42 protein-coding genes, 1 rRNA gene, 2 pseudogenes and 1 riboswitch are annotated in these 42979 nt (G+C 35.5%); of the genes and pseudogenes, 8 read left to right on the top strand and 37 right to left on the bottom strand.

Annotated features, from left to right (window positions below; translation table 11 throughout):
- Window positions 1–55 precede the first annotated feature (55 nt).
- The 8 genes from Q5Y73_RS23745 to Q5Y73_RS23710 form a co-directional block, all read right to left on the bottom strand.
- Window positions 56–451 carry an NUDIX hydrolase gene (locus Q5Y73_RS23745; RefSeq protein ID WP_305994414.1) on the bottom strand — a complete coding sequence of 132 codons (396 nt, stop codon included), beginning with the start codon at window positions 449–451 and terminating at the stop codon, window positions 56–58.
- Between the two features lie 202 nt (window positions 452–653).
- Window positions 654–989: a hypothetical protein gene (locus Q5Y73_RS23740; protein WP_305994413.1), complete on the bottom strand. Its 336-nt coding sequence runs from the start codon at window positions 987–989 to the stop codon at window positions 654–656.
- A 264-nt stretch (window positions 990–1253) separates the two neighbouring features.
- Window positions 1254–2273: an aminoglycoside phosphotransferase family protein gene (locus Q5Y73_RS23735; protein WP_305994412.1), complete on the bottom strand. Its 1020-nt coding sequence runs from the start codon at window positions 2271–2273 to the stop codon at window positions 1254–1256.
- Window positions 2274–3340: 1067 nt separating this feature from the next.
- On the bottom strand, window positions 3341–3721 hold the full coding sequence (locus tag Q5Y73_RS23730; protein WP_305994411.1) for an OsmC family protein: 381 nt from the start codon (window positions 3719–3721) through the stop codon (window positions 3341–3343).
- A 229-nt stretch (window positions 3722–3950) separates the two neighbouring features.
- The gene (locus Q5Y73_RS23725; protein WP_305994416.1) at window positions 3951–4856 is read right to left on the bottom strand and encodes a dihydroorotate dehydrogenase; all 906 of its coding nucleotides are present in this window, start codon (window positions 4854–4856) and stop codon (window positions 3951–3953) included.
- The gene (locus tag Q5Y73_RS23720) at window positions 4849–5634 is read right to left on the bottom strand and encodes a dihydroorotate dehydrogenase electron transfer subunit (RefSeq protein WP_305994410.1); all 786 of its coding nucleotides are present in this window, start codon (window positions 5632–5634) and stop codon (window positions 4849–4851) included. Before Q5Y73_RS23720 ends, Q5Y73_RS23725 begins: the two co-directional genes overlap by 8 nt.
- Before the next feature lie 459 nt (window positions 5635–6093).
- On the bottom strand, window positions 6094–7734 hold the full coding sequence (locus tag Q5Y73_RS23715) for a hypothetical protein (protein WP_305994409.1): 1641 nt from the start codon (window positions 7732–7734) through the stop codon (window positions 6094–6096).
- Window positions 7731–8516: an ABC transporter ATP-binding protein gene (locus Q5Y73_RS23710; protein ID WP_305994408.1), complete on the bottom strand. Its 786-nt coding sequence runs from the start codon at window positions 8514–8516 to the stop codon at window positions 7731–7733. Before Q5Y73_RS23710 ends, Q5Y73_RS23715 begins: the two co-directional genes overlap by 4 nt.
- A gap of 556 nt (window positions 8517–9072) precedes the next feature.
- On the opposite strand from Q5Y73_RS23710, the gene Q5Y73_RS23705 reads away from it, so the two are divergent.
- Window positions 9073–9558: a hypothetical protein gene (locus Q5Y73_RS23705; RefSeq protein ID WP_305994407.1), complete on the top strand. Its 486-nt coding sequence runs from the start codon at window positions 9073–9075 to the stop codon at window positions 9556–9558.
- Window positions 9559–9889: 331 nt separating this feature from the next.
- Here Q5Y73_RS23705 and Q5Y73_RS23700 read toward each other — a convergent pair whose 3' ends face one another.
- Window positions 9890–10267 (bottom strand): hypothetical protein, encoded by a 378-nt coding sequence (locus Q5Y73_RS23700; RefSeq protein WP_305994406.1) that lies wholly within the window; start codon window positions 10265–10267, stop codon window positions 9890–9892.
- 377 nt (window positions 10268–10644) lie between these two features.
- Between Q5Y73_RS23700 and Q5Y73_RS24965 the strand changes: the two genes are divergently transcribed.
- The gene (locus Q5Y73_RS24965) at window positions 10645–10704 is read left to right on the top strand and encodes a hypothetical protein (protein ID WP_371320271.1); all 60 of its coding nucleotides are present in this window, start codon (window positions 10645–10647) and stop codon (window positions 10702–10704) included.
- A gap of 395 nt (window positions 10705–11099) precedes the next feature.
- On the opposite strand, the gene rlmD is transcribed toward Q5Y73_RS24965, so the two are convergent.
- The 4 genes from rlmD to Q5Y73_RS23680 all read right to left on the bottom strand — a co-directional run bounded on the left by rlmD (window position 11100) and on the right by Q5Y73_RS23680 (window position 14739).
- Window positions 11100–12476 (bottom strand): 23S rRNA (uracil(1939)-C(5))-methyltransferase RlmD, encoded by a 1377-nt coding sequence (rlmD, locus tag Q5Y73_RS23695; protein ID WP_305994405.1) that lies wholly within the window; start codon window positions 12474–12476, stop codon window positions 11100–11102.
- Window positions 12477–12497: 21 nt separating this feature from the next.
- Entirely contained in the window at window positions 12498–13412 is a 915-nt protein-coding gene (locus Q5Y73_RS23690) for a diacylglycerol kinase (protein ID WP_305994404.1), read from the bottom strand.
- A gap of 245 nt (window positions 13413–13657) precedes the next feature.
- A complete protein-coding gene (locus tag Q5Y73_RS23685; RefSeq protein ID WP_305994403.1) occupies window positions 13658–14419 on the bottom strand; it encodes a sirohydrochlorin chelatase in 762 nt (253 codons plus the stop codon).
- A 29-nt stretch (window positions 14420–14448) separates the two neighbouring features.
- On the bottom strand, window positions 14449–14739 hold the full coding sequence (locus tag Q5Y73_RS23680) for a YerC/YecD family TrpR-related protein (RefSeq protein ID WP_305994402.1): 291 nt from the start codon (window positions 14737–14739) through the stop codon (window positions 14449–14451).
- A 596-nt stretch (window positions 14740–15335) separates the two neighbouring features.
- On the opposite strand from Q5Y73_RS23680, the gene Q5Y73_RS23675 reads away from it, so the two are divergent.
- Window positions 15336–15920 (top strand): hypothetical protein, encoded by a 585-nt coding sequence (locus Q5Y73_RS23675; protein WP_305994401.1) that lies wholly within the window; start codon window positions 15336–15338, stop codon window positions 15918–15920.
- Between the two features lie 21 nt (window positions 15921–15941).
- Here Q5Y73_RS23675 and Q5Y73_RS23670 read toward each other — a convergent pair whose 3' ends face one another.
- A complete protein-coding gene (locus Q5Y73_RS23670) occupies window positions 15942–16865 on the bottom strand; it encodes an SPL family radical SAM protein (RefSeq protein WP_305994400.1) in 924 nt (307 codons plus the stop codon).
- 776 nt (window positions 16866–17641) lie between these two features.
- Here Q5Y73_RS23670 and Q5Y73_RS23665 point away from each other — a divergent pair.
- Window positions 17642–18151: a hypothetical protein gene (locus tag Q5Y73_RS23665; protein ID WP_305994399.1), complete on the top strand. Its 510-nt coding sequence runs from the start codon at window positions 17642–17644 to the stop codon at window positions 18149–18151.
- A 265-nt stretch (window positions 18152–18416) separates the two neighbouring features.
- Here Q5Y73_RS23665 and Q5Y73_RS23660 read toward each other — a convergent pair whose 3' ends face one another.
- From Q5Y73_RS23660 to Q5Y73_RS23640, 5 genes are all read right to left on the bottom strand, one after another.
- On the bottom strand, window positions 18417–19547 hold the full coding sequence (locus tag Q5Y73_RS23660; protein ID WP_305994398.1) for a DUF4097 family beta strand repeat-containing protein: 1131 nt from the start codon (window positions 19545–19547) through the stop codon (window positions 18417–18419).
- 44 nt (window positions 19548–19591) lie between these two features.
- Complete coding sequence (locus Q5Y73_RS23655) at window positions 19592–20530, bottom strand: DUF4097 family beta strand repeat-containing protein (protein WP_305994397.1); 939 nt, start codon at window positions 20528–20530, stop codon at window positions 19592–19594.
- On the bottom strand, window positions 20527–21084 hold the full coding sequence (locus Q5Y73_RS23650; protein WP_305994396.1) for an HAAS signaling domain-containing protein: 558 nt from the start codon (window positions 21082–21084) through the stop codon (window positions 20527–20529). Before Q5Y73_RS23650 ends, Q5Y73_RS23655 begins: the two co-directional genes overlap by 4 nt.
- Window positions 21081–21398, bottom strand: a complete 318-nt coding sequence (locus tag Q5Y73_RS23645) for a PadR family transcriptional regulator (RefSeq protein ID WP_305994395.1) — start codon at window positions 21396–21398, stop codon at window positions 21081–21083. Before Q5Y73_RS23645 ends, Q5Y73_RS23650 begins: the two co-directional genes overlap by 4 nt.
- Before the next feature lie 390 nt (window positions 21399–21788).
- On the bottom strand, window positions 21789–22844 hold the full coding sequence (locus tag Q5Y73_RS23640; RefSeq protein ID WP_305994415.1) for a DUF3048 domain-containing protein: 1056 nt from the start codon (window positions 22842–22844) through the stop codon (window positions 21789–21791).
- Between the two features lie 518 nt (window positions 22845–23362).
- Here Q5Y73_RS23640 and Q5Y73_RS25035 point away from each other — a divergent pair.
- Window positions 23363–23500, top strand: coding sequence for a YuzK family famiily protein (locus Q5Y73_RS25035; RefSeq protein WP_503366726.1), 138 nt, complete (start codon window positions 23363–23365; stop codon window positions 23498–23500).
- Window positions 23501–23630: 130 nt separating this feature from the next.
- Window positions 23631–23766 (top strand): annotated as a pseudogene (locus Q5Y73_RS25010) (ISAzo13-like element transposase-related protein); the annotation flags it as partial.
- Between the two features lie 104 nt (window positions 23767–23870).
- Here Q5Y73_RS25010 and Q5Y73_RS23630 read toward each other — a convergent pair.
- The 15 genes and pseudogenes from Q5Y73_RS23630 to Q5Y73_RS23560 form a co-directional block, all read right to left on the bottom strand.
- On the bottom strand, window positions 23871–24539 hold the full coding sequence (locus tag Q5Y73_RS23630; RefSeq protein ID WP_305994394.1) for a Bax inhibitor-1/YccA family protein: 669 nt from the start codon (window positions 24537–24539) through the stop codon (window positions 23871–23873).
- Window positions 24540–25169: 630 nt separating this feature from the next.
- Window positions 25170–25331 (bottom strand): annotated as a pseudogene (locus Q5Y73_RS24960) (alpha/beta fold hydrolase); the annotation flags it as partial.
- An 88-nt stretch (window positions 25332–25419) separates the two neighbouring features.
- Window positions 25420–26691 (bottom strand): phosphoribosylamine--glycine ligase, encoded by a 1272-nt coding sequence (gene purD, locus Q5Y73_RS23620; RefSeq protein ID WP_305994392.1) that lies wholly within the window; start codon window positions 26689–26691, stop codon window positions 25420–25422.
- 89 nt (window positions 26692–26780) lie between these two features.
- Window positions 26781–28322 carry a bifunctional phosphoribosylaminoimidazolecarboxamide formyltransferase/IMP cyclohydrolase gene (gene purH, locus Q5Y73_RS23615; protein ID WP_305994391.1) on the bottom strand — a complete coding sequence of 514 codons (1542 nt, stop codon included), beginning with the start codon at window positions 28320–28322 and terminating at the stop codon, window positions 26781–26783.
- Window positions 28323–28610: 288 nt separating this feature from the next.
- The gene (gene purN, locus Q5Y73_RS23610; protein ID WP_305994390.1) at window positions 28611–29234 is read right to left on the bottom strand and encodes a phosphoribosylglycinamide formyltransferase; all 624 of its coding nucleotides are present in this window, start codon (window positions 29232–29234) and stop codon (window positions 28611–28613) included.
- A complete protein-coding gene (gene purM / locus Q5Y73_RS23605; protein WP_305994389.1) occupies window positions 29231–30274 on the bottom strand; it encodes a phosphoribosylformylglycinamidine cyclo-ligase in 1044 nt (347 codons plus the stop codon). The genes purN and purM overlap by 4 nt, the downstream gene beginning before the upstream one ends.
- Before the next feature lie 81 nt (window positions 30275–30355).
- Entirely contained in the window at window positions 30356–31795 is a 1440-nt protein-coding gene (purF, locus tag Q5Y73_RS23600; RefSeq protein WP_305994388.1) for an amidophosphoribosyltransferase, read from the bottom strand.
- Complete coding sequence (gene purL / locus Q5Y73_RS23595; protein WP_305994387.1) at window positions 31780–34020, bottom strand: phosphoribosylformylglycinamidine synthase subunit PurL; 2241 nt, start codon at window positions 34018–34020, stop codon at window positions 31780–31782. The genes purF and purL overlap by 16 nt, the downstream gene beginning before the upstream one ends.
- A complete protein-coding gene (purQ, locus tag Q5Y73_RS23590) occupies window positions 34001–34690 on the bottom strand; it encodes a phosphoribosylformylglycinamidine synthase subunit PurQ (RefSeq protein WP_305994386.1) in 690 nt (229 codons plus the stop codon). Before purQ ends, purL begins: the two co-directional genes overlap by 20 nt.
- A gap of 165 nt (window positions 34691–34855) precedes the next feature.
- Window positions 34856–35098: a phosphoribosylformylglycinamidine synthase subunit PurS gene (gene purS / locus Q5Y73_RS23585; protein WP_305994385.1), complete on the bottom strand. Its 243-nt coding sequence runs from the start codon at window positions 35096–35098 to the stop codon at window positions 34856–34858.
- Between the two features lie 24 nt (window positions 35099–35122).
- Window positions 35123–36007, bottom strand: a complete 885-nt coding sequence (locus Q5Y73_RS23580; protein WP_305994384.1) for a phosphoribosylaminoimidazolesuccinocarboxamide synthase — start codon at window positions 36005–36007, stop codon at window positions 35123–35125.
- A gap of 91 nt (window positions 36008–36098) precedes the next feature.
- Window positions 36099–37394 carry an adenylosuccinate lyase gene (purB, locus tag Q5Y73_RS23575; RefSeq protein WP_305994383.1) on the bottom strand — a complete coding sequence of 432 codons (1296 nt, stop codon included), beginning with the start codon at window positions 37392–37394 and terminating at the stop codon, window positions 36099–36101.
- Window positions 37391–38581, bottom strand: a complete 1191-nt coding sequence (gene purK, locus Q5Y73_RS23570) for a 5-(carboxyamino)imidazole ribonucleotide synthase (RefSeq protein ID WP_305994382.1) — start codon at window positions 38579–38581, stop codon at window positions 37391–37393. The genes purB and purK overlap by 4 nt, the downstream gene beginning before the upstream one ends.
- Window positions 38578–39069: a 5-(carboxyamino)imidazole ribonucleotide mutase gene (gene purE / locus Q5Y73_RS23565; protein ID WP_305994381.1), complete on the bottom strand. Its 492-nt coding sequence runs from the start codon at window positions 39067–39069 to the stop codon at window positions 38578–38580. Before purE ends, purK begins: the two co-directional genes overlap by 4 nt.
- 249 nt (window positions 39070–39318) lie before the next feature.
- Window positions 39319–39420, bottom strand: a riboswitch (purine riboswitch).
- A 224-nt stretch (window positions 39421–39644) separates the two neighbouring features.
- Entirely contained in the window at window positions 39645–39833 is a 189-nt protein-coding gene (locus Q5Y73_RS23560) for a hypothetical protein (protein ID WP_305994380.1), read from the bottom strand.
- Between the two features lie 207 nt (window positions 39834–40040).
- On the opposite strand from Q5Y73_RS23560, the gene Q5Y73_RS23555 reads away from it, so the two are divergent.
- Entirely contained in the window at window positions 40041–40706 is a 666-nt protein-coding gene (locus tag Q5Y73_RS23555; protein WP_305994379.1) for a Yip1 family protein, read from the top strand.
- A gap of 185 nt (window positions 40707–40891) precedes the next feature.
- Window positions 40892–41260, top strand: a complete 369-nt coding sequence (locus tag Q5Y73_RS23550) for a DUF423 domain-containing protein (RefSeq protein ID WP_305994378.1) — start codon at window positions 40892–40894, stop codon at window positions 41258–41260.
- 147 nt (window positions 41261–41407) lie between these two features.
- Here the strand turns inward: Q5Y73_RS23550 and Q5Y73_RS23545 are convergent, their stop codons facing one another.
- The 3 genes from Q5Y73_RS23545 to rrf form a co-directional block, all read right to left on the bottom strand.
- Complete coding sequence (locus Q5Y73_RS23545; RefSeq protein WP_305994377.1) at window positions 41408–41650, bottom strand: zinc ribbon domain-containing protein; 243 nt, start codon at window positions 41648–41650, stop codon at window positions 41408–41410.
- An 82-nt stretch (window positions 41651–41732) separates the two neighbouring features.
- Window positions 41733–42554 (bottom strand): metallophosphoesterase, encoded by an 822-nt coding sequence (locus Q5Y73_RS23540; protein WP_305994376.1) that lies wholly within the window; start codon window positions 42552–42554, stop codon window positions 41733–41735.
- A gap of 167 nt (window positions 42555–42721) precedes the next feature.
- Window positions 42722–42838: ribosomal RNA gene (gene rrf / locus Q5Y73_RS23535) — 5S ribosomal RNA — on the bottom strand.
- Window positions 42839–42979 lie beyond the last annotated feature (141 nt).

Below are 42979 nucleotides of genomic sequence, written 5' to 3'. Positions count from 1 at the left end.
TCGTGGAAGATCGTTCTTAAAAACCTACGATGTATGGATATTAAAGAAAGCCCCGTTAATTGAATAACGATTGAATTTTTATAGCCACTTCTTTTGGTTTAACGTCAATAGTTGATAACTTGTTAATTTCTATCCACATTGGCAGATATGTTCCTCGTTGTCTATTCTCATCTGTATACTCTTCACCTTTCCCTGTACCGAAATCTCCATCAATTATCTCAGCAAGGAAAAAGTATTGAGTTCCATTAAATTCGATTGTTGAAATACACTCACTAACATTAACTTTAACACCTAATTCCTCTAATGCTTCCCTTTTGGCTCCTTCTTCAGGTGTCTCTCCATCTTCTATTCCACCACCAGGGAATACATAATAAACTGAATCTTCTCGAACTCTTTTAATAAGTCCAACTTTATTATCTTCAATCAAAACTACTGAACCTCTATTTCTCATATGTATTTCCCCCAATGTTATATATACCTGATCAAACTAAAACGCTCTTTTACTTAAAAATAATTATTTCAAACTTCAACAAATAGGACAATCACTTATTCCACGTAGCCCTTAAATTGAAAAGACACCCTTCTAAAAGAAAGGCGCCATAGTGTTGAAGATTCTATTAGTTAACGTTAACTTAAGAAGTAAGCATTTGTATCTACTTTGGATTTTCAATTTTGTTTTTAATTAAATTTTCAGCTTCATTTTTGATCATCTCTATATAGTGACTTTTTTTGAAAGGTTTTGTGATTTTTGTAATCCCTCTTAGGTTTCCTTTTACTTTTGTTTTGCGATTATGCACATCAACAATAACTGTCAAATACACTTTATTATTGTACTTAACCAAGCCTGTTACTTGTCTGTTTTTTAAATCGATGTTTGTATATTGGGGAATTATCCTTAGTGGAGCAAATGTAGTCGTTCCATAATTTTTAGCATTGGAACCTAATTTATATGTAAAATAGTTTATAAACCCTTTTATCCTCGAACACATATCTTCCGTTCCTTTAAATGTAGATTTAATAATATATTACCATAAACTTCATTAAATCTTATTATACATTACTTCTCATTTTAATGTTAAGAAGATTATGTTACTGGACAATCTTACCCCATTCATAAAGAAAGACGATTCTCTTAGAGAAATGCGCCATTATCTTGAATAAGCATTCCCTTTTTCGGGGGATATGTAAAAATACCCAAATTGCCCCTTATGGTTAAACACAAAACAGGCTGACGCGTTAGCTAGTAGTTTTTATTAAACCATCAAGGGAATGGTTTTCATTTCATAGATTTTTTGGAGCGTATGGACAAGCTTCGTCTTCTCGTCATCATCCTCTGTGTGGAGATACCCTTCGACAATCCTGTACCCGAATACGAGAAGGATTATCTCGTAGACACAATGATCGGCGATTCGGGATACATCCGTATACTCCGAAAAGCCTTTGTAATACGCAGGGATGCATCGCTGGTAGTGTTCAACCATGTTATTGATATCCGATTCATCCGCGATCAGACTTGCGAGATCCTCACCCAGGTAGCCCCATCCGCTGGTATCCCAATCGATAAGCGCGAAATTCCCGTCAGCATAAATAAGATTGGTTACCCAGAAGTCCCGGTGACACAGCACAAGGGGCAACTTTCCAATACGGGCGAATATCTCGTCTGCTTGCTCATCGATGTCGATGAGCATTTGCCGTACGTGCAGAGGCAATTCGCAGTCTTCCGATCGTATATAATCGTAGACGACCGGCCATGATCGGTAATGCAAATACATATTCTTCATGAGATCCGGATGGCTCAGGTTGGTTAGGCTTTTCAGCACGGCGGGTTGCTCCGCATACAGCTTGCCTTGAAGGCGCCCTAACTCCAGCGCGGCCTTTTCATACATATCGCCGGTCAAATCTAAACCCGATATGCCATCGATATATTCCATCCATATCTGTGTTTCGTTTTCTTTTTCGTTCATTTCGATGTGATAACATTCTGGCCAACGGAATGATTCAGAAAACACAGCGCCGAAATTGGATTTATAAAAATCATATTCCCTGCGCCATGAATCGGGATCGCTGTAGCGTTCCCATTTCTTCTGCGTTTTTGAAACGATTTTATAGGGAAATTTCTCACCGTCAGTGGTTTTGGCATTGCACGTAACAAGCTGTACTTCACCCACTGTACCGCCTTGTAATTGTTTGGCTTGGAAATCGACGCAGATTATTTTTGTGCCGAATATTTTGCTTAAAACCTGTGTCAAAGTTTCAGTTTTTATTGTACTCATTTTTTGAAACCTCCATTTTTCTTCGTATTCTTGCTCCGCATGGCAAGCGATTTATGACGCGCTTCTTTACCCCTTAGATAACCCGCCTTATCATTCACAAACCTGTTTTCACGCTTTTGCGCGAGATAACTCTCCCAATGCACTTGACGCAACGAGCCATCGGCAAGTGCGGAGAGAACAGCACAGCCTGGCTCGTTCTTATGGCGGCAATCATTGAATCGATCCTCTCCTAAAATCTAAAGTTGTTTTTGGGCATAAAAATACCGCGAAACAGCAGCCTCCTAAGGCTGCTGTTTCGCGGCGAAAAGCCAAAAGTTGGCTTATAAATCAAGAAGGGATACGACCCTTCATCGTATCCCACTAACAGCAGTATTCACGAAAGGTTACTGATTGCGGCATAGCAAAAAACACCGGTTAAATCCCCGATTGTTCTCATTCCATGCTATAAACAAAGACTGGAATTTACTATGCCCGATATTTGGTTAAGTTAAAATCACCAATACCATATAAGAAGTCATTAAAGACATCTCCTTTCGCGAGGAAAAATCGAATTATAATTTCACTTCTAAAGTATGACATTCGCTTAGTGAGAAATCAACAAAAAATTGAATTATAGGAAAATTTCAATAGTTAAATTCTATAACTTTATTGAACTACTACCCAATCCGAACTATCCTTATGCCACAATATGGCCCTTTTGACTAATATGAAAGTAAAAAACTCATGAATCACATTCATGAGTTTTGATCAATCTTTTTTACATATGGTCAAACTTTATTCAATATGATCAGACTTTTTTATATGTGATCAAACTTTATTTCAAACCTACAATACAAACCTGATGTTGAAGCAAATTTCCTAACAATTTAAAAAGACCCCTATCCGCTACTTAAACCAGTGGGGAATATAGAGAATCTTGCTTTCAGTGGGAGTTTTTATATCTCCCGCAGAAAGTTAGATGAACTTATCAGGTGAAAATATGCTGTTATGTCTTACAGTATGAGAACGTGATAAATAAGCACCTACAAAGTAAGTGCCTATTATGTCTTTCACTGACGCCGTCTATTTTATTTGATCTCAAAAGTTTTTGTGATTTCAATACTCTCAATTACAGATTGAACCATAGAGCAATTTTTTGTAGTGAGTTCGATTGCTTTTTGCATTTTTTTATCATCTATATCTGAAGAAACGATAGTAAAGTGCAAATGGATTTTCTCAATACGATCTGCTTTCTCTTCATTTCTTTCTATATCTGCTTTTATATGGAGGTCGTCAAAATTAATTCTTTGTTTGTTTAAAATTCTACGAAGTATTCCACCACTACATACTGCAATTGAAGAAACGAGTAACTGATAAGGCCTAAATCCAAACTCTTCGTCCCCAGAAACATCCAGTTGTCCATAAGGTAGTTCTGTGAAAAAACCGACTTTTTTCATATTAAATTCCATATCGTCACCTCTAACTATCTATATTTATCCCACATTCATGAGATGTAAAAACTCGATCTCAAATGTTGATTAGATAACAGTCTTCAACTTTGCACAGAAGGCACTTGAAATCATACGTATAATTATAGGATAGCTTTGCAGGTTTGTATATGTCAAACTTTAATGATCAATAGTTACCTTTTCACTTCCCCGTAGTTTGTGCATTCCTCGGGGTTTTAAAGGTGTATTGTTATTTTACTAGTCCGCGTAATTCATTGATATCTTGAATGTTATATTGATCCATATACGATTCTATCCCTTGAAGAACCTCCGTCATTGCGGTCGGATTCGTTAAACCAGCTGTTCCAACAGCAATGGCGTCAGCTCCTGCAAGTATAAATTCAATAGCATCTTCTCCTGTTTGGATTCCACCCATACCAATAATCGGAACATCTACAGCGTTTGCTACCTGATAAACCATACGAACTGCAATCGGCTTCACTGCAGGACCTGAAAGGCCTCCCATTTTGGTTGCTAAAATAGGCTGTCTGTGATGCACATCAATTCGCATGCCTAACAGCGTATTAATAAGGGAAAGTGCATCCGCACCACCACTTACCGCTGCCTTAGCCATCTCTGTTATATGTGTCACATTCGGGCTAAGCTTCACAATTAGCGGTTTATCAGTGTGTCTTTTCACTTGCCCAGTTATCTTCTCTACCATTTTTGCATCCGTACCAAATGCAACGCCGCCTTCTTTGACATTTGGACAAGAAATGTTCAATTCTAACATTTCAACCGAAGTCCCTTGTAGTTTCTCCGCTACTTCACAATACTCTTCTATTGTTCTACCAGCTATATTTACAATGATTTTCGTATCAAATTGTTCCAAATACGGTAACTCTTCTTGTAAAAATACGTCTACACCTGGATTTTGCAATCCAACACTATTAAGCATTCCTCCATACGTTTCCGCAACCCTAGGTGTGGCATTACCAGTCCAAGGTTCACTGGATATTCCTTTTACAACTACAGCCCCAAGTTGATTTATGTCCACATAGTCAGCACATTCACGAGGTTGGAACGTACCTGATGCATTCATCACAGGATTTTTGAATGTTACATCTGCTATTTTCACTTGCAGTGATTTACACATCAAAAACGACCTCCTTATTAAAAAAGATCGGACCCTCTGTACATACTTTTTTATACTCCCATTGTTTTCCTTGTCTCTTTATTTTAGCTACGCAACCGACACAAGCGCCGAAACTACAACCCATTCTTTCTTCTAATGAGATTTGACCTTCTATTTGATGATGAATGGACCATTGATGTACTGCTTTTAACATTCTCTTTGAACCACAAGAGTAGAACATGTCTCCTGTAATGTCATTTCTATTTAATAGATCAATCACGTTTCCTTGTTCTCCAACAGATCCATCCGTCGTACTAATATAAAGTTCATCTGCATAACGTTTAAATTCATTTACTAAAAATAGTTTATCTCTAAAACCAAGGACGATTTTTTTCTTGCCTCTGAGCCTTTTGGTAAGCTCTAGTAATGGAGGTATTCCTAAACCACCACCAATAATGATATGCTCTTTGACAGGTTGATTTACATCGTACCCATTACCTAATGGACCTAAAATATCAATTGTTTCACCTGATTGTAATTCAATAAATTCTTTAGTTCCTGCACCAACAACAGCATATACAAGTTTCATAGTTCCTTCATTGTGGTCTGTTTCACATACACTAATAGGCCTTGGTAAAAGCTTAGATTCATTCCTGCAATACAAATTAATAAATTGCCCTGGCATTGTTGCTCGAGTTATTTCATCGTTATGGAGCACCATTTCATAGATATTTGTTGCAATTTGCCTATTATCAAGTATTTTAGCAGTCATTCTCTTTTTCTTATCATTCTGTGACATGGTTTCCTCCTCGTTAGTAATAGAATCTTGCACATTTTGCTTTCTATTATATCGAGTATGAGGAGAGAACGATGTGATAAAAACAACACTAGAGTGATATAAACTCACCATTTAAATACAAGGTGGCTAATCGTTTTAAATATACTTATAGAGTTTTATTACTTCCATTTAATAATTTAAAATTTAATTAAACTGTATTTCAACAATCCCCCTATAATCCTTAATTAATTTACTATTTATAAAAAGAGTGTGCGCTTGCTTTTCTTTTTCATACTGAGATTGTTTTTTCTTAAGTCCTCTTTTATTTATTGATACAAGTTTCCATCTATCCATTCACTAATTGTGTGGCCTATGTCTAGCAATCATTTACCTAACAAACTAAGAAATTTTTATAAATAACAAAAAAGCCCCCAAACTCACAGTCCAAGAGCACAGATCTTACAAACCCAAATCGAATTTTTATCTTTCAAGCTTGCCCCATGTAATATTGAAGGCTAGTTTCCAAGCCATCCATAGGCTTAAAATAGATATTACTGAATAAAGTAAGATACCATAAATGAACAGAGTGCTAATAAAATGCAGACCAGCAAATAAACCAATAAACAGCATTAAACCAATGATGAGAAAACCTTGACTACTTTGTTTGTAATGATCAAAAGATTCAGAAAAAGGAAGCGATTTTTTAAGCAGGATAAAACATATTACACTATATAAGCACAAATTGATAAATACGACTATAAGGTCAGGTAATATTCTCACACCAAAAAGTGCAATAAATAATGCACATAACAGCAAGTATACGGGTAAATACAAATTAAAAATAAAGGCCTTAATCGTACCACTAAACATCGGTTTCAAACTTGCGGTAGGGGTAACTTTATAAATCCATGCACCTTTATATTTTCCTGAGAATTTCAAGAGAATCATTATGGTAGGAACGGTGATTAAAGTAAAATAAATGGACAAGTACGATTTACTAGCGGTAAGTTGTTCAAAATTAGAATTAAATCCATTTATGATAAAAATAAAAGGCAATATAATGGAAAAGCCTAAAGAAGGATAGACTTTCAATTTAAATTCGCGTTCATTTTTCATCATTAAACTAGCAAATCGGAAAAAGCTTCTTTCCTCATGTGAACGACAAATAAATTTCAGAAGGGATTGACCAAGTTTACTTCTTTTCTTCTCTTTCGCTTTTTCATGATAGGTAAGCTTTTGCAGGTTTTGCTCGAATGCAGAATTATATTTAATATAAAGCCAGATTGATAAGAATGGAAGTAGGACTCCTAAAACTGAATACAACAAATACAACAGCTGAATGTCACCATTCATCACCATTTCCATCATGGCTCCATACCACATCGGGAAGATGAAGATTTGCCACCATCGGGGTTCAAGTGAAGAAACTAAGTCAATCACTACAAAAGAACGTGCAAGTAATTGATATCCCACCATAATTGCAAAAGACAGCAAGATTTGCACATAGTTAATAATATCTTTTAATCTTTCTCCATCAAAGAATTGTAAAATAGATAGATAGATGAGTGCTGTTAGCCCAACAACCAATAAATTGATCAGGATAATATTTATAACTGATACAAAGAAAAACAAGAAGCCATTCTTTACAAGTCCTACAATCAATGGGACACCAACAAGCGCTATAGTTAGCCAAGATATATAAATAATAATATGTACGATTTTTGCGGTGCTAATCGTTCTCCTGTCCACAGGTTTTGGAAACAAAATGTTTCGATCACGGATATCTAACAAAACGGAAGAAAAATCTGAGATCATAGATGTCATTACAAAAAAAGTGAAAATCCCATAAAATAAACTCATTTGAAAAAGGTGGTTTTCTCCAATTAGTAAAAACGGAATCATAAACAGTCCGAACAATACATATATCCATAATGATTTTATGTACTGATTGCTATCATCCTTATCTTTCTTTGAATTTTGTGAGAAAATGGTTGGAACACGTCGACTATCCATCGTTAATTTAACCTGTAATATTCTTCTCATACTCTTATAATCTACATCAAAAATTGTAAATAATCCCTGCAAATGATCTAGTAGTTTCAGGGTTCTATAGTTCTTCATTCTTCCATCTCACGTACAACAGAAACAAATCGTGAACCAAGTTCTTTATGTTCACTAAATCCAGTAAGTTGATTAAAAATTTGTTCAAGAGAGCCTTCCGTATTTTCCCGCGATAAATCTTCAAAAGTTCCATCTGCTGCTATTTTACCGTCATTCAGAAGAATGATACGGCTGCTGATTTTTTCGACCACATCCATAATATGAGAAGAATAAAAGATTGTTTTTCCTCGATCTGCAAGCTGGGACATGATTTCTTTGAAAATCATCACACTATTTGCATCCAAACCATTAATAGGTTCATCAAAAAACAATAATTCAGGATCATGCAATAAACTTGATATAATTAAAAGCTTTTGTCGCATACCTTTTGAGTAAGAAGCTATTCGAGAATGATATACTTCACCAACACCGAATAGTTCCATTAAAGTTTTAGCCTTATAATCAACAAAGTTAAAATCAAGACCGTACAATTCACCAATAAAGGTTAAATATTCATGGGCAGTTAAATTATCATATAGTTCGGCGATTTCCGGCACATATCCAATTTTTCTTTTATACTCAACATCCCCATTAGAGATATCGTGATCGAAAAGTTTCACCTCACCAGAATAGTCATGTTCAATACCTAGCATGATTTTAACCGTCGTGCTTTTCCCAGCTCCATTAGGACCGATATAACCAATGATTTCTCCTCTTCTTACTTGGAGAGATACACCATCTAGGACAGTTTTTGTACCATAATCTTTTTTCATATTTTTAATTGATAATACAACTTCTTCCATCTAATTCGTCTCCTATCCCCTTATCAATGATTTAATATAATTATATCCGTTTTTGATTATCATATATAACTCATTGTAAAAAAGCGAGCTAGTTTATGCAATGCTTAAACATAGAGAAATCAGACGGAGACTTTACTCCACCTGATTCGAAAGTATCACCAATAAAATTATTAATTCTCCTGGGTAATATTGTATAAATAATGTATTATTTTAAAAACGTATTACTTTACTACTATACATCCTTTTTCCCTATCAATTTACATACTGGTGAGCATAAGTTTCCATTTGTATACTTACACACGGAACACCAGAGTCTTGTGCCTGCCATATAAGGGCATTTTCAGTTCAAACATTTTTGGGCAATCCTTTTGGTGGTGTTGCATACTTCATATTCATTTGGTTTTCGTCAATGATTCATCTCTTATAGAACATTCGCTCTTGTTATATAAGGGATACATGGAAATGTGCAAGAGTACATTTTTTAGAAATGGTTACACGTCCAGTCAAAGCAATAATTTAATTCATACAATGTAAAAAACTATAAGGATGTGATATTATGGGTGTTTTTGATGAATCTAAGTGTGATTGTTGTGTTTGCCCGATGCAGTGTGTTTTGGAGGAATTGGTTGGGGAGACAGTAGAAATCCAAACAGCTGTTAGTAGTATTGATACTATCATTACTGGTATAGATAATTTTATTGTGTCAACTACTGGTGGAGATATTCCAGTTTGTCAAATTACTCAAATGAATATTCAAGGTCCTACAGGTACAATAATCTCAAGTGTGTTATCCGCTTTAAAACCTATAAGAAAAAGTAAAGGGAGATGTGCTTGCTGTGAAGACCCTATGACAAATTTGCTTAAATTTGAGATTGGGAATACTTTTGAAATAGAATTTATTGGGCCAGATGTGTCTTTTACAGATGAAATAATAGGAGTAGGCGAAGGAATTGTTCTAGGATTTGATCCCTCTGAAGGTGGGTTTTTAGATATTTATTCTACATGTTCAATAACTAGAGTTAACCCAAACACAATAATCTAGAGATCAAGACTTTAGGTTCTTAACTATATAAAAGCATGAAGAATAATCAAATATCATCACGTCACCTTTTTCATACTTTATATAAATTCTCCATTGTCGAATAGACGGGCAATTTCATCTTCAGTCTCTCACAGAGACAAATGTGAAAGTCTCCCTTCATTTGGCTCTTGTTATCCAATCATGTCAAAAGTCCTATTGCCAGTGATAAATGATTACGATTACACTTTATTATTGCGTTGGAACTTTTATTTTTACAGAGGTTGCAACCATCACAACCCCCCCCAAACCGCAGTCTGAGGGAATATAATCGAATCCAATCATCGCCAGTTGCTTACGGGGTATTTGGTGGTTTTATATCAATCGGTCCATCTATCGGTGTTACAGGTGGTTTGCCTCCGACCCATATTTGCGGAACCTCCGGAATCCAAGTCACTTCATCTTCTGGTACGCCCATTTGGTTGGAGAAAAATCTTAACGGAACATAGGTCGTTCCTTCATAGATCATCGTTAGTGGCACATAAGTTAAGCCGTTAAAGAATTCACCTGGGTTGTCATTGTTCTCAGCCTCATATTTTTCTTCATTGAAGTAAAGCTCTAAATCTGGATAAATCGTAACTTCAATCTGTTTTTTCATGTAAGCAGCCCCTGCAAACGCACTGGTGGAAGCAATTAATAACCCGATTACTATGAATAAGATCGTTTTTTTCATTTTTAATTCCCCCTAGATTAGAAAACATATGTTTTCTAATTTTATAGTTAAAATGTATGTAGAAGTTGTATAAGATAGACCTATCTACAATGATTTTGAATTCTAACATTTGGGGGAACATTACAATCCCTTCTCCTACATTAGTGATTATCCCTTGAAATGGGAAAGTGTTTATTAATATATTAAAATTACCTCCTATCATAGAATCTAATTGATTAGTGGTTGGATCTTCACAGCATTTACAAATTCCTGTGCTTTTCTTTTTTGGTTTAAGTTTTATTTCAGGGAGATTAATTGGAGGGTTTACAGAGAAAATTCTTATTCCGCCAATATTACAGAGGTTTTTAAAAAATAGAATTCTCCTTGTCTTTGGTCATATGAAATTGGATCAAATCAAAACTTTTCATATTCTTGATTTTATCAACTCACTTGAATAAGAAGGAAGTCGTCAAGACGGAAAAAGTGGATCACTTTCAAGCGGGACAATAGAATATATTTACCGGATATTAAAAAATGTCCTATCAAGAGCTGTGGAATGGCAAATCATTAAATCAAATCCAGTTTTAAATGTGAAAAACCGAAGGTTGAGCACCAAGAAAGAAATGTGTATTCTCCCGAAGAAATTCATGATCTATTTGAAGTTCTAGAAAAAGAACCTTTCCACTTGGACAAGTTCTCCAACAAGCAGACAAAGAAGCTGCTAATAAATTCGACTCTATTTTACCTAATCAGAAAAAAAATATCGGGGACGTTTAAAACCACAGAAAAGAAAGTTTTATTCAAATCCCGTCCCCAATTCGTCCCCATCTATAACATCCATTCACTTAAACCTTTAATAAATCAAGGAAGTAACACACTCCACATGCACCGTATGCGGAAACATATCCACAGGCTGAACCCGCTCCGTTCGAAACCCGCCATCCTCCAAAATCCGCAAATCGCGAGCCAAAGTAGCAGAATCACAAGAAACATAAACAACCCGCTTCGGTTTCATTGCAATAATCGTCTGCAACAAGGTCTCATCACACCCCTTGCGAGGTGGATCAACCACAATCACATCCGCTTCTACCCCTTGCTCTTTCCACTTCGGAATCACTTCCTCCGCTTTACCTACTGCAAACTCAACATTATCCATCTCATTTAATTGTGCATTCACTCTAGCATCTTCTATTGCTTCTTTTACAATTTCAACACCGTACACTTTTTTTGCTTTTTGAGCTAAAAACAACGAAATCGTCCCAATCCCACAATAAGCGTCGATCACAGTTTCTTCACCTGTGAGCCCAGCATATTCCAATGCTTTTTCATATAAAACTTTCGTTTGAACAGGATTTACTTGATAAAAAGAGCGTGCGGAGATGGCGAACTTCACTTCTCCGATATAATCATAGATGACGTCTTTTCCCCACAATGTTTTCGTTTGATCTCCAAAAATGACATTTGTTTTCTTCGTATTCACGTTCTGACAGATGCTCACCACTTGATTGAATTTATCACGGATTTGAGAGACAAAATGTTTTTGTTTTGGGAGCTGCTCACCATTTGTCACCAATACGACCATAATTTCATTGGTATGGATGGCTATTTTGACCACAACATGTCTAAGCAAACCTTTGTGAGTTGTTTCATTGTAAGCTGAGATGCCTAATTGCTGTGCAATATGTTTTACTTCACGAATCAAATCATTATTCAAATCGTGCTGTATGTTACACGTATCCATATCGATAATTCTATGGCTGCCTTGTGCGTAAAAACCTCCAACTAAACCACCTTCATGTTCACCAATAGGAACCTGTGCTTTATTACGATAGTTCCATGGGTCGTCCATACCAAGGGTAGGAAGGACAGTTACTCCCTCCAACTTCCCAATCCGCTCCATATTATCTGTGACACGCTGTCTTTTCCATTCAAGCTGTGCATTATAATCCATATGCTGAAGCTGACAGCCCCCACATTGATTGTATATATCACACTCTGGTTCTGTTCTACCTTCACTTTTTTCTACGATTTCCAACAGTTTTCCGTAACCGTAAGTTTTTTTTACCTTTATTACTTTTGCTTTTACTTTTTCCCCAGGAAGCGCGCCCTTAATAAAAAGGGTATAACCGTCTATTCGGCCTACCCCTTCTCCGCTATGTCCTATGCCTATAATATCTATTATTACATCCATGTTTTTTGCAACAGGAGGTTTATTTGTTGTTGTACTCATGTTTAATGGATCACTCCAGTTTTAATCGTTATAAGTCGTCATGCGTAGTTCGTCTATAAAAATGGGAATATGGGATGGCAATAATGAAAATGTTTTTGGTAGTGTGCCGCCATACTCTCCATCTAAATTAATTTGTGTATAGTCAGAGGATGAAATTTGAAGATGATTGGATTTAAAGTGAATGACATGCGGATCATTCAAATGCGCTCCCTTTAATGTTAGGGATACGATTCTAATGAATTCAGCCAAATTGCATTTTTTTAATATAAATACATCAAACAAACCATCACTCAAGCTTGCAGTAGGTGCGATTTTTTCCATTCCACCTACAGAGTTGCTGTTAGCAATGAGAAAGATCATAACCTCTTCGTCTTCTAAGGTGATTTCCTTTGATTTTATCGATAAATGAATAGGACGGAATTGGGGGAGTTTTTCTAATCCCTTCATATAATATGCTAACTGCCCTAACATGGTTTTCAGCTTGCTTGGGACTTCGTAAGTCAACTCTGTTAATGAACCTCCGCCTGCAATGTTGATAAAGTATTCATCATTTACTTTACCTATATCAATTAATTCGGTATATTCTTTTAAAATAATATCACACGCTCTTGACCAGTTCTTAGGAATACCTAATGCTCTTGCAAAATCGTTTGTAGTGCCTAATGGAAGGATACCTAATTTTGGACGGTAAGGCTGATTCGCCAATCCGTTCACAACCTCATTCAAAGTTCCATCTCCACCTGCAGCAATAACAACGTCAAACTCTCTTTTGACTGCTTCTTCCGCTGCTCTAATGGCATCTCCTTGTCCGCTTGTTTCATGCGTGGACGTTTCAAAACCGCCTTTTTCAAGCTTTTTTAAAACCTCGGGCAGCCTTCTTTTCATTTCTTCTCTCCCCGATGAAGGGTTATATATTAATCTTGCTCTCTTAACCATAAATTCCACCTACTTTTAAAATACAGTGCTACCATACCTATGTCTTATTTTTCTAATTATAACTTAAAAAATTGAAAAAGCCTAACTAGCAAAACTTCACTTCAATCATATATATTCAACATGTTATTGTTTTAAACTACCTAAAAATTGGATTGAAAAAGGATAGACTTCACTTATAGAGTGATAAAAAGGCTACAGGATATATAAAGTACACAGGTGAAGAACCCTTCTACTAAAAGAAAGGTTCATTTTATCATATCATTTACTTGCTGCTCGATCCATATGGAAATCTTTATGTCAGGTAAGATTGGTTTTCCGTTGTACAGGTAGATGAATTCCTTTAATCGACTCGGGATCACATCATTCGTAAAATATCCCTCACTTAGAAATAAAGGAACAATAATCACCTTATGGTTTGGATATTTTTTATGTAGGACCTTCATTTTGCAGTAGACTTGATTAGGTAATAACATAGCTGAATCTGAACCAGCAAAACCCCCGAGCTTCTGCACCCTTTGTGCCAATGACTCTAGTCCACTTCTCCACTTGGCATGAAACCCTTTCTCTTTTGATCCATGTCCCACTATACATACAACTTCCTGCTGTGGGTGTTTAGATAAATCCTTAATTCTTTCATATAATATATTTGCAATGATAGGATCATCATCTACAGGAACACCTAAATGAATATTCGAGTTTATATCCATTGGTGTCATATCCGTTTCTAGTATTGGAGTTGAGATCACTCCAAGTGCATAGCTGATTTCATCCAAATGGGTGCTTCCAGACGATACAAATAAAGGGATAACGATGATATCCGTTACCCCTTGATCTTCTAATCTGTATATTCCATCTTGAATGAGGCGATTTTCAACTAACTCCAAAAAAGAAGATTCCTTTGGAATGGAATCATCGAGCCCAACTTCATCAACAGCTTGGTCAACTAAACGGACCCATTTTTCATTTCTTGAACCATGGCTTATCACTAGTAAACCGTATTTTTTCATCTGTCTCCTCCTGATGGACAATCGTGTTTTTACTTTTTGATTCTCTCTAACGCCATTTGGTAACCATCATTACCGTAATTCAGGCATCTTTTCACTCTAGAAATCGTCGCTGTGCTTGCACCTGTTTCCGCTTCGATTTGATTGTAGGTGCTCCCTTTTCTTAGCATTCGCGCTACTTCTAGGCGTTGAGACAAGGATTGGATTTCATTCACAGTACACAAATCATCAAAAAATGTATAACACTCCTCAATATCCTCTAAAGAAAGAATCGCTTCAAATAATTGCTCTATAGATTTATCATTGAATTTTTTTAATTGCATTTATTATTCATCCCCTATGTACACTTTTTATTCTATATTATCATATCATACTTTAAGTGACTAATGCATTCAAACGTTCAATTGTATAAACTTTACAGAATAAAATTAATTATTCATCCCTATCTCTCATCTATTAGCTTCGAATGGAACATTGATATGTACTAAAAACCTTAATAATAGAACGCTTTCAAATTCCTGAAACAGCGTCCTCTTCCAAAGGCTATATTATATTATCTTCCGATACATTAGCTCTTACTGTAAATGTTTTTTAGTAGCATTTACACATGTTAGATGTGAGATAAGTGTAGAGTTCAGTATTTTATATATCCAACTTTAACATCATTGTGTTATTCATGATCATCATCTTTTAAGAAATTAATTGTCAATCTCACTTCATTTTACATATTATAAATTCTTATTCATACTCATGTAGATCAAATTAGGGATAAGAGAAGTGAAATTTTTTTTGTGAATCGTGACAATCGTCCATACAACACGAATGCCTATTACATATTGTATAACAAAATCAATAGTAGGTAACCTAAAATTTTTATTGCACTTTTTGGGGCACCTATATAAAAAGGATTGTGGGCCAATTGAAAAGACAAAATCAGTATCCTAAAGCAGTGACGCACGCGGCTCCACCTAATCAAAATAACTTTCATGGAGCTCGTATAAGAAATGATTTTCCGGGAGCGAATCAGAATCAATTTCCAATGATGAGCAATGACTTTCCACCTGCTGTTCCTTTTGAAGAAACAAGAAATATGAATCTGCCAGTGGAAGCACCAACTGCTACACCTACAACAGGCGGTACTGGCGGTACTGGTAGTGCCGGTAGTGGCGGAGCCAGCGATTTACTTTCCAATTTACCCATTGGTGACATTAAATCCATGGTTGATAAGTTAGGCGGAGTAGAGGGCATCTTTAATACGATTAATAAAATGAATGGCTTTATGAAGCAAATGCAACAATTCTCTCCTATGTTAAAATTGCTATTGGGTTCTTTTGGGAAAGGAGCCGCAGCAGCTACAGCTGCTGATGCTGCGCTTTTAGAGGATCGGAGTAGAAGAAAAAAAAGAAGAAAGAGAAGGAGATCAGGTTCTTCTAAAAACAGAAAGTATAGTTCTAAAAGCTCAAGAACAAGATCCAAAAATAGCAAAAGAAGGGCAAAAAGATAAAATAAACTTTGGAACTTCAAGTCACCTGTTGGCATCTTGGAAGGACGCATGGAGAAAAAGTTTCTCTTCGCGTTCTTTTTTCTTATTATTTTCTGGGAAAATCCCATTTTCATGATTGTGTGAAGTTATCGGTAAAAATCCATCTTGACTCACAAAAATCTGGTCTTCAGTATAATGCTTTTCTAACCCCTTTTTCACTCTTAAATAGGCAGAAGGATCATACCATTCATGCAAATTCTCTTTTTCATAAATTTCTTGAATGCCTAATCTCTTTGTCCTTTTCCCTTCACTTCCATCCCCCATAAAATAATCATCTATACAAATGCGATCCACAACAGAGGATAATTTTTCTGCAAAGGAATCTGAGCTGGGCAGTACTGGTGAAATTGCAACTTGCGTTGGTAAACCTACTTCTTTTAACTCTTGTAATGCTTTGAATCTACCTGCTATGGGTGGGGCTTTTGGAGTAAATATTTTTCTCATTTTTTCACGGTCTGTTTCTATTGTCATACTAATAAGGAGACGGGGTTTTAATTGATTAAATAAGTCAATATCTCTAGTCACTAAAGGACTTCTAGTTTGTACAAATAAAAAGTCTGGTTGTATATCAACCATAACTTCTAGAAGTGACCGTGTTATAAAATGTTTAGCTTCAACAGGCTGATACGGATCAGTACTAGATGACATAAAAATGTAAACAGGACCTTTTTGTTTAGCTTTTACAAGCTCTTTTTTTAATAAATTAGATGCTCCTTTTTTCACATCCACCCAAGTTCCCCATCCAGCTTTAGATTGTCTAAATTTAGAAATTGGCATCTCACGGACGTAACAATATTTACAAGAAAAAGAACATCCAGCATATGAATTTAACGTATGTGTATATCCTTTTAAATAACCACTGGCTTTTGTTAAAATTTGCTTTGGCTCTTTTATATGTATTTCCATTAAAACCGCCTCCTACTAAAATGAATTGCATGGATAATATACAGTCTTCTGTGATAATTTGTCTTTTTTTTGTGAATCAACTATTTCAACTCTGTATTATACATTTTAATCAATATCATTTTTTAATCTCAACAAATCAAACTAATGTTATATGCATATCCATTTAACAACGGTTACATTTTACCATTAACCAAGCGTTTTGTTGTTTTCAACATATCAAAAATATCAAATAACGTCCACGATTCATTTTTCAGCATTCTCAATGCTATTGACGCAGAATTAAGAAGGAGACAACATAGTATCAAAAGACAAGATTGAAAAATATGCCTGAGAAGGTTCTGAAGAAAAAGCAGTGGCATCTATTACATTTCAAGATGGAGAATGAAGAGGGAAATGTTAAAGTTGATTTAAAATAATAAATATTAGTTTAGTTGTTTAAAAAAACGCCAAATGGATTGGCGTTTTTTATTTATTTAAGTTTCCCAAATAAATGCAAGTAAACCTACTATAATTTCCAATATAACCCTCCTCCAAATTTTGCATGCTCAAGTTTGTAAATCATTAAATTTTCTCCTCCAATTTAATAAATATGTTAATCATTATTATGCAATTCTTTGACAAAAAAGTTTTTTCGCCAAAAGACGATTAATCTTCCATTAAATCTGAATTATTTACGTTAAATTAATTGTAAATAACCATCCTCCAATTATTCGAAACAAAAACAGGTATTATACGTAAATATAAAAAAAGCTTAAATTAAGTATGGAGGGGTTACATTGATTAAAATAAGAGCTCTTGTTATACCGATGTTTTGTTTGACACTTGCAATCCTTGTAGTCGGTTGTTCATCAGAGACTGAAGATGAAAACATCAAAGTGATTAAATCGGTACTACAACAACAATTTACATCTGACCAAGAATTAATTGAAATATTAGATAGGTTCACAAATACCTCAACTGAACTAGAGGATTATCTGGACGAACAATACAAGTCTTATTTTACTGAAAATTATTATTATGGATTTATTGGTTCTCATGCGATGACTTATCAATTAACTGCACATTATGAAAACTACATCATTAGTGTTAAAAGTATTGACATCAAACAAAATGAAGCAACAGAAGGTGCCTATAATTTTACCGTAAATGTGATATACAAGAAGGAAGGTGCAGGAGAAAAGCAAGCAAAAGTAATGGGAAGAGCACATATATACGAACAAGGGAAAATATCCCACATGTATTATTTGAACGACAACGGATTATATAAATCGTTAAAAGGCATGTGATCCTCGCCTGGCTTAGAGAGGAAAATGAAATCAATTATCCTTGATCCATTTTCATTACAAAACTATGAAAATGCCTCCCAGATTTATTTTTGGGAGGCACTTTTTTGTTTAATCATTTTTTCTATAGAAACACTATTTTTTCATATTTTTCAGCTATACACTCTATCGAATAGTTATCAGCAGATGATAACTATTTTATTCCTTATTTCTGAAATCAAAATTTTTATTCTAAAAATCGATCCATATTCCGTGATTATGAAAGCATTTATTTTAAAGAAACATCTCCAGATAAAGCCCTTGCTTTTATAGTATATTCCCCAGAACCAATTTTCCCGAAAACTTGAGAACTAGATTTTTCTTCATATAAATAACCTTCTCTTTTAACTACGATATCGCCCGAAGTGGTTTTAAAATCTAATGATAAACTTTCATTATCCTGCTCGATGTCAATTGTGATATTACCACTCATTGTTTTGGCATTTATATCCCCTTGAATCTCATCATTCATTATTTTTATATTGCCACTCACTGCTTTTAAAACCGATGATTTTGCTACATTGTTTGTAAGCTGAAGATTACCGCTAGTTGCTTCCATAGTTAGTGAATTGTTTATGATATTATCTGATATGATATCACCACTTGACGATTCTATGGTGAATTTAGAAGACACAGTACCATCCTTCGCTGAAACATTCCCAGAAGAAGTAAATAACTGCGCATTCTCTGCTTGGAATTGTTCAACCTCAACATCCCCAGAGTTTGTAGATAGGTTTAGCTCCTTTGTTTGTAATTCTTTAGCTTGAATATCTCCAGAGGATACATTCACTTTAAATGAATCATATAATTTTTGAGGAATTTCTACACGCAGATCAACCTTAATCATTGAAAATCCTACATTAAAAAGGAGTGGTTTTTGTTTTAGTTTGATTTGTAAAGTGTCTCTAGTTTCTTTTAAACTCAATGAAATTGCCTCTTCGTATCGTTTGCTTGCTTCCCCACTTAATGTGACCTTAATTTCGTCTATATCTGTTGGTATAACAATCACATCTGTGGAACTTGAATTGATATGAATGTTTGTATAGGTTTCACCAGATACTATTTTTTCCTCAAATATATCAACCGTATTGAAAAAATTCTCTCTGAAATTAGCCAGCATCCCTTTGTACTTAGTTCCAATTGGCTTATCTTCTTCTTTCGTTGCTCTATAGTCTGCTAATAGGTCCTTTGCAATCACTTGTGGATCGCCAAGTTCTCTAACAAGCTCTTCTTCTGATTTTCCATTTTCTAATCCGATATCAAAGTGCTCCGAAAAATCATATAAAATCTCTCGTCTGTCTATTTCATGTACATCCTTTAACAATAATTTTAATTGATTCATAAATTCATTTCTATTCATGTTCATTCCCCCTAAATTAATCCGTTTTTTAGTTATTTTCAAAATTATTTTAAAGTAATATTCCCTGAGGTCGTATTTGCTTCTATAATATACTCACCTGATCCAACTTTCCCAATTGCTTTTGAATCCGATTTTTCTTCAAACAAGTTCCCTTCTTTTTTCACATCAACATCTCCTGAAAAAGCTCTTAAATCAAATGAGAAAGATTCATTTTCCTGCTCCAAATCAATCTCAATATCTCCGCTTGTTGTTTTCGCTTTGATATCTCCTTTAAGTTCATTATTGTAAATTACAATATTGCCGCTTAACGTTTCATAACTTGATGATTTTACTATATTATTTATAGAATCTATGTCCCCACTCGAAACCTCCATTGTCAATGAGTTTGTTGTTATATTTTCAGCTTCTATATCTCCACTTAATGCATCAATTATCATATTAGAAGTTACAATTCCATCTTTTGCATTAATATCTCCAGAGGTTGTAGACAACTCTACTTCACTGGACTGCAACCCTTCAATCTCAATATTTCCCGAACCTACAGATAAATTTAAATACTCTGATTTTAATCGCTCAGCTTCTATATCTCCTGAAAGAGCTTCCACTTCAAAGGATTCATATAACTTTTGTGGAACCCCTACTTGCAGATCCACACTATTAATCATAATACCAATATGAAAGGCATTTTTTTGTTTTAATTTAATTTCTAATGCATCCCCATTTTCTTGCACATCTAACTTTAATAAGTCTTCAAATTTTTTACTTGCTTCCCCGTTAATGATGATAGAGATTTCATCATTGACTGTAGGTATAATTTGAACATCTGTTGAGGTTGTTTCGATTTCTATCTTATTAAATTGTTCAGCAGAAATGGTTTTTTCCTCATATATAGTGAAAGTTTTGAAAACATCATCTAAAAATACAACAACACCTATAGCTCCTACAACAATTAAAATTAAGCCTAAGAGAACAAAGTTTTTCATTTTGCTTTTCCTCCCTTAATCACACGAATATTAAATCGGATATAACGAAGTGTTACATTATACAAAAACCTTCCAGTATGAATCATTCCTATACTCATTAAAATCCCTATGCCACACAATAATATGGTTGCAAAAATATTCAGCTCTATATTATCAAAACCGTAAATAATCACTTGAGGTATGAGAAGCAAAGGTGATATAGTCAACACAACTGCTGCTATACTTAAAGCTAGATATGCTCCAAATATTCCTATTACAGGTCCTACTATAAATACAATATTAAAAAAGCTTAAGCTGAAGGTAGCTAGTATTGCTTTATACATATTTCCGATCGATTTATCTTCCTCTGCTTTGGTCACTCGATAATCTGCTAATAAATCCTTTGCGATGACTTTTGGATCTCCAAGCTCTTTTACTAACTCTTCTTCTGATTTGCCATTGGCTAATCCGATATCAAAGTGCTCCAAGTAGTCATATATAATCTCATTTCTATCTGCTTGATTTACACTTTCTAGCAATGACTCTAATTGACTTATAAATTCATTCCTACTCATGTTAATACCTCCTCAATAAAATCATTCACCGCACTTGAAAACTGGTTCCACTCTTTAACTAATAAGTTCATATAGTCGGTTCCCTTTTCCGTTAAAGAGTAATATTTCCGCGCAGGTCCTTCTGTAGATTCAGCTAAATAAGTTGATAAATATTCTTCTTTAGTTAATCTCCTTAAAAGTGGGTATAACGTTCCATCAGCTACTTCAATTTTTCTAGAAATGTTTTGAGCTAATTCATAACCATACTGGTCTTTCTTTGAGATTAGAACTAGCACACATAGTTCAAGAACTCCCTTTTTAAACTGAACGTTCATGCCCCTACCTCCTTCTTTTATATTCACTATTGAATAATGTATAGTAGTTAATCAAAAAAATATCCTAATTTTTTCCTCACGTATATAATACTACACACTAGTGAACAATGCAAGGTACTGAATATATTTTTTTTAATTTTATTTTTGAATGCAAAAAAAACACCGATTATCTAATATATAACCGATGTTTTTTTGATATAACTTTCTGTTTTATCATATTCACTAAGAGGTCTAAATCCTCTGGATAAACGTGTTCAATGCTTTATATGTCAGTTAGAGATTTCCACTCAGCATCATCTATCGTATGATCAGGAATTTAAAGATGATCTCTTGATAATCAAGGACCAAATCCATAGTAGATTTGGTCCTCTGTTTTTTGTAACTATGTATTTATTGTATCGCAACCGCAGAACCTATAGGCACGATATGTATCCATGTTTTACCTGATAATAATGGAATTTCCTGTTGATTTTCATCAAAGGCACGGATGATTCCTCCAACATATTCCCATGTAATAGACTTCGCTTTTCCAGATTGAATGATGTAACCAGTTCCTGGCCCATATACATCCACATCTCTACGCCCGAGATTATCTAAAACATAGTGACTTGCTTCAGCAATCAGAATGTTGTCGGCTACAAGCTGCTCCTCAGTTTCACGATCTTTATGTGCTTCCCCCGCCATGTAACGATAGTATACATTTTCTTCTTCGTTAAATTCATAGTTCACTTTATATCCAAGAAGATAAGGAATTTCTACCTCACTAGCAGGATCTCCATCTAAAATTGTTTCTATATCTGCAAATGTCAAATCAACATCTGCCCAAGTGTCACGGTAACCTTTATTCGAAGCCCCTTCTCTTATTAACTCTGTATTTGTATAAAGATTATGTGGAGGTCTTCGATCATCACTTCGCCAATAGTACGCTCCGTCACCATATACCTCATCAAAATTAGGAAGACCACGTTGTGAAATCATATTCATCGCTTCCTGACTCCAACCTGCATGCACAATTAAAGCATCCAGCCCTTCTCCAACTTCAACAAAATACGGTCTAATACTGCGTACAGGTCCAATTATTTCTGGCGATTCACTTTGATACACCGCTACAAATCTAGTAATTTCACCTTCAGCTAAGATTTCATATACGATATCTGCTTGATGCAATCCGCTCTGTGGTCTTGCATTAGGTGAATTTTCAACCATGACCATTACAGGACGTTCTAATGCTTCTTCTTCAGTCCCTAATCCAGTAAAAGGAAAAGAAAATGGATATTCAATCACAGGTTCTTCGTCTGGCTCTTCAATATCAATTGGTTCTTCATCAATGACTACCTCTACGGGTTCAGTCTCTTCTTCTTCAATTTCTGCTGATGGATTTTCTCCGCATCCAACAAAAATCACTGTAAAACTTAATAACAAAATAAAAATCCCTAAACTTCTCATCCTCACGAATCAATCACCTGCTATGAATTTTTTTGATATATTTAGCAATTCTATTAAACCACAGATATGTTGTTTTTTACAGCTAAAAATTTCCTCTGATGGCAACAATCTCTTTACATTCATTAATCAAATGATGTGATGATATAGGACGAAGTGTTTAAATTTTATATCATGACGAAATACTATCCCATGCTTCAAAATAAGAAACATTTAAATCAAATAAAGAAAGTCGCCTATTCGTGATACTTATGATTTTAAATATATGTAAATTTTGTGTTTTTTCTGTTAAATATTGAAATCATTTTCTAGCATCTTGTATTCTAAGGCAGTAATCAGCAAGATATATATATGTCAAAGAGCTGAGGGACTTCATTAGTGACTGACCAATTCATAGCAGTTTTTTTGTGTAAATATGCAGTTTGAAGTAAAGCTTTATAGGTGATAGCATTATGAAGTATTAAAAAAAACATTGAGGAGTGGATGTTATCCAACATTTAAAACTAAAGTATGCCAGTCACATGAACAAAGCTATGTATCAAGCTCATGGAGTCAGTTATGAACAGTACAATGCCTGTTTTAAAACCCGCCAAGCTATTGAGAAAAAAAGAGAAAAAGAGTATATCTCCCACAAAAAATTCTTATCAAGCCTGAATTAAACCCCGATAAATATTAACAAATATGAATAATTTCTTATTAAGAATATGATGGGCACAATCATACTGAAACTTTAAGAAGAGATTTTTTTTCTTGATACTCAGGACGATGTGCCTATTTTATTTGTCTTAAAATGTGAAGATTATTTTGGCGTACTACCCGCCTTATCATAGCGAGTACAACCCCATCGAGAGAATTTGGGGAAGATTAGAGTAAACACTGGAACGGTGATTTACTCCATAACGAAGAAATGGTTTACGCCATTGCCTAAAGGATGACTTAGCGAGGGAAATCATCATAAAGATTCTTAAATTGCAAAAAAACGCCATCCTATTGACAGCGTTTCTTGATTTGTTTATTCATTTTATAATATTAGTCTCTAGATAGACCTAAAAACTGCAATAAATATAAAAATAAGTTGATAAAACTTAAATATAAACTAAGCACTGCTAGAGGAATCATTTCATCTGGTACTCCATGTTTATAACGTGAAATATCATAGAGAATGAATCCTGAGAAAATTAAAATTCCTGCAAATGAAATAGCAAGTCCCATTACTCCATCGTTTAAACCTGGAAGAAATAATCCAATTAAACTCAAACCAATTAATGCAAATAATCCAACCATCAATATTCCGCCTAAAAAGCTAAAATCTCTTTTTGAATTATAAGCATATACTGACAAACCAACAAAAATTAATACGGTTAACAATAATGCAGTTGTAACTGTTGCTCCTGCACCTCGAGATACATAAGCACCGATAACGCTATACAACGTTATTCCACTTATAAAACAGAAAATATACGTAAATGCATAACCGATTGGCTTCCCTCTACGACGAATAAACATCGAAGCAAAAATCATTACTAGTTGTACAATCACTAGCGGAAACATTAAAACTGGATCTACTCTTGTCCCAACTAAAGTTCCCACAAACGAGATCAGTAGAGAGATTGTAAACATTCTCATCAACTTATGAAACGAATAATTATAAGTATCCTCGTATTCACCTGTAAATGTTTGATTTTGCTGATACTCCATATTACTTAACTCCTCACTTTCAATCATAAAAATTAATCAAGATAATAGTATTTTACCATATATCTATATGTTTTGCTTTTCCAACTATGATTTTAATCACATAAATCTTAATCAATAAAAGGTAGTTCAATCCATCACTTGATTATAAAACCTACAAGATAAGATCACAACCTATTAAAGACTGTGGATATGTTAAGCATTGATATATTTGTACACAGTTAATTAATGAAAACGAGGAAGGACTTATTCAGTTATGTGATGAAATTGTGGATAAATTAATTATTCAAAGATTTTAGATACAAAACTGTAACACACGATAATGAGTAACAGCTTTTTTAGTTATTTACCTTGAATATATTGAATAACTTCCTCAGCATATCCATCAGGTTCAGCAATTCTAGGAAAATGAGCACTTTTATCATATGTTATAATTTGTGCATTGTTCACATTCTTCATAACGAAATCATGTTGGTGTTCACAGAGAACAGGATCATATTTACCATGAATGATTAGTGAAGAGTGAGGCAGTTTTTGAAGTTTATCTAACATACTTTTGTACATTGTTTGATCTGTATGTAATTTGTTGAAATGTACTTGAGCCTGAGGTAATCTATCTATAGTTTCACTAGCTATTAAAAATAAAGATTTTCCTAATCTTTCAGCTTGAAAATGCATAAAATCATAGCAACTAGTTCCAGGTCCTCCGTGTTAATAAAGTAGAGGTTGTGCAGATGGATCACCATGAGTTTCTACATAAATTTGATGTCCATTAATGTTTAATAATTCTCCCATGTTTACCTCCTTGAGATGCAAAAAAACTGCTGCTACCACTAATAGTGAGCACCAGCTTTTTTTGGTTCATATCATTTTTTTCTCTTAACTATGATTGTTGTGCAACTAGTGCTTTTTGTGCTATATCCGTACGATAGTGTTTTCCATCATATTGAATTTTTTCAACATCTGCATATACTTTTTGTCTTGCTCCTGCAATATCTGCTCCTGTTGCAGTCACGCCTACCAAACGTCCACCATTTGTGACGATTTTCCCGTCCTTTAACGCTGTTCCAGCATGGAAAACAACGGATTCTTCTACTTGATCCAAACCTGTCATTGGAATGCCTTTTTCATATGAACCTGGATAACCACCTGAAGATAAAACTACACAAACTGCAGCTTCTTCACTCCAGTTAATTTCTATGTCCTGCAATGTACCATTTATCGTCGCTAAGAAAATTTCTGCTAAATCTGATTGTAAACGCGGAAGTACCACTTGCGTTTCTGGATCGCCGAATCGACAGTTAAATTCAATTGTTTTTGGTCCATTTTCCGTAATCATAAGACCAGCATATAAAATGCCTTTGAAGGTTCTTCCTTCACTCACCATTGCTTTTGCAGCTGGAATAAGAATCGTTTCAATCGCTTCATCCACAACAGCCTGTGGAATATGAGGGACAGGTGAATAAGTTCCCATTCCTCCTGTATTTGGTCCTTTATCGCCATCAAATATTGGTTTATGATCCTGAGATGGAACCATAGGACGCACAACTTCTCCATCCACAAACGCTAAGATTGACATCTCTTGACCCTGCAAAAACTCTTCAATAACTACATTATTACCAGCCTCACCAAACACCTTGTCCAGCATCATGTCTTTTAAAGCCGCTTCTGCTTCTTCCATAGTCTGTGCAACAATCACACCCTTACCTGCTGCCAAACCATCCGCTTTAATTACAATAGGCACTTTTTGTTCATGTAAATATTGAAGTGCATTTTCATAAGAATCAAAGGATTCATATACTGCTGTAGGAATGTTGTATTTTTTCATTAGGTCTTTAGTAAATACTTTACTTCCTTCGATAATTGCTGCATTTTTTCTAGGTCCAAACACTGGGATGTTCTTTTCTTCAAAATAATCCACAATACCTGCAAAAAGAGGGTCCTCTGGTCCAACAACAACGAAATCAATGTTATTGTCTATTGCAAAGTTTCCTAACTCTTCAAAGCTGTGTTCATTAATATCCACACATTCAGCTAATTCAGCAATCCCCGCGTTTCCTGGAGCACAATATATCTTCTCTACTTTTGGACTTTTATTTAATGCCCAAATAATCGTATGTTCTCTTCCGCCTCTACCTATAACAAGAACTTTCAATTTTTTTACCCCCTATTCAAAATGATAAACAACACTGTATACCATTTATGAGATTATTTGAAGTTACACATTATTATATTATCTATTTCCTAGTGTTTAAAATGTCTCACACCTGTAACAACCATCGCAATACCATGCTCATTCGCTACCTTTATAGATTCTTCATCACGAATTGAACCACCTGGTTGAATGACTGCCTTAATACCAGCCTTTGCAGCTAATTCTAATGTGTCCCCCATTGGGAAAAATGCATCAGATGCCAAAATTGAACCTTGTGCTTTTTCTCCTGCTTGCTCAATCGCAATATTCGCAGCTCCAACACGATTCATTTGTCCAGCACCTACTCCGATAGTCATATTGTCGTTTGCTAATACAATAGCATTGGACTTCACATGTTTGACAACCTTCCAACCAAATAATAATTGTTTTAATTCTTCCTCAGTTGGTTGACGATCAGTCACAACCTTAATATCTTCATCTTTCAATTGATGTGTATCATTATCTTGAATCAACATTCCATCATCTACGGAAGTAATGATTTGATCTTGTTTGTTGTCTTGCTTTGCTGCACCTAATTTCAATAAACGAATGTTTTTCTTTTGAGTTAACACTTCTATTGCTTCTTCAGTATAACTAGGTGCGATGATGATTTCTAAGAAAATCTCATGTAGTTTTTCTGCTATTTCTTTTCCGATCTCACGGTTAAAAGCTACTATCCCACCAAAAATAGATACTGGATCTGCTTCATAAGCTTTTTGATATGCCCCTTCAATCGTTTCCCCAATGCCTACTCCACAAGGGTTCATATGTTTTACGGCTATTACTGCTGGTTCATTAAACTCTTTTAAAATTTGCAGAGCCGCATTAGCATCGTTGATATTGTTGTAGGAAAGCTCTTTTCCATGTAATTTTTCGGCCGTTGTAATATTACCTTCATCTGCTAATGGTTTACGGTAGAATGCTGCTTTTTGATGAGGATTTTCTCCATAGCGCAAATCTTGTACTTTTTCATAAGTCACCGTATATCTCTCTGGAAACTCTTCACCCATTTGTTGAGAAAGGTAGTTTGAAATAAGGGAATCGTATGCGGCAGTATGACGAAATACTTTTGCTGCTAGTTTTTTTCTAGTTTCAAGTGTTGTATCTTCACTGCTTTTAATCTGTTCGATCACTTCAGCATAATCGTTGGAGTCTACTACAACGGATACAAACGCATGATTTTTTGCTGCAGATCTTAACATCGTTGGTCCACCGATATCGATGTTTTCGATTGCATCCTCGTAAGTCACATCTGGTTTTTCTATCGTTTGCTGGAAAGGATATAGGTTTACAACAACTAAATCGATGTAATCTAATTCAAGCTCCTTCATTTGCTGTTGATGTTTTTCGCTGTCACGTACTGCTAGTAGTCCGCTGTGTACTGCTGGATGAAGGGTTTTTACTCTGCCATCCAATACTTCAGGAAAACCTGTAACCTCGGAAATACCGATAACAGGTACACCACTTTCTTCTAATAGTTTTTTCGTTCCTCCAGTTGAAATGATCTCTACTCCTAATTTGGATAACTGATCAGCAAATTCTACAATACCTGTTTTGTCCGATACACTGATCAATGCTCTTTTTATGCTCACTTGTTTTTTCCTCCCTGTAAATTGAATTTATTTATGTTATGCCCGTAACAATAGGCTCTTCTCCGTCTAAAAGAAAGAGTCTGATGGGTATAAGTTCATGTCGTTTGAATAAGTATGAATTTATTTGAAAATAAGGCCATTTTTTTCCTCTATTTTTAGTTTTTAATCTGCCAAAGATGTGGGTCCCCGAAAAGTAATCGGAATAATCATCCTTGAATCTTGTTCACTTTTTCGATCTACTTTCAGATTCCGGGGTCCCCGAAAAGTAATAGGTTATACTATAAAACTTCAATTCACTTTTTGGGGTAATACATTTACTTTCCTATCCTGTAATTGAACTCTACCTTCAGCTATCCAATCAATTACTTCTGAATAAATCCGATGCTCAACCTTATGGATGTTATTCTCTAGCTGCTCTAAAGTATCTGATTCTTCAATAATTACTGACTCCTGATTGATAATTGGCCCTGTGTCCATTCCATTATCAACGAAGTGAACTGTTACACCTGTTACTTTTACTCCATACTCATACGCTTGTCCGATAGCATCCAAACCTGGAAATGATGGTAAGAGCGATGGATGTATATTTATCATTTTTCCATAATAAGGTTTAACTAAAGTATCTGTTACTAAACGCATATATCCAGCTAGTACGATGAGGTCAATTTGTTTCTTTTGTAATTCTTTTACGATCTCTTGCTCGTATGCTTCCCTTGAAACATATTCTTTAGGACGAAATGCAAAAACAGGGATATTGGCTATTTCTGCTCTCTCAATGACTTTTGCCCCAGGTTTGTCACAAACAAGAAGCTCGATACTCAGATCCAGCTTCTTCTCTTGAATATGATCTATAATCGCTTGAAAATTTGACCCGCTTCCTGATGCAAATACAGCTATGCGAAATGAACTCATTCTATTTCATCTCCATTAAAGGTGACCTTTTGAGTTCCTTTTGTCACCTTACCAATCTGGTATATTGATTCTCCTTGTTCTTCTGCAATACGGATTACTTCGTCTGCATCACGCTCAGATACTACGATCACCATACCAATTCCCATATTAAAGGTACGGAACATATCCGCTTTACTAATGTTTCCTTTACTTTGCAATAATGAGAAGATAGCAGGTATATCCCATGCACCATCCTTAATATCCACATTCACACCTTCAGGTAAAACACGAGGAATGTTCTCGATAAATCCGCCACCCGTAATATGTGATAACCCTTTTAATTGAACTTTCTCCAACATGGATAAAACAGGCTTCACATACAATTTCGTCGGTGTTAAGAGCACATCACCAAGTTTGCCGTCCAATTCTTCTATGTGATCATCTAATTGAAATCCAGCATCCTCAAGCAACAATTTGCGAACTAATGAAAAACCGTTGCTGTGCACCCCGCTAGATGCTAAACCAAGTACAACGTCTCCATCTTGAATCGTAGAGCCATCTATCATTTTCTTTTTATCTACTACTCCTACAACAAAACCAGCTATATCATATTCACCTTCAGAGTACATGCCTGGCATTTCTGCTGTTTCCCCACCGATTAAAGCACAACCAGATTGTTTACAACCGTCAGCAATCCCTTTAACAATGGATTCTATTTTTTCAGGTACGACTTTATCACAAGCTAAATAGTCTAAGAAGAATAAAGGTTCCGCTCCTTGAACAATAATATCGTTCACACACATTGCTACAGCATCGATGCCAATTGTGTCATGCTTATTCATTGCAAAAGCAAGTTTTAACTTTGTGCCTACACCATCTGTGCCAGATACAAGGATAGGTTCCTCATACTTTTCTTTATTTAATGAAAATAAACCACCGAATCCACCAAGATCTGTTAACACCTCTGGACGAAATGTGTTTTTTACGTGTTTTTTCATTCGTTCAACCGCTTCATTACCAGCATTAATGTCTACACCAGCTTGTTTGTAAGCATCGGACATTTTCTCTCACTCCTCAGAACAAAATGTATTCAAAAGTATGTTTATATTTCTAAAAAATCATTAAAACATTACAAAAATCTATTAACAAGAAGGTACTTTCGTTGGGTATTTCTCATCAAAACAAGCGAAACACATCCCATGCGTGCTCACTTCTTTTCCTGCTGATTTAATTAATCCTTCTTGGCTTAAAAAGTAAAGTGAATCCGCATTGATGGTTTGTCTGATTTCTTCAACTGACTTAGAAGAAGCAATCAATTCTTCTCTACTTGGTGTATCAATCCCATAAAAACAAGGGTTTTGGAAAGGAGGAGAACTGATTCTAACATGAACTTCTGTTGCTCCTGCTTCACGCAGCAAATTGACAATTCTTCTGCTTGTTGTGCCACGAACGATAGAATCATCAATCATAATGACTCTTTTTCCTTCAACTACTTTACGAACCGCACTCAACTTCATTTTAACACCTTGCTCACGAAGCTCTTGATTTGGTTGAATAAATGTTCTGCCTGTATATCTATTTTTAATTAATCCTAATTCATAAGGAATTCCCGTTTGTTCTGCAAACCCAATTGCTGCTGAAATACTGGAATCTGGAACACCTGTTACTACATCTGCATCCGTAAAAGATTCGATTGCCAACTGTCTACCCATTTGCTTACGTACTGTATGGATGTTATTGTTCTCAATGTCACTGTCTGGACGTGCAAAGTAGATATATTCCATAGAACATAAAGCTCTTTGTTTAGGTTCAGAGAATCGATCTTCTCTCATTCCGTTCTCATCTAAAATAATCATTTCACCTGGGTTTAGATCACGTATTGCTGTTGCCCCCACAGAATCAAACGCACAGGTTTCTGAAGTGAAGAGAAAAGCATCCCCAAGCTGTCCCATTGCAAAAGGACGTAACCCATGAGGGTCTAATGCGGCTATTAGTTTCTTTTGAGTCATAAAAAGAAACGCATAAGCTCCTTCTACTTGTTGTAAAGCTTCCTTCACTGCATCTTCTAGTTTTTCATGTTTGGATCTCGCAATTAAATGGGCAACAACTTCAGTATCACTTGTAGTTTGAAAAATAGAGCCTTGCTGCTCAAGTTTTTTTCTTATTTCTGGTGCATTCACCAAATTTCCGTTCGTTGCAAGTGCTAAGTCGCCTTCTTTATATTTAAATACGAGAGGTTGAGCATTGTTGATTCCACTTTCACCTGATGTCGAATAACGGACATGACCGATTCCAATAGAACCTGATAATTCAAGAAGTTTATCATTTTCAAAGGTCTCTTTCACTAACCCCATACCTCTGTGGTAGTGAAATTGAGAGCCGTCTGATGTACAAATCCCCGCACTTTCCTGTCCTCTATGCTGCAAGGAATGAAGACCATAATAAGATAGGAAAGAAGCCTCGGCGTGTCCAAACACACCAAAGACTCCACATTCCTCTTTTAACTTATCAAAAAATTCAGGGTCCATCCCTTCGTTGTAATAATTGCCTGTCCAAAGTGGGTATTTTACTTCATAAGACATGGAATCGCATCCTTCCAAACCTTTTCTAGTTGTTCTACTGAAGACTGAATAGCTTGTTGACCGTCAACCTTGATGTTAAGGTTTGAGCTGCCTGTTACTTTCCCTATGATTTGATAAGGTACCGCTTGCTCTGTAAGCCACTGTTCTAATTGCTCTACTTCTTCAGCAGAAGCAGTTAATAAAATTCTAGACTGACTTTCACTGAATAAAGCTAAATCTGGACGTAAATCAGACTGAAAGTTGACCTCTGCACCTTTTTCCCCACTGATACATGATTCTGACAATGCAACTGCTAAACCACCTTCAGATAAATCATGTGCAGATGCAACAAAACCTTTTTGAATCGCTTGAAGCACTGTATCTAATAATCTTTTTTCTGTATTTAAGTCTAAAACAGGAGGTTTTCCTTCCGTTTGTCCATGAACAATCTTTTGGAACTCACTTCCACCTAATTCGTTCTTTGTTTCACCTAATAAGAAAATGATATCTCCGTCATTCTTAAAACCTTGAGTCGTAATATGGTCAACATCATGCACAAGTCCAACCATTCCGATCACTGGCGTAGGGTTGATAGCACCCTTGCTGTTTTCATTGTATAAACTTACGTTACCACCAATAACAGGTGTATTTAATACGTTACACGCTTCAGCAATACCCTCTGCTGATTGATCCAGCTGCCAGAAGATTTCTGGTTTGTCTGGATTTCCGAAATTCAAATTGTCTGTAATCGCAAGTGGTTCAGCACCTGAGCATACGATGTTTCTAGCTGCTTCACTTGTCGCGATTTTCCCACCTACCTCTGGATCCAAGTAAACAAAACGGCTGTTACAATCTGTTGTCATCGCTAAAGCTTTACGTGTACCGCGAATCGTTACAACAGCAGCATCTGACCCAGGTTGTACCGCTGTGCTTGTGCGTACCATATAATCATATTGATTATATACCCATTCCTTACTTGCAACCGTAGGAGATGCTAGAACATCCTTTAAGGCTTGATTTAAATCCACCACTTCTTCATAGGTAAGCTCTAGATTTTGATTGCTCTCGTAATATTCCGGCACCTTTGAAGGTTTATTGTACACAGGACATTCATCAACTAAAGCTGTTACTGGCATGTCCGCAACAAGCTCTCTATGATGGAACAACTTCAAACTTCCGTCATTTGTAACTTTTCCAACCTTAGGACAATCTAATCCCCAACGTTTGAAAATATTAACGGCTTGCTCTTCATGTTCAGGTTTAATGACAAATAACATCCGCTCTTGAGATTCTGACAACATCATCTCGTAAGGTGTCATTCCTTCTTCACGCTGAGGCACTTGATCCAAATACAATTCCATTCCGTTTCCTGCTTTACTCGCCATCTCAGAGCTAGAGCATGTTAAACCAGCTGCTCCCATATCTTGAATACCGAGTACAATACCTGAATCGATCAACTCAAGGCATGCTTCCATCACAAGCTTTTCCATAAATGGGTCTCCAACTTGCACAGCAGAGCGCTTAGCTTGTGTTTCCTCTGTTAATTCCTCTGATGAAAATGTAGCACCATGGATTCCATCACGTCCAGTTGCAGGTCCAACATAAAACACTGGATTTCCTACACCTTCCGCTACTCCTTTTTGAATTTGATCATGATCGATCAATCCAACACACATAGCATTGACTAGTGGATTCCCCTCATAACTATCATCAAAATTAACTTCTCCACCTACTGTTGGAATCCCGATGCAGTTTCCGTATCCTGCAATTCCTTCTACGACATGTTCAAATAAATATTTCACTCGGTCATTGTTCAAATCTCCGAATCTTAAAGAGTTTAATAAAGCAATCGGACGAGCTCCCATGGAAAAAATATCACGAATGATACCACCAACACCTGTTGCAGCCCCTTGATATGGCTCTACAGCGGAAGGATGGTTATGGCTCTCAATTTTAAATACAACTGCTTGATTATCTCCAATATCTACGATTCCAGCACCTTCCCCAGGACCCATGAGTACACGTTCTCCTGTTGTCGGGAATTTTCTTAAAATAGGCTTGGACGTTTTATATGAACAGTGCTCTGACCACATCACGCTGAATACACCAATTTCTGTGTAGTTCGGTTTACGGCCTAAAAAACCACATATTTTTTCGAATTCCTCATCTGTAACCCCAAACTGTTGATAGATTTTCTGATCTGCAATTTGTTCTACTGTTGGTTCTTTAACCGATTGCAACGCCATTTTTTTCCCTCCATGCACTTAAAACTGATGTAAACATTTTTTTACCATCTGCTGATCCTAATATATCGTGAACAGCTCGTTCCGGATGAGGCATCATGCCAAGCACGTTTCCTTTTTCATTGCAAATGCCAGCGATATCTGCCACTGATCCATTTGGATTGTCACCTTCATAAGTGAAAACAATTTGATTGTTTTCTTTTAATGAAGCCAACGTATTCTCATCACAATAGTAGTTTCCTTCCATATGTGCGATTGGGATATCAATCACTTCTCCCAATTTATATTCCTGTGTAAATGGATTCGTATTGTTTTGCACTTTCAGATTGCTGTGATGACAGCGGAACTTTACAGTATTGTTTCTTCTCATCGCTCCAGGCAGTAATCCGGACTCTAATAAAATTTGGAATCCATTACATATGCCAATAATGTATTTTCCTTGTTCTGCAGCTTTTACTACCTCATTCATCACAGGCGCAAATCTAGAAATTGCACCACTTCTTAAATAGTCTCCATAAGAGAAACCGCCAGGTAAAATGATACAATCATATTTTGAAAGGTCTGCCGCTGTATGCCATACATAATCTACAGATTGCCCAACTGTATCTTCGACCGCATTATAACAGTCAATATCACAATTAGATCCTGGGAATACTAGAACTGCAAAGTTCATTGATGATATCCTCCTTAGTTTCAAAAAAAACTTTATTAATAACTCAACAATACGGGTGTGGCTAATGGGACCCCCATGCCGTCAAAACAGGATGTTTTGATGCATCGTTGACCACAAGGACGTGGTGAGATCTTAGTCGGCCTTCATTCCTTCTTAATTTTTATTTTAGTTTAATTCAAATCTATAGTCTTCTATTACTGTGTTTGCTAGCAATTTTTCACACATTTCTGTAATGCGTTGCTCTGCTTCCGTTTTATCTGTTGTATCTAAAGTCAACTCCATATATTTACCGATACGGACGTTATTCACTTCTTGAAAACCCATTGAATGTAAAGCACCTTGTACTGTATTTCCTTGCGGATCTAATACGCTCTCTTTAATCGTTACATAAACGGTTGCTTTTATCATTGTTCTCAATGTCCTCCTAATGACCTATTGATCTAATTTATTTAAAATTTCTTTATATCTCGCAGATGTTTCCTCTACAACTTTTTCCGGCAATGGATCTGGCTCACTATTTTTATCCCAAGTTGAATGTGATAAAAATGTGCGAACAGGCTCTTTATCCATACTATCAATATCTATGTCAAGAGCATACTTTTCTTCAGCCCAATACCTTGAAGAATCAGGTGTGAATATTTCATCTATTAAAATAAGTTCTCCATCTACAAAACCAAATTCAAACTTACAATCTGCTAATATAATTCCTCGCTCTTTACAAAAATCATGCGCAAATTGATATAACTCCAAGCTTTTTACCATCAGTTCAGTCGTTAATGCTTTGCCCACGATTCCCTGCATTTTTTCTACAGGAATATCTTCATCATGCCCTACATCATTTTTTAAAGAAGGGGTAAAGATAGGAACATCCAACTTTTGATTTTTTCTCATACCATCTGGTAATTTAATTCCGTTTATTTCACCATTGTTTTCATATTGTCTCCAGCCTCCACCTGTAATATAGCCTCTGACAATACATTCAATATCAATTCTCTCTGCTTTGCGGCTGACCATTATTCTGTCCTGAAGAAGTTCAGGTTTTTTTATGACATCCTTTAATAAGTTCACATCTGCATGCACCATATGATTCGGTATCATATGTTCTGTTTGATCAAACCAAAACTTGCTTACGAGATTTAGCACTTTCCCTTTGTCGGGAATTCCTGGCTTCAAAATATAATCAAAAGCTGAGATTCGGTCTGTCACAACCATTAAATAGTGTTCTCCTAAATCATATAACTCTCGAACTTTGCCTTTATAAACTAAAGGAGCATCGATGAGATCTACAGCTGTTAACAATGTAGTCGTTGAGTTCAAAGGATAAACCTCCTCTTCAAAATACCCCAAAAAGCCAAAATCCTATTTCATTTACGGGGTCCTAAACCTTTTGTAATGCTATCTTTTTTATTTATAGTAAACCTAAACGTTCGAATATTGTGTTTACATGCTTTAAATGCCAGCTAGGATTAAAGCAATCGTCAATCTCTTCTGCTGTTAAATGCTGAGTAATTTCTGATTCATTTTCCACAATTTCACGGAATGAGATTTGCTGTTCCCATGCTTTCATTGCACGAGGCTGAACAGTGTCATAAGCTTGCTCTCTGCTTAATCCCTTGTCAATTAACATCGTCATCACTCTGCCAGAGAAAGGTACGTCATAGGTTCTCTTCATGTTCTTTTTCATATTTTCAGGGAAGACGGTTAAGTTTTTAACAATAGTTCCAAAACGATTTAACATATAGTTTAGTAAGATTGTTGCATCTGGTAAAATCACGCGTTCAACAGAGGAATGAGATATATCTCTTTCATGCCATAGAGGTACGTTCTCATAAGCAGATACCATATGTCCTCTGATTACTCTAGACAATCCAGAAATATTTTCACTTCCGATTGGATTTCTTTTGTGCGGCATCGCAGAGGAGCCTTTTTGTCCTTTTGCAAATGCTTCTTCTACTTCTCTAAATTCGCTTTTTTGCAAAGCACGAATTTCTGTAGCAAATTTATCTAAAGAAGTCGCAATTAATGCTAGTGTTCCCATATAATCAGCATGACGGTCACGCTGTAATGTTTGTGTTGAAATTGGTGCTGCTTTAGTACCTAATTTTTCACAAACATATTGTTCAATGAAAGGATCAATATTCGCATATGTTCCAACAGCACCAGAGATTTTTCCAAACTCCACACCTTCAGCAGATTTTTCAAAACGTTCTAAATTCCGCTTCATTTCCTCATACCAGAGTGCCATTTTTAAACCAAAGGTAGTTGGTTCAGCATGTACACCATGTGTTCTACCCATCATCACCGTATCTTTATGTTCAATCGCTTTTTCTTTTAATATAGAAATAAATTGTTCAATGTCCTTCTTAAGGATTTCATTCGCTTGTTTTATTAAATATCCGTTGGCTGTATCCACAACATCTGTAGAAGTAAGACCATAATGAACCCATTTACGCTCTGCTCCTAATGTTTCAGATACGGCACGAGTAAAAGCAATTACATCATGTCTTGTTTCTTTTTCTATTTCATAAATTCGCTCGATGTCAAAGCTTGCATTTTCTCTTAACAGCTTAACATCCTCTTTAGGAATGACTCCTAATTCTGACCAAGCTTCGCAGGCATTAACTTCTACCTCCAACCAAGCTTTGAATTTATTTTCCTCTGTCCAAATTGCTGTCATTTCTGGTCTGCTGTAACGTTCTATCATGAAAGAACCCCTTCCTTTTTACCTAGTTGCTTTTTTTCCCAAATACCTGTGTTTTCTATCCAGTCTAACGCTAGATTTATGTCTTTAGTCAACAGATTAATGTGACCCATTTTTCTTTTTTCTTTTGCTTCTTTTTTTCCATATAAATGAACTTTAATAATAACATCTTGATTTGCATTTTGGTGATTCTCTTCCATCCATTTTAGTAACGGATCAACATGCTCACCCAATATATTTACCATCACAACAGGGCATATTAATTCTGAAGATTCCAATGGCAAATTGCATATCGCTCGGATATGCTGTTCAAATTGTGAGGTTTTACAAGCATCCATCGTATAATGTCCTGAATTGTGCGGACGAGGAGCTAGTTCATTTACGTATAATTTCCCATCGCTGGTATAAAACATTTCAACTGCGATCAGACCTACAACATCTAACGTTTCGGCGATGTTTTTGGCTAGTTTCTTTGCTCTATCCTGTACTTTTTGATCTATTCTGGCAGGAACAATAGTGGTATGCAAAATATTATCTATGTGAATATTTTCAGCCACCGGAAATGTACTCACTTGACCTTCTTTATTTCTAGCTGCGACTACAGAGAGCTCTTTTTCAAAACGAATAAATTGCTCTAAAACAAGATCTGTATTCGCCTTTCTCAAAGTATTGTAGGCATCTGAAATTTCTTCTGTAGATCTGATTACCCATTGACCTTTACCGTCATAACCTCCGACCGCTGTTTTCAAAACACATGGAGTACCAAAACGTTGAACTGCATCCACTAGATCTTGTTCGCTTTTAATTTCAGCATAAGGAGCTACAGGTACACTTGCATCTTCAATAGCTCTTTTTTCTCTTAATCGATGCTGAGTGGTATACAACAATTGGCTTCCTTGTGGAACGTATGATTTTTCACTTAACATATCAGCCACTGAAGCATTTACATTTTCAAATTCATACGTGATAACATCAGCACGCTCTGCCAATTTCTCAGCAGCTTGGTAATCATCATATCCAGCAACAATTTGTTCATCAGCAACTTGAGCACAAGGTGCATCTTCAACAGGGTCCAGTGTTATAAAACGGTATCCCATTTGACGTCCTGCTAAAGTCATCATGCGACCTAACTGCCCTCCACCTAAAATACCAATTGTACTTCCTGGAAGAATCACTTGACGTTGTTTCATAAATTTTCACTGCTTTCTAAAACGGCATGTTTTATGCTTTCTCGTCTGTTTGTAATTCGCATCTGTATATCTTCATTAAAGGCACCTAAAATTTGTGCAGCTAATAACCCAGCATTTGTAGCTCCTGCCTTACCTATGGAAACAGTGGCAACAGGAACTCCTCCAGGCATTTGAACAATTGATAATAATGAGTCCAAACCGTTTAAATTAGAAGATTTAACGGGTACTCCGATGACTGGAAGTTCTGTTTTTGATGCAACCATACCAGGAAGATGCGCTGCTCCTCCCGCACCAGCTATAATTACTTTTAAACCTTTAGTAACTGCTGATGATGCATACTCAAACATAAGATCTGGTGTACGATGGGCTGAAACCACTTTCTTTTCATAGGCAATTTCAAGCTCATCAAGTACATCACAAGCGTGTTTCATTGTTTCCCAGTCTGACTGGCTGCCCATAATGACTCCAACCTTAACATTAGCTGACATTTTTTATCCCTACCTTTTATTATAATTATACTTTTAAAAAAACCAAAACTCTTATTGGAGTCTCTCGAAGAGGTTCCCAATACTTCAAATCCTTGATATGATCTGGTGTTCTTCACTTTTTGGGGTAAAAAAAAGTAGGTTCAAAGAACCTACCCATTAAAAGCTACTATGTAAAGTATAAAGATACAGAATATCGTTGAATCGGAGGCGGAACTTCCTATCAGCGATGCTTGGGATTAAATCCCACACTTATCTTAATACTTTGCTCATAGTCCAAAAATTTACGGTTTCTGGGTAGAAACTTTCGGGCCTTATTCCCGATATTATATGAGTAACCATTTCATATTAAATTTATCCCGTATTTCAATTCGCTTTTAGTTTACCAGTGTAACATGGTTGTGTCAACAAATTCACGAACATTTATTATGCTAGTAGTTTTAATGTTCGTTTTTTATCGCATTAAAGTAAGAAAACATACGTGATTTATACAATAAAATTTGGAAATTACATGAAAACATGGTGTAATAATATACTCACGCAAAATATTTATACATCAGGCTTCATTTGATCAATTATTATTCATCCTTTAGGACAAATTGAGTACCATCCCATTCAAAGAAACCTGTATCATACTCACCTATAATATTATTGTAGAACGTTTTTTTAATTGTGCTTTCGTTTACTTTTTCAAAATATTTGATATTCACTTTTTCTTCATTAACTGTTTCTGCATATCCAGTAATCAACAATTCATTAGAATCCATAAAAGGTAAAAGCTCGATTTTATCTTCTTTAATTGTAAAAATTTTAACTAACTTCCCATTGCTTGAAAAGTGCTCTTCAACAGTAAAATCTACAAAACCATCGTTATTATAATCATCAAAGTACTCAAAAACTGGATTTTTTTCACTTGTAATTTCAAAACCATGCTATAATATGTAAACTGTTATTCTATATAAAGGACTGATGAGATGGAAAATGAAAACCATAATAATGAACATAATAATATGACAGAAAAACAGGTGAAATTAAACCCATGGTTTTCTATATGGATTAAACCACGAGCTACGATGAGATCTGTTCTTAATAATAAGCCAGGTAAGGTATTTTTATTGATTTATTTAGGCATGCTTGTAAATTCTTTAGATCAAGCCTCTACAAGAGATATGGGTGATACCTATAGTATGTCAACAGTACTGTTTGCATCGATTGTATTTCCATTATTCACTGGAATTATATATTATTATTTAGCTCCTACCATATTTAGATGGGCTGGAAGTATACTAAATGGACATGGAACCACAGAAGAAGTTAGGTATGCATTAGCTTATTCTTTCATTCCATATGTATACTCTCTTATTATTGTTTGGCTCCCTTCTTTATTGTTGTTCGGAAAAGAGAATTTCACCTATTTGACTCCTAACATAGATAATAGCCCAATTCTCTTTGCATTATTACTCTTGCTACTACTAATAGATCTAGTTATAGCTTGCTGGACAATTATAATCTCTCTAAAATGTTTAGGCGAAGCTCATCAATTCTCAGCTTGGAGAGCATTGGGTGCATCTATCATTGCTTTTTTAATCATATTCGTACCTTTATTATTGATCGGATTAGCTATTGTTCCATTTATCTAATTGAAACAATAATATCCTGTCATTAACAAGATGTCGTTGTTGATAACAATATTAAATCCCCTTTCTTATAATAGAAACGGGGATGTTTTGCTTAGTTAATCAATACATATAGTGAAGATTGTTGAAATGAGTACCGTATTCAAATATACTTTCAACAGGTGAACTATTATTTAGGAGGTCTTCTCTTGAGAAATTACTTACTATTAGGAAGTTTATTAGCCTTTTTGGCTGTAGCTTTAGGCGCTTTTGGATCGCACATATTACAGAGCGAGTTAACGGAGGATCGTTACTCAACTTATCAAATTGCTGTACAATATCATTTATTTGGCTCTTTATCTGTACTTATTGCAGCACTTGTGATGGACAAGTTATCTGGTCATTCTATAAAGTGGGCAGGAAGAATGTTAGTAGCAGGGACAGTCATTTTCCCAGGCAGTATATACATATTAAGTTTAACTGGCATTGGAATTTTCGGAGCTCTTGCTCCAATCGGAGGTACTTCCTTTTTAATTGGATTTTTATTGATTAGTGTAGCTGCTTGGAAGCATAGATGAATTCCCCTCTTATAGTAATTCATGGCAACATAACAACACCTCAAAGTGAAAATAAAAAAATAGCGGTACTGCCACCGCTATTTTTTAAAACTTATATTTAATTCAAAAACTCCATTCGATAATGAATAGTCCCAAATCTTTAGATCATTATCCAAATAATATATCCATAATGTTCCCAAGCTGACCAGATGATTTATTATTTAAAATAGCAGGATTATATACCTCCACAAATCCACAGCCTTCACACGAAACAAATAAAAATCGATTATGTTGAATATCGAACATTTTACTTAATCCAGTTCCAGTCATGGCTACTTCTTTAGTGCGACATTGATTTCCACTGCATTTAGTACATTTAAAATTCCTTTGAATCACAGTTTCAGCACTCATACCCTTTCCTCCTTTTTCAATCACAACTTTTCACATTAATCAACTTCATATGATCTTCACTTTACATTTACGTAATCATAACTTAAGAGGTTTCAAGCGTGATTACCGTAATCTCCGGTCTGCAAAAAAATCGAAAAGGATATATCGTGGTTCCGATACCTCTATTTGTATACACATTCAGAGAATCTCCAACTTCATATAAACCGTTGACATACTTTCTACCCATAGGTGGTGCTATTATATGTCCGAATAAAGGCAACCTTATCTGACCTCCATGACTGTGACCAGAAAGCTGCAAATCAACTGGATAATTCTGAACTTCGTCAGCAATATCAGGCTCATGAGCTAATAAAATTGTGTAAGTGTCTTGATCAATATTTGACAAGGTATGATTTAAATCAGCATTACCATATAAAATATCATCCAAACCAGCTATATTCATCAATGCATTATCTTTTTTCATTTGTATCTTTTCGTTTATAAGCAATTTGAAATCAGAACGACTTAATACTTCTGAAACCTTTAAAGCATTGCTATTTACTTTACCATAATCATGATTACCTAAAACTGCAAACTTGCCATAACGTGCTTTAAACTGTTGTAGTTTAGTTAAATAAGTCTCTAATATTGCTGGATCTTCATCTATCAGATCACCCGTAAAACAGATCAAATCCGGTTCATGAGCATTTACTTGTTTAATAAGATCATCCATATATTGATTATCTGTATGAAAACCAAGATGCATATCGCTAAAATGAATGATTTTTAATCCTGAAAACTGTACTGGAAGCTTATTTGATTTTAACTTAATCTCACTCGTTTGAAGCCATTTCCTTTCACCAAAATAAGAATAAGTTGGAATCGATGCCGCTATGCCTAATAAGGCTAAACCTGTTTTCCACATCTTTTTCAAGAAACTCCTTCTTGATATTTTTTCTTTCATCTAAATCTCTCACATCCCACTAAATACATATGTATACACTTTATCAAATTTATTCATCCTCAACATTAATATGAAATAAATATAACAAAAAAACACTTTGGCAATTCACCAAAAGTGTTTTTTAATTTGCTTGGCAACGTCCTACTCTCCCAGGACCTTGCGGTCCAAGTACCATCGGCGCTGGAGGGCTTAACGGTCGTGTTCGGTATGGGAACGCGTGGCACCCCTCCGCCATCATCACCAAACGATGTACTTTCCATAATCAAACTGCTAAAGTTGATGACTCAACGTAGTAGTTCTAACAATGTAGAAAGTATAAGTGCAACTAACGCTTCTGTCTTCGCCTTATCAGGCTCGTCAATCAGCGAGTTTTCTTTAAGAGTGAC

It is taken from the genome of Chengkuizengella axinellae, from assembly GCF_030730905.1.
Lineage (GTDB): Bacteria > Bacillota > Bacilli > Paenibacillales > KCTC-33759 > Chengkuizengella > Chengkuizengella axinellae.
Note: the sequence above shows the minus strand (reverse complement) of the source record. Positions and strands in the feature narration are given on the sequence as shown.

Bases quoted from the DNA above. Each gene is read 5' to 3' on its own strand.
- Q5Y73_RS23745 (WP_305994414.1), bottom strand. From the start codon at position 451: ATGAGAAATAGAGGTTCAGTAGTTTTGATTGAAGATAATAAAGTTGGA.
- Q5Y73_RS23740 (WP_305994413.1), bottom strand. From the start codon at position 989: ATGTGTTCGAGGATAAAAGGGTTTATAAACTATTTTACATATAAATTA.
- Q5Y73_RS23735 (WP_305994412.1), bottom strand. From the start codon at position 2,273: ATGAGTACAATAAAAACTGAAACTTTGACACAGGTTTTAAGCAAAATA.
- Q5Y73_RS23730 (WP_305994411.1), bottom strand. From the start codon at position 3,721: ATGGAATTTAATATGAAAAAAGTCGGTTTTTTCACAGAACTACCTTAT.
- Q5Y73_RS23725 (WP_305994416.1), bottom strand. From the start codon at position 4,856: ATGTGTAAATCACTGCAAGTGAAAATAGCAGATGTAACATTCAAAAAT.
- Q5Y73_RS23720 (WP_305994410.1), bottom strand. From the start codon at position 5,634: ATGTCACAGAATGATAAGAAAAAGAGAATGACTGCTAAAATACTTGAT.
- Q5Y73_RS23715 (WP_305994409.1), bottom strand. From the start codon at position 7,734: ATGAAGAACTATAGAACCCTGAAACTACTAGATCATTTGCAGGGATTA.
- Q5Y73_RS23710 (WP_305994408.1), bottom strand. From the start codon at position 8,516: ATGGAAGAAGTTGTATTATCAATTAAAAATATGAAAAAAGATTATGGT.
- Q5Y73_RS23705 (WP_305994407.1), top strand. From the start codon at position 9,073: ATGGGTGTTTTTGATGAATCTAAGTGTGATTGTTGTGTTTGCCCGATG.
- Q5Y73_RS23700 (WP_305994406.1), bottom strand. From the start codon at position 10,267: ATGAAAAAAACGATCTTATTCATAGTAATCGGGTTATTAATTGCTTCC.
- rlmD (WP_305994405.1), bottom strand. From the start codon at position 12,476: ATGAGTACAACAACAAATAAACCTCCTGTTGCAAAAAACATGGATGTA.
- Q5Y73_RS23690 (WP_305994404.1), bottom strand. From the start codon at position 13,412: ATGGTTAAGAGAGCAAGATTAATATATAACCCTTCATCGGGGAGAGAA.
- Q5Y73_RS23685 (WP_305994403.1), bottom strand. From the start codon at position 14,419: ATGAAAAAATACGGTTTACTAGTGATAAGCCATGGTTCAAGAAATGAA.
- Q5Y73_RS23680 (WP_305994402.1), bottom strand. From the start codon at position 14,739: ATGCAATTAAAAAAATTCAATGATAAATCTATAGAGCAATTATTTGAA.
- Q5Y73_RS23670 (WP_305994400.1), bottom strand. From the start codon at position 16,865: ATGGAAATACATATAAAAGAGCCAAAGCAAATTTTAACAAAAGCCAGT.
- Q5Y73_RS23660 (WP_305994398.1), bottom strand. From the start codon at position 19,547: ATGAATAGAAATGAATTTATGAATCAATTAAAATTATTGTTAAAGGAT.
- Q5Y73_RS23655 (WP_305994397.1), bottom strand. From the start codon at position 20,530: ATGAAAAACTTTGTTCTCTTAGGCTTAATTTTAATTGTTGTAGGAGCT.
- Q5Y73_RS23650 (WP_305994396.1), bottom strand. From the start codon at position 21,084: ATGAGTAGGAATGAATTTATAAGTCAATTAGAGTCATTGCTAGAAAGT.
- Q5Y73_RS23645 (WP_305994395.1), bottom strand. From the start codon at position 21,398: ATGAACGTTCAGTTTAAAAAGGGAGTTCTTGAACTATGTGTGCTAGTT.
- Q5Y73_RS23640 (WP_305994415.1), bottom strand. From the start codon at position 22,844: ATGAGAAGTTTAGGGATTTTTATTTTGTTATTAAGTTTTACAGTGATT.
- Q5Y73_RS25035 (WP_503366726.1), top strand. From the start codon at position 23,363: ATGAACAAAGCTATGTATCAAGCTCATGGAGTCAGTTATGAACAGTAC.
- Q5Y73_RS23630 (WP_305994394.1), bottom strand. From the start codon at position 24,539: ATGGAGTATCAGCAAAATCAAACATTTACAGGTGAATACGAGGATACT.
- purN (WP_305994390.1), bottom strand. From the start codon at position 29,234: ATGAGTTCATTTCGCATAGCTGTATTTGCATCAGGAAGCGGGTCAAAT.
- purM (WP_305994389.1), bottom strand. From the start codon at position 30,274: ATGTCCGATGCTTACAAACAAGCTGGTGTAGACATTAATGCTGGTAAT.
- purF (WP_305994388.1), bottom strand. From the start codon at position 31,795: ATGTCTTATGAAGTAAAATACCCACTTTGGACAGGCAATTATTACAAC.
- purL (WP_305994387.1), bottom strand. From the start codon at position 34,020: ATGGCGTTGCAATCGGTTAAAGAACCAACAGTAGAACAAATTGCAGAT.
- purQ (WP_305994386.1), bottom strand. From the start codon at position 34,690: ATGAACTTTGCAGTTCTAGTATTCCCAGGATCTAATTGTGATATTGAC.
- purS (WP_305994385.1), bottom strand. From the start codon at position 35,098: ATGATAAAAGCAACCGTTTATGTAACGATTAAAGAGAGCGTATTAGAT.
- purB (WP_305994383.1), bottom strand. From the start codon at position 37,394: ATGATAGAACGTTACAGCAGACCAGAAATGACAGCAATTTGGACAGAG.
- purK (WP_305994382.1), bottom strand. From the start codon at position 38,581: ATGAAACAACGTCAAGTGATTCTTCCAGGAAGTACAATTGGTATTTTA.
- purE (WP_305994381.1), bottom strand. From the start codon at position 39,069: ATGTCAGCTAATGTTAAGGTTGGAGTCATTATGGGCAGCCAGTCAGAC.
- Q5Y73_RS23560 (WP_305994380.1), bottom strand. From the start codon at position 39,833: ATGGATTCTAATGAATTGTTGATTACTGGATATGCAGAAACAGTTAAT.
- Q5Y73_RS23555 (WP_305994379.1), top strand. From the start codon at position 40,041: ATGGAAAATGAAAACCATAATAATGAACATAATAATATGACAGAAAAA.
- Q5Y73_RS23545 (WP_305994377.1), bottom strand. From the start codon at position 41,650: ATGAGTGCTGAAACTGTGATTCAAAGGAATTTTAAATGTACTAAATGC.
- Q5Y73_RS23540 (WP_305994376.1), bottom strand. From the start codon at position 42,554: ATGTGGAAAACAGGTTTAGCCTTATTAGGCATAGCGGCATCGATTCCA.